A 52,305-nucleotide genomic window follows, 5' to 3' on the forward strand; every position below is an offset into this window, starting at 1 on the left:
TGCCGTTCTTCCAGGTGCCGCCTCCAAGGCCCCGCTGCGCGAAGCCTTCGGCACCTGGAAGAACGGCAAGTTCGCCCTCATCGCGCTGTTCGGCCTCGTCGCGGGTCAGGCCGTGGTCTGGTATTCCGGCCAGTTCTACGCCCTGTTCTTCCTGCAGAACGTCATCAAGGTCGACAGCTTCACGTCCAACGTCATGGTGGCCTGGTCGCTGATCCTCGGCACCGGCGGCTTCCTGTTCTTCGGCTCGCTGTCGGACAAGATCGGCCGCAAGCCGATCATTCTCGCCGGCTGCCTGATTGCCGCGCTCACCTACAAGTTCGTCTTCCCGCTTCTGACGGAAACCGCAAATCCGGCGCTGCACGCCGCCCAGCAGACCGTCGTCACCGTCACCGCAGCCCCCGGCGACTGCTCGTTCCAGTTCAACCCGGTCGGCACCGCAAAGTTCACCTCGTCCTGCGACATCGCCAAGTCCACCCTTGCGCGCTCTTCGGTGAACTACACCTCGGTTCAGGATCCGGCTGCCACAACGGCACAGGTCAAGATCGGCGAAACGGTCATTCCGTCCTATGACGTGAGCAAGCTGACCGGCGATGCCGCCAAGGCAACGCCTGCCGCCTTCACAAAGGCGGTCAACGACGCCCTGACGGCTGCCGGCTATCCGCTGGTTGCCGACAAGAACACCACCGTCATCAGGGCCGCGCACTTCTTCGACATCTTCAGCGGCCAGAAGATCGCGGTCGTGCTGATCCTGACCTACCTCATCATCCTGGTGACGATGGTTTACGCGCCGATCGCCGCCATGCTGGTCGAACTCTTCCCGACCCGCATCCGCTACTCCGGCCTGTCGCTGCCCTATCATATCGGCAACGGCTGGTTCGGCGGCCTGATGCCGGCCACCGCCTTCGCCATCTCCGCCCAGACCGGCAACGTCTATGGCGGTCTGTGGTATCCGATCATCATCGCCGGTGCGACGGTGGTCATCGGCGCGCTGCTGGTGCCAGGCGGCACGCACAAGAAGAACATCTTTGCCGACGACGCCAAGTAAGCGTCATCCCAGGCAATCCAACAGGCGGGCCGGCAGCAATGCCGGCCCGCTGGCTTTTGCAGGCATCGTCCGGAACAAGCCCGTGGCATCAGCCCTGGCGACGGGAGCGCTCCCAAACCGTCCAGCCGGCGAGAAGCACCGCAAGGATCACGAGGTTCGCCACGATGCCGAGACCGATCTTCTCCGGCATGCTGCCCGGCTGCGTGGCGGCTGTGGTGATGGTGAGAAGGATGGCGATGAAGACGACGCCCATTGCCAGCGGCGCGGCCATGCCCATCGCGGCCCGCGTTCTGAGCGCCGTCATCAGCAGGAAGAAGATCAGGCCAATGCGGAAGGGGTCGAGGAGTTGCGAGGTCAGAATGTCCAGCATGGCAAAAATCCTCCGGTCAATGCTGCGCATGGTTCCCATAAACAACCGCAGGGAGCAAGAGAGCCGCCCGGCCCGCACGGCATTCTGAAACGAGGAAAGCCGGCGGGTTGCCCCACCGGCCTTCTGGAGAACGCAACGTGCTGACGGATCAGGCGAGCGTGTAGGCGGTCTTCACCACGGTGAAGAACTCGGCCGCATACTTGCCCTGTTCGCGCGGACCGAAGGAAGAGGCCTTGCGGCCACCGAACGGAACGTGGAAATCGACACCGGCGGTCGGCAGGTTGACCATCACCATGCCGGCTTCCGAATTCCGCTTGAAATGCGTGGCATGCTTCAGGCTGGTCGTGGCAATGCCGGCCGAAAGGCCGAAGGGCGTATCATTGGCAACGGCCAGCGCTTCCTCGTAATCCTTGACCCGGATGACAGCAGCCACCGGCCCGAAGATTTCCTCGCGGGAAATGCGCATCTGGTTGGTCGCTTCCGTGAAGAGGGTCGGCTGCAGGTAGAAACCGGGCGTCTCGCGCTCGACACATTCGCCGCCAAAGGCCAGCTTCGCGCCTTCCTTCTTGCCGATCTCGATGTAATCGCAATCCTGCTTCAGCTGCTTTTCATCGACGACCGGGCCGATATGCGTGCCGTCCTTCAGGGCGTGGTCGACATTGAGCTTGCCGAGGCGTTCGGTGAGGGCGGCGACAAACTTGTCGTGGATGCCTTCCGTGACAATGATGCGCGAGGACGCGGTGCAGCGCTGGCCGGTAGAGAAGAAACCGGAATTGGCGGCGGCTTCCACGGCCACGGACAGATCCGCATCGTCCAGCACGACCATCGGGTTCTTGCCGCCCATTTCCAGCTGGAACTTGCGGTTATGCTCGATGGAGGCGAGCGCCACGCGCTTGCCGGTGCCGGTGGAGCCGGTAAAAGTGATGCCGGCGAGATCCGGGCTGTCGAGCATGGCCTGGCCGACGACCGAGCCGCGGCCCATCACGAGGTTCAGCACGCCCTTCGGCAGGCCGGCGCGGTGCAGGATATCGACGATCGCCCAGGAGCAGCCGGGCACCAGATCCGCCGGCTTGAAAACCACCGTATTGCCGTAGGCGAGCGCCGGCGCGATCTTCCAGGCCGGGATGGCGATCGGGAAATTCCACGGCGTGATGATGCCGATCGGTCCGAGCGGCTCGCGGGTGATCTCCACACCGATGTTGGGACGGGCAGACGGCAGAACCTCACCAGCCAGACGCAGGGTTTCACCAGCGAAGAAGTCAAAAATCTGCGCGGCACGGATCGTCTCGCCGATACCTTCCGGCAACGTCTTGCCCTCTTCGCGCGACAGCAGGCGACCAAGTTCTTCCTTGCGTGCCAGAATCTCGTCGGCGGTCTTCTTCAGGATGGCGTGACGCTCCAGGATGCCCGAGCGCGACCAGGCGGGGAAGGCTGCCTTGGCCGCAGCAATCGCGGTCTTGGCATCTTCGGCGCTGGCCTGGGCGTAAAGACCAACGACGTCCTTGGTATCGGACGGGTTGATGTTTTCCGATGTCGAACTGCCGACCCATTCGCCGGCGATCAGGTTGTGGTGGATGGTCATCGAGCCTCCCTCTGGCGTTCATGCGCCGTTCTGAAAATCACGAAAGAAAATATGCAAGGCGCACGCAATGTCACGCCTTCGCCGCGGACATGCAACCCAAACCGCTGCCTGCGCGCCACCATACTTATATTACGTCTGACCGCAAGACATATGACAGGTTTTGACGGCTGCATTTATGATCGCGGCCCCCTCAGGCGGGGCCGACGAAGTTGGGCAAAAAAATTGCCGATTTCTGCATGTTAACAGCGAGATAACATGAAAGTTTCGCAAACCGACAGTCTGCTTGTGAAATTTTATTTTATGAAACCTCTTGCTCATTTTCGAAAACCGCGTAGATTGCACTCATCGAACTTGGTTGTGACTTTGTCCACGAGCGGACCGCTCTGTCAGATTTCCCTTCAAATATCGATCCTCGGCCGGGGTCCGGTCAGGAAACCTCAACGATTTGAAAAGGAGATCGTTATGAACAGTGGCACCGTAAAGTGGTTCAACAGCACCAAGGGTTTTGGTTTCATTCAGCCGGATAACGGCGGCCAGGACGTTTTCGTCCATATCTCGGCCGTTGAGCGCGCTGGTCTGCGCGGCCTGACCGATGGTCAGAAGATCCGCTACGACATCGTCCAGGACAAGCGCTCGGGCAAGAGCTCGGCTGACAACCTGATCGCTGCGTGATTGTCATTCACCGGCCCCGACCACGGATGTACTGGCGGTTGATCGGAAAATGACGGGAGAGGTCGGGGTAACGCCCGGCCTTTTTGTTTTGCGCATTCCCTTTCTTGCGCAGTGCGGAGGCCCCCATGCGAGGTCCACGTTATGCCGTTGGATGCCGGGTGGTGCTCAAAGACCTGCCAGGCCCCGGCGGATCGCCGGTTTCCGGCCATATTTCTGCGATGTTGCCCTCGACCAACGGGCACATCCAATACCGAATTCGGCTGGAGAACGAAGCGTTCGAGCGCCGCATCATCGAGACGGACATCGATGCCGAGCAATCGGACCGTCCGATACCGGAAGAAGCCGCCGTCCTTCCCGCCAAGGGAACCTCCTGGTTGAACCCGCAGCGGATCAAGGTCGGCAAGTAGACAACACGAACATTGCACATCAGCCAGCCATGGCGTGCAAAAGGAGATGTTTTGCAGGTTCTAGTTCGAGACAACAATGTCGACCAGGCCCTTCGGGTGCTGAAGAAGAAGTTGCAGCGGGAAGGCGTTTTCCGCGAAATGAAGGCGCGCAGCGCCTACGAAAAGCCCTCCGAGCGTCGCGCCCGCGAAAAGTCGGAAGCCATTCGTCGCCAGCGCAAGCTGGCCCGCAAGAAGATGCAGCGCGAGGGCCTGCTGCCCGCGCCGAAGAAGGCCGCTCCCCGCGGTCGCGGCTGATCAGCCGTTCCAGAGCGTTTCCGCCCCATCGGGCAGGAAACGCCCTCTCCCGCAACGGCGCGCCGCGCCGGAAGTGACTGCACAGGCAGTCACGCGGCCCCTCCTCCCAACAGCAAAGGGCAGAACCATGCCGGATGACGCAAGGGAAACCCGCAGCAGACCATCGGCGCGTGACCGCGCCGCTGCCACAGACCAGTCCGCCCGGGCGATCATTTCCGCCGAGGCCGAGGCCAGACTGAAGAAGACCGAAAAGCTGAAAGCGCTCCGGCTGGAACAACAGGCCGATGCAGAACCTGCGCCAAAGCCCGCCGCGGGCCGCCGTAAACGGCCTGACTGACGCCGAGATCGGCACAGCCCGAACTGCGAATGAACATGCCGCCGCCGATCCGCTCGAAGACAGCTTCAGCGAAGGCTTCGCGCAGCCACGATCGGTCAGACCGCTTCTCATCCCCCCTGTCGGGAGCCGTTATCACCGGGCGATGCCGGCTGAGAGGGCACCGCATTCGGGCGGATGACGGGCGTATCGCCAACCGGCGGCGCGGGCGTCACGATGTCCTTATCTCCAACGGGAGGCGGCGTCAGCACGCCGTTGCAGTCGGAGAGAGAGTTTCGTCCACCGGCATCGGAGCCTTGCCCGTTCGGTGCGGCGGGGGCCGGCGCCGTACAATCACCGTGGCCTGTGGCATCCTTCGTCTGCTGCGCCGCGGCCATCGAACCGAAGAGACACAGCGCTGCGGCAAGGGCTACGAATACGGCACGGAAGCGGCCTTTTCCCGGGCGCGGCAGGTTGCGCCGGACGCGGGCGGCCTCTCCCGTCCGATTTGTCCTGTGATGCGGCATGGGTCACCTCCTTTGCGAGGCGAACCCGCAAGGAGGGGAGGATGTTCCCCCATTTCAATGGCAAAGAGCCTGATGCGGCGATCGATCAGGGCTGCGGCACGAAACTCTCCCGCACCACGATTTCCGGCACCACCCGCTCGCGCCCCGGCTCGCCATCCGGATCGGCCAGGCGTCGCTCCAGGAGATCGACGGCGCGCTGCGCCATCACGACGGGGTCCTGCCGGAAGGTGGTCAGGCCGTAATTCAGCCAGGCGGCCTGCGGCACGTCATCGAAGCCGATGACGGCGAGATCCTCGGGAATGCGGAGATTGCCCTCCCGCCGCACCACGTCCATCACCCCGAAGGCGATCAGATCGTTGGCGCAGAAGACCGCATCCGGCCGCTCGCTTTCCGCCAGAAGGGCCCGGCCCGCCATCACGCCGCCTTCGTAATCGGAATCGGCCCCGTGGGCGATCGCAACGCTCTGACCGTGATATTCGACCTCCGCCACGAAGGCGATCTGCCGCTCGAGGATCGACGGGGTCGCCGAATGCGATCCGGCAAAGGCAAGCCGCCGCCGTCCGGCACGGATCAACAGACGCGCCGCTTCGATGGAGGCTTCCGCATTGCCGGCATGCACATGGTCGGCATCCGGTTCCGAACGGCCGATCATCACCACCGGCTGTCCGTTGCGCTTGGCAAGCTCGAAGAAACTGGCGGGCGGCGAGCCGGACAGAATGATGGTCGCTTCGGCCCGGTGGCCGATCAGCGTCTTCTGGGCGGCCAGCAATTCCTCTTCCGTCTGCCCGGTATTGATGAGGATCGGCACGCTGCCGCGGCGGATCAGCGCCTTGGCAAGCGCTGCGGTCAGATAGGCGCGAAAACCCACCTCCGGCTTGGTTGCCACAATGCCGACCAGCCGGCTCTGGTTGTTCAACACGCCGCGCGCCAGATCGTTGACGTGGTAGCCGAGCTCCTCGGCCGCCCGCAGCACCTTTTCACGGGTGGCGGGGGCGACGCTCGCACCGGGCGTGAAGGTGCGCGACACCGCCGAGCGCGACACGCCGGCGCGGCGGGCCACCTGTTCGGCGCTCACGAAGCGCATTCGGTTGGAAGGGGTCTTTCCGTCTTTCATCGCAAGCCTCACCGTCCGACACGAGAGAGAACGTCGGCCTTCAGGAAGCGCTCGACGATCAGCATGAAGATCAGGGATGGCACCAGAAGCAGCAGCGCCGTGATGGATGCAACCTGATAGTTGCCGCCGGAGCCTGCCGTGTAAAGCAGCAGCGGCAGCATGTTCACATCCGGCGCGCCGACGAAATAGCTGCCGGTGAATTCGTCCAGGGATTCGAGAAACACGAAGATCGCGCTCGCCATCAGGCCGGGTGCGGCAAGCGGCAAGGTGATGTCGCGGAAGGTGCGCATGGCACCGGCGCCCAGGCTGCGGGCCGCCTGTTCCAGTTCCACATCGATCGCCGAGAAGGCGGCGGTGGCAATCCACACCGCATAGACAAGGCCGTGCGAGACATGCACCAGAACCACGCCTGCAATCGTGCCGTTGAGGTGGATTTCATAGAAAAGCCGCGCCACGTTGACGTAGACGGTGAGGTTCGGAAAAGCCTGCGGGATGAGGAAGGCGAGCAGGATGAGGCTGCGCAGCGGCAGCTTCAGTCGCGCCAGCGCATAGCCGGCGGGAATGGCGAAGGCGAGCGAGACGATCACCGTCAGCACCGCCACGGTCAGCGAATTGCCGAGCGATTGCAGCGCGCCGCCGCGCGGCGCAAACACACGCGCCCAGGCGGAGAAACCGTATTCCAGCGGCAGCGCATGCGGAAAATACCACTTCTCCGTGACGGTCCATAAAGCCATGTTGAACAGCGGCCCGAAGATGAAAAACGCCATCAGGCCGAAGATCAGGCCGCGCGGCAGCCACCAGAGAACGGAAAGGTTCAAACGCAGGCCCGCCATCACGCGCGCTCCTTGAGGCTGATCCGGAGATAGATCCAGGCGACCGACGAGGCGAGCACCAGCGAAATGAGGCCAAGCGCATTGGCCACGCCGTAATCGCCATAGGCGTTGACGCGGAACGCAATGTCAGCGGTCAGCATGGTGGGCGACTGGGCATTGATCATCAGCGGCACCGAGAGAACCGACATCATGGTGACGAAGGAGAGGATCAGGCCGACAGCAAGCGTCGCGGTGACCTGCGGCACGATGATCTCGACCAGCACGCGCAGCCGCGACGCGCCGAGATTGACGGCCGCCTCGATGCCCTCGCGATTGACCGAGGCCATGGCGCCGGCCACCAAGAGGGCGACGAAGGGCGTCTGCTTCCAGACGAAGGCGATCACGATGCCGCGCCAGTCGAGAAAACTCATCGCATCGATCGGCGTCATCAGGCCAAGGCTGATCGCAGTATTGTTCATCATGCCGTTCTTGGCGAGAAAGGTTCGCAGGATCTGGCCAACGACGATGAAGGGAATGAACATCGGCCAGCGATAGAGCCAGCGCAGGATCGTCACGGCCACAGGATGGGCGCCGAGCGTCAGATAGCCGCCGATCGCGATCGCGCCGAACCCGATCAGTGCCGTGGAGAGGCTGACGATGCCGACGCTGAACAGGATGTCGTTCAGATAGAGATCAAAGGCCTTGGCAAAGTTTCCCAGTCCCCAGCCGCCATTCAGCTGAAAGGCGCCGACGGCCGACATGACAAGCGGCAGGATGAACAGCAGCGCAATGACCGCAAGCGCCGGCATGACGAGCAGAAGGCCGAGGAGACGTCTGGGCATGGGGATCCCGTCGCAGATGGTTGGTCGAACTTTTCGAACGCGGCAGCACCGGCCGCCGGTCATCCCCCTCCGGCCGGCGGGCCGGAGGGGGTCTTTAGCGAACCGGAAAAGCTTACTTCACCGACTTCTCATAGGCTTCCAGGATCGCGTTGTTGTAGGGCGCGATCGGGAAGGGCTTGCCCTTGGAGGCGAGATCTTCCGGCGAGATGTCGACGAACAGCTTGTTCCAGGTGGCGCCGTCCAGCTCGGCCTTGACGTGCTGGGCGTCGATGCCCGGATACCAGTTGAAGCGCTTCACGATGCCTTCGGCCTGCACCTTCGGGCTGGTGGCGAGTGCCACGAACTTCTCGGCCAGATCCTTGTGGGCGGTCTTTTCCGGGATCACGTAGTGCATGGGCTGGCCCGGCATGCCCGGTGCCGGCAGAAAGAGCTTCATGTCCGGCGGCAGGCGGCCATCGGCCTTCCAGCTGTAGAACATGTCGACCCAGACCGGACCCATGGCGATTTCGCCGCGCGACAGAAGATCGAGCGTACCGGCATTGCCTGGGGTCAGCGTCGCATTGGTGGTGAAGTCGGCAAGGCTCTTCAGCGCCTTGTCCCACTTCTTGGTGTCCTCTTCCTTGAAGGGGCCGTTCATCAGCGTGGTGGCATCGCCCTCGCCGAAGGCATAGATCCAGCCCATGACGAAGCTGACGCCGGACGCGCCACCCTTGATGCCGTTATAGCCGAACTGCTTCGGATGGGCCTTCGCCCATTCGACGATTTCGGCATAGCTCTTCGGCGGATTGGCGACGAGCGTCGGGTTGTAGGCAACGGCCGTCTGGCTGTTGAACATCGGCATGACATAGCCGTCGACATTGGTGCCGAGCGCCATCTTCGCGTTGTCGCGCGTCACCAGCTTGCCGGTGTCGATGTCGCCGCGATACTTGGCGAGATAGCCCTTGGTGACCATCGGGCCGACGAACTTCTCGTGGACGACGGCAACGTCGGTATCCCACTTGTCGGCTTTTGCGCCAGCCTGCGCATCGAAGCGCTCGAGGATCTTCTGCGAGCCGGCATCGCCGGGGCCGGTGCCGACGGCGCGTACCGTGTTGCCCGGATAGGTCTTCTCGAACAGCGGGCCGAGATACTGGTTGATGTAGTCAACCATGTTCTGGTCGCCCGCGGTGGCGACCGTCAGTTCCTCGGCATGCACGGGCATGGCAACGAGGGCTGCGGCGAAGGCGGCGTAGGACAATGTCTTCATGGGTCTTCTCCGGATGTGTCGGGAAAGGAAGTCAGGCATCGGTTTTCACGCCCGAGAGGCGGGAAGGGAGGAGGCGGAGGCAGGCTCCGCCAAATTGAACAGGAAGAGCGCATCGGCCCCCACATGCACGGCCACGCGCTCGCCCGGCTGGCAGGCACGCGGCGCATCGGCCAGAATCTCATGGGCGCCGGTGCGCACCACATGGCGCCAGTGGCCGCCGGGATAGGTGACCGCCAGAACCTCGCCCCGGAAGGTCATGCCGTCTTCGGGCGTGGCGGTATCGAGCGTGGCAAGAATGCGTGCCGCTTCCGGCCGGAACCGGGCCTCGACGGCGCCGGACGCGAGCGAGCGTCCGTCAAGCGGCACACCACCGGCGGCATGGACGGCGCCAGGCGAGAGCACGAAGCGATCCCCGACGACGAAGCCGTCGAGCTTCAGCAGATTTTCGGCGCCCATGAAGGCGGCGACGAAGGGCGAGGCCGGACGGTTGTAGACCTCTTCGGGCCTCCCCTGCTGGGCAATACGGCCGGCATCCAGAATGACGATGCGGTCCGCCATCACCATGGCTTCCTCGCGGTCATGGGTGACGTGGATCGCGGTGATGCCAAGCCGCTGCTGCAGGGCCCGCAGTTCATGGCGCACCGTCAGGCGGATGCGCGCATCGAGGTTGGACAAGGGCTCATCAAGCAGCAGGATCTCCGGATCGATGACGAGGGCACGACCCAGCGCCACGCGCTGCCGCTGCCCACCGGACAGTGCCTGCGGCTTGCGGCCACCCAGCCCCTGAAGGCCGAGCAGCGACTGCATGGCCGACACCTTCGCCGCGATGTCGGCGCGCGGCACCCCCTTCAGCTTCAGGCCATAGGCAATGTTTTCGTCCACCGTCATGTGCGGCCACAGCGCATAGGACTGGAAAACCAGCGCCATGCCGCGCTTGTCCGGCGGCAGATGGGTGATATCGCGTGCACCGATGTGCACACTGCCCGACGAGGGCGCGTTGAAGCCGGCAAGGGTGCGCAACAGCGTGGTCTTGCCGCAGCCGGACGAGCCAAGCAGCGCCACGAATTCACCGGCACGGATCGACAGATTGATATCCTTGAGCACCTGCGTTGCGCCGTATCGGGACGCAATGCCGTTCAGCTCCAGATAACCCGATCCGCTCATGTTCGCACTCTCCTTGCACAGCTGTGCAGCTACTGGAGAGTGTCTTAGGACCTGTTTCTAACAGACAGATGACAGACGGGAACCTTGAGGATTTTTTCGCCGTCGGAGAGGGGCTCAGGTGAGGAAGGAGAAGCAGTCCGTGAGGCCGGGCGCACACGCCACGATGCCACCGCCCTGCGCCAGAAGGCTTGGAACGGGTGCCATCGCCATATGGGCACCGGCCTCGCGGGCAATCAGCGCCCCGGCCAGCATGTCCCAGCTGTTCAGGTGGCGCTCGTAATAGAGATCAGCGACGCCTTCGGCGACCCGGACAAGACCGATCGCAGCCGCACCCATACGCCGGTAATCGACACCGAGGTCGTGCAATCGGCGCGAGATGGCCAGATAATCCTCGAAGCTTGTGCGCCGGCTGTGGCCGATCATCGCCATGGCCGCAGTGGGATCCCGCGTGGCTGCGGCCCGGATCGGCGCTCCCTCTTTGAAAGCACCCGCACCCGCAATCGCATGAAAAACACAGTCCTGCGTAGCATCATAGATCACCCCGAGACAGATCGCATCGGCCTCGACATAGGCAATCGACACGCCCCAGTGACGGAAACCGCGAATATAATTGGTGGTGCCGTCGATCGGATCGACCACCCACATGCCGCCGCTGCCCGCCTCAGTGCCGCCCTCCTCGCCCAGGAAGCCATCACCAGCGAACGCACCGACCAGCGAGGCGCGAATTTCCGCCTCAGCGCGGCGATCCACCGCCGTCACGAAATCCTGCGGCCCCTTGTTCTCCACAGACAGCGACAGCGGATCGTTCTCGGCCCGATGGCGCGCCGCCCATCGCCCGACCTGACGGGCAATATCGATGGCAACCCGTGCACGCGCCTCGAACGGGTTTGCATGCGGCAGGCTGTCCGTCATGGGGATCTACGCTTTCCGTCTGTATTCACTTGCCCGCCACCGGCGGCAGCCGGAGGCGGGACTGTGCGATTCGCGCTGAAATTTCCAGGGGGTTATCGCCTCATCGATCACGCAGACGCAAGCCTTGCGGCCACCGGGTGGGAAGAAGATTGCGCTTCGCCCTGAGGTCCAACGGTTTTCGCCGAGAAAACGGAACCAACCACGTGCAGGAATGTTGTCCTGCACGTTAAAAGGAAGGCGACACCATGACGACTGATCACGCAAGCGATCGCGTCCGCGCGGAAATGCTCGAACTCATTCCCGCCCTGCGATCCTTCGCCCGGCGGCTCGACCGCAGCCCCAGCAATGTTGACGATCTGGTGCAGGAGACGCTGATGCGCGCGCTTGCCAATCTCGACAAGTTCCAGGAGGGAACCAGCCTCAAATCCTGGCTCTTCACCATCCTTCGCAACACCTTCTGCACCCGCTTCGGGCTTGCCAAGCGAGAGATCGTCGGGCTCGATGATTGCGCCTCGGCGCGGCCGACGGTGAATGCGCCGCAAGAATGGGCGGTACGCGCCCAGGAATTCCACCGGGCCTTCCTCGATCTTCCCCGGCATTACCGCGACGCGGTCGACATCATCCTGATCCAGGGCCAGAGCTACGAGGTGGCGGCCGAACGGTACGGCTGCCCGGTCGGCACGATCAAGAGCCGCGTCAATCGCGCGCGTGCGCAACTGGCGCAGCAGCTGGACTGATTCGTCCGCAGGCGCCGCCAGCCCGTTCGTCGCCCCTCCCGCCTTTTTCAGGCCCTCCGCAGGCTTTTGCCGTGGGGGATGTTGACGCGTGGGACGGGCGCGCGCCACCGGAAGGCAATGCGCGCTCCATCTGCGGGTGCCCCTATTGTGTGATGGCGTGCGGGTTCGGCTGACCGGGCGCATCCGCCGCCGTCTGCGTGGCGGGCCGCGAGGCCAGCACCGCGATGAGGGCGAGCAGCACGAGGGCAGCGAGGATGATCCAGCGGTTTCGTGTCATGCGATGATCTCCGATCGCGTCGGCAGGTTTCCGGAAAGGATGCCGGCGGCGCGGGGCCGCCGGCGGGCAGACGTCACATCTGTTCGGTCTGGGCGCCGCTATCCGGGCGTGCCGGGCCGAGATCCGGCTTCTGGCCAAGCGGCTTCATCGGCATGGCGGCGAACCGGCCCTTGCCATCGATGGATTCCCCTTCCGACCAGCGGCCGGCAAGCGGCTCGACACCGGCCTCCTGGAAGCCGAGGAAGGCATAGGAGAACTCCTGGTTTTCCAGATCCTGCGGAAAGCTGTTGGGGATGGGGAACACGCCCTGGGGACCGCCCAGTTCCTCCAGCGCCGCCAGCCACTGGTTCTGGTGCATGGTGTCGCGGGCGATCAGGAAGGAGAGCATGTCCTTCATGCCGGCATCATTGGTCATGTTGTAGAGACGCACGGCGAGCGTGCGGCCGGTCGCTTCGGCGGCGACATTGGCGGTCATGTCGGCGGCGATATTGCCGCTGGCATAGACATGCGACATGTCGAACGGCACGCCGTCGCTATCGACCGGCATGGCCGACAGGCCGGACGACAGGATGTTCTTCATGTTGATACCGCCGAGCACCATGCTGGAGACCGGATCGGCCGCAACGGCCTCCTTTTCCGACAGCGGCGCGCCTTCCAGATTGAGCGCGACGGCGGTTGCCAGCATTTCGATATGGCCGAGCTCTTCCGTGGCCGTGTTCATCAGCATGTCGCGGAACTTGCTGTTGCCACGCGCGCCGCAGGCCTGAAAGAAATACTGCATGGCGACGCGGATCTCGCCCTCGATGCCGCCGATCGCCTGCTGCAGGGCCCGCGCGAACAGGGGATCTGCCTTCTCCACCCGAACCGGATATTGAAGCTTGCCATCCGTATAGAACATGTCTCTCTCCTTGAGGTTGGACCGGCAGCCCAACCGTAGGAGGTGAGAGAAGTTCCTTTTTTCCTGGGAGGCCTCTGGCGGGCGCGTCCTGCTGTCCAGCGATCAGGCCGCCCGCTCGGCTCCGATCAGCCGCGGCGAGACTTCCGTCTCGAAACTCTTCAGCGCCGCGCCGATGGCCTGATGCATGTCGAGATAGCGATAGGTGCCGAGGCGGCCGCCGAAGATCACCCCCGTCTCCTCTTCCGCCAGCTTGCGATAGGCGAGATAGGTACGCCGGTCCTCCAGCGTATCGACGGGATAATAGGGTTCGTCGGCGCGGGTAGCGAAGCGGGAATATTCGCGCACGATCACCGTGCGGTCGGCGGGATAGTCGCGTTCCGGGTTGAAATGCCGGAATTCGAGGATGCGGGTATAGGGCACATCCTCGTCGGCATAGTTCATCACCGCCGTGCCCTGGAAATCGCCGACCGGCAGCACCTCCTCCTGAAAGTCGATGGTGCGCCATTTCAGCTCGCCGGCGCGATAGTCGAAATAGCGGTCGATCGGGCCCGTATAGACCACCGTCTTGTCGGAGGGGATCGCCTGGCGCACCGCAAAGTAATCGGTGGCAAGCTGCACGTCGATCAGCGGATTGTCGAGCATCCGCTTAAAGATCGCCGTATAGCCATCCACCGGCAGGCCTTCGTAAGGATCGTTGAAGTAGCGGTTGTCGAAATTGTAGCGCACGGGCAGCCGCGTGATGATCGATTCCGGCAGGTCGCGCGGATCGGTCTGCCACTGCTTGGCGGTATAGCCGCGAATGAAGGCCTCGTAGAGCGGACGGCCGATCAGCGAGATGGCCTTTTCCTCGAGATTGCGCGGCACCCTGCCCTCCAGCTCAGCCGCCTGCGCGGCGATCAGCGCCCGCGCCTCATCCGGCGAAAACTGCCGGCCGAAGAACTGGCAGATCGTGCCGAGATTGATCGGCATGGCAAAGACCTGGTTGCGATAGCTGGTGAAGACGCGGTGGCGATAATCGGTGAAGCGGGTGAAGCGGGACAGATAATCCCACACCGTCCTGTTCGGCGTGTGGAACAGGTGAGCGCCATACTTGTGCACCTCGATGCCTGTCTGCCGGTCGTTTTCGCTATAGGCATTGCCGCCGATATGGGAACGGCGGTCGATGATCAGCACCCGCTTGCCGAGCTGATTGGCCGCCCGCTCCGCCACCGTTGCCCCGAAGAAACCGGCACCGACGATGATGAGATCATAATCATGGAAATTCATGGGGCGGCCCTCTTCCTGCCAGACGAAACGGTGGCGAGGAGCGCACACGCAAGGCCCCTCATCGATCCGGTCTAGCCGCCCAGTCTTGAGCCGCCCTTGCGTGACGGGTGGACCACAGTTTTCGTTTGCGCGAGGCAGTGCCGAGAGGCATGGTCAGGCAAAAAGCGATGGACCAAGGGGCAAGGCAGACATCATGACGGCAGACGCAATCGTTCTCGGAGCGGGCATTATCGGGGTTTCCGCAGCCGTGCATCTTGCCCGCCGCGGCAAGAGCGTGGTGCTGGTGGACCGGCGCGGGCCTGGCGAGGAAACCTCCTTCGGCAATGCCGGCCTCATCCAGCGCGAAGGCGTGGTGCCCTACGGCTTTCCGCAGGGCATTTCGATGCTGCTGCGCTATGCCATGAACAACCGTGTCGATGCGCATTACCATGCTGGCGCGCTTCCCTCCGTCGCCCGTTTCCTTGCCAGCTACTGGTGGAATTCGCATCCCGCCCGCCATGCCGCGATTGCGCGGGCCTATGCGCCGCTGATCGAACACTCGGTGCGCGAACATGACGATCTGATCCAGGCCGCCGATGCCGGCCATCTGATCCGCAAGCAGGGCTGGACGCAGGCTTTCCGCACGGCGGCAAAACGCGATGCGGAGATCACCGAGGCCGAGCGGCTGAAGCGCGATTACGGCCTTGGCTTCCAGGCGCTCGATGCGGCGGGGCTTGCCGCGAAGGAACCGCATCTGAGCAGCGATTTCGTCGGGGCGCTGACCTGGACAGATCCCTGGTCGGTCACCGATCCGCATGCGCTGACGCTCGCCTATGCCGGTCTCCTGCAAAGGCTCGGCGGCCGAATCGTCCGCGGCGATGCCACGACCCTTGCAGCGACCGGCACGGGCTGGCGGGTGAGTACCTCAGACGGCCCCGTCGAGGGCAAGGATGTGGTCGTGGCCCTCGGCCCCTGGTCCGACACGGTGACGGCGCCGCTCGGCTATCGCTTCCTGCTCGGCGTCAAGCGCGGCTATCACATGCATTACGGCATCAAGGACAACAAGCTCCTGAACGGCTGGACCGCCGACAGCGAGCGCGGCTATTTCCTCGCGCCGATGGACAGGGGCATCCGCCTGACGACCGGCGCCGAATTTGCCCTGCGCGATGCGCCGAAGACGCCGGTGCAATTGGAGCGCGCCGAAGCCGTGGCCCGCAACATCTTCCCGCTCGGCGAGCGGCTCGATGCCGAACCCTGGATGGGCGCCCGCCCCTGCACGCCGGACATGATGCCGGTGATCGGCAAGGCGCCGCGCCACCAGGGCCTCTGGTTCGCCTTCGGCCATGCCCATCACGGCCTGACGCTGGGGCCGGTCACCGGCCGTCTGATCGCCGAGCAGATCTGCGGCGAGACCCCATTCCTCGATGCGCGGGCCTGGCGCCCCGAACGCTTCCCCCTGTGACGGAGACGAACCCCATGCAGAGCGCCAATCCCGGCCACACCGCCTCCTGGTATGCCGCCTCCGCCAATGACACGCGCATCCGCCCTGTGCTGGAGGGCGAGGTGGAGGCCGATATCTGCATCATCGGCGCCGGCTTCACCGGGATTTCCGCGGCCCTGGACCTGTGCGAGCGCGGCTATTCGGTGGTGGTGCTGGAGGCGGAGCGCATCGGTTTCGGCGCCTCCGGCCGCAATGGCGGCCAGATCGTCAATGGCTACAGCCGCGACCTCGCCACCATCGCCGGCCGCTACGGCACCGAGAAGGCCGCAGCCCTCGGGCGCATGTCGCTGGAAGGCGCCGCCATCATCCGCGAGCGGGTCGGCCGTTACGGCATTGCCTGCGATCTTGTCGACGGCGGTTTCTTCGCCGCCTTCACCGACAAGCAGATGCGTGACATGGAAGCCCACAAGCGGGATTGGGAAAAACACGGCCATCCCGGCCTGGAGATGGTCACGCGCACGGAGGTGGGAACCTATGTCCGCACCGATCGCTATGCCGGTGGCATGATCGACCGACTGGGCGGCCATATCCATCCGCTCAATCTGGTGCTGGGCGAGGCTGCGGCCGTGGAAGGCCTGGGCGGCCGGATTTTCGAAGGCTCGCGCGCCACCGCGCTGGAGGAAGGGGCGACGCAGACCGTGCGCACGCAAAAGGGCGCCGTCCGGGCACGTTACGTGCTGATCTGCGGCAATGCCTATCTGGCCCCGCAGTTTCCGGCGATCAGCGGACGCATGATGCCCGTCTCCAGCCAGGTGCTGACGACGGAGCCTCTGCCGGCGGATCTGGCCGAAGCGCTGCTGCCGGCCAATTACTGCGTGGAGGATGCCAATTACATTCTCGATTACTACCGCCGGACCGCCGACAACCGCATCCTCTATGGCGGCGGCATCGGCTATGGCGGGCGCGACCCGAAGGACATCGTGGCGGTGATCCGCCCGAACATGGTGAAGACGTTTCCGGCGCTGGCCGGCGTGAAGATCGATTTTGCGTGGAGCGGCAATTTTGCCCTGACGCTGACGCGCATCCCGCATATGGGGCGCCTTGGCCCGAACGTCTATTTCTCGCATGGCGACAGTGGCCATGGCGTGACGACGACGCATCTTCTGGGAAAGATCCTCGGCGAAGCGGTGGCCGGCCATGCGGAGCGCTTCGACGTGTGGAGTTCGTTGCCGAACCTGCCCTTCCCGGGCGGCAAGACCTTCCGGGTGCCGCTGACCGTGCTCGGAGCCTGGTGGTACGGTTTGCGCGACCGGCTGGGGTTGTAGCCGGTCGCGCTCACCTTGACGGTCGTCCGCCGCGGCGACCGTCAAGCTGCATCATTCTGTATTCTGTATTTCCGTTGTCCGTTCGGGCGGGCGATGTTTCATCGAGCCCTGACATTGCCGTCCATCAGTGCGCCGGCCGCTGGCTTGCTTCCAGGAACACCCGCACCTGGTCACGCGTGGATCGCTTGAAGTCCTCGAGGATATGCTTGGCCTCGTCTGCCGGCGTCTTCAGCGTCAATCGCACGATGCTCACCGTCAGATGGCACATCATGAAGGTGGTGCGGTAATACTGCTCGTGCAGGCTCTCATCGATGAACTGTTCGGTGGCCATGGCAAACATGCCGGCCAGCCGCCGGGTTTCGGTGAGGTCCATGTCGGCCAGCATCTTGTCCGCCTGGATGGCATTCACCAGATCCTGGATCTGCGGATTGCTGTGGACGTAGAGGCAATAGAGATCGATCAGCGCATCGGTGGCGCGGTAGAGGTCATCAGCGACCCGGATATCGGCCAGCCCCGCCTGCATGAATTGCGTGATATTGGCCACATACCGCTCATAGAGCATGGCGATGATGGCCGACTTGTTCGGGAAATACTGGTAGACCGAGGCAATCGGACCGCCGGACAGAGCCGCAATTTCCTTCATCGTCACGGCATCGATGCCCTTCTGGCCGATGAGATCCATCGCCACCTTCAGAATTTCATCGATACGCTCGCGACTGCGCTCCTGTTTGGGAATGCGCCGCAGCACCGGCCGGGTGGCAACCTTGTTGGCATCTGGCATTTCGAACCTCAAACCATCCATCGTATTCCCCCTTCTGATGCGTGTCCCTTCCCCGGGCCACTCGGCGCCTCTGGCGCCCGCTTCTGTTCAGGGTTCCGGTGGAAAACCACACGGAACCTCTCCTCGCAAGACCGGACAGCCCCGCGCCGTCCCGCCATCTCCCTCGACCCTGGGGCCGCATCTCCCGCACCGTCACCGGTGTGGGCCGCTCTCCGCGGCGGAGATCGGGTCCGAAGACCCCTCCCCGCCCGCCGGAGGCTTCCGTTTCCGCGCCAGATCGCACCAAAATGCGACAAGGCACAAAGCCGCATGCATCTTGAAGCGCCCGCCCGGCACCCCAAAATCCTGATTAATCGCCACACCTTTAGTAAAAAGTATGACTGTTGAGAGGCCCCTCGAGAGCCAAACAATCCGACTACAACTTTTCACTGATGAACTTGTACATAGTCTAGGTTATCCATCAGTCTTCAAGTCTGTCTAGCGCCCTTCTCAACTCCGGGCATAATTCTTAATACTTCATGATCTACATTAGTTCAACGAAAATTAGGCCAGGATATCGGCTTTATCCGCCTGCATTGTCATGGGTGAAAATTTATAGTGATCTGAATTTGGACAAAATGAAGGGCATCAGCACCGACAGAAACAGCAATCTGAGAATGTGGTGCGTACCAACATAGGCCGGATCCGCATGCATGATCACGGCCATGGCGGCCATGGTCTCAAGACCGCCGGGAGCAAAGGCAATCAGGGCCGCCCCGAGCGGCACGCCAAGAAGCCGGGAAATGCCGCCAGCAATGACCGCCGAGATGAACCCGACAAGTATTGTCACCGAAATACCTGCGGCAAAGGCATTGCGCAGGTCCTTCAGTCTGACGCCGGAGAAGCGGGTGCCGATCATGCCGCCGAGCACGACATAGACCGGGACCTGCAGCCAGAGCGGAATGCTGCCATGCACGAAACCGCCGAGATGCGCGAGGATGGAGACACCCATGCCGCCGACGAGGAGCGCGGCCGGCACCTTGAGACGCAGCAGCAGCATGCCGAGAGCTGCGGCCAGCAGGCCCATGGCAGCAAGCGGCACAAGGCCGGTCGCCTCGGGCAGCGTCACCGTGCCGGTACCGGTCGCACCGGAAAACTCCACGATCACCGGCACGAAGAGCGTGAGCGCCAGAACCCGTACGCTCTGGATGATGCTGATGCTGGCGAGGTCACCGCGCGTCTCCGCGGCAAGGCTGAGCACATAGCTCAGATGTCCCGGGCACGCAGCCAGGAGCGCCGTCAGCCGATCATAGCGGAAAAGGCGCTGCAGCATCAGCCAGGCGGACCACAGAAGGATGATGGACGTGACCAGCACCATCACGAAGCTGACGGGCCAGGCGCGCGCCGCCTGCACAACCTCCGGCGTCACACTCGAGCCCATCGACAGGCCAACGACGAGAAAACACAGATTGCGCACCGGATGCGGGACGGCGACGGAGAGACCGGCCAGACTGCCAAACGTGACGAAAAGGGCAGGACCGATCAGGAAAGGCGCCGGCACGGACAGAAGGCTCATCACCGCCGCGCCGAGCGATCCAAGTGCAAGCGTCTGGCCGAAGGGAATAAGCGCGTTGAAATACATTGAATAAAAGCAATAATGACAAGAAAACCGCGCCGTTATCAGGCGCGGCAGTTCCCTAGAGACGACGGTATCCGGCGCACCGGACTGGTATTCTTACGATGTCGCCCCTGCGGGAGGCAGGCGCGGCCGGTATACGCTTCAGGCTGCCGGTGCGGCCACCGGCTTGGCGGGCACATCCAGGCCGAGCAGAAAGTTGATCTGCGGCCGCGCCTTGACGAGATCATCGATCGTATACTCCGCCAGCACATCGAAAAAGGCGCCGAGAGCCTTGCGCAGAGCCGAGTTGAGGCCACAGCTATCCACCAGGGGACATTCCACCGCGCCATCCTCGAAACATTCCGCCATGGCAAAGCTGTCTTCGGTCACCTTGACGACGTCGAACAGGGTAATCTTGTCGGCGGCTCGCCCCAGACGGATGCCGCCATTGCGGCCGCGCAGGGTTTCGACCAGTCCAGCCCTGGTCAGCGGCTGCAGGATCTTGAAAAGGAAGAGTTCGGAGACGCCGTAGGCCCTGGCAATCTCGGGGATCCGGCTGAGGTGACCATCATTGGCAGCGCAGTACATCAGCATGCGCACCGCGTAATTGGTCTGTTTCGTCAAACGCATGCCATTCTCCCTGCTTCAAGCCTAAGCGTTATATAAGCCCTCTGCCACTTTTGAACAATTCCAAATATGCATATTTTTCTCACCTTATCGTCTTTTCACATTCCTGTGAATTGACCCTGCAGATTAAATCATGAATTCGGATTTCAAGATAATCCGAAAAATGGGAGGTTTATGGATGAAACCCTATCTCGCCGCTTCTGTTGCCGCTTTCACAATGTTGATGGCCGGTGTTTCCGGCGCTGATGCCGCCGGCGAAGTGAACATCTATTCCTATCGCCAGCCGGAACTCATCCAGCCCCTTCTCGACGCCTTCACCAAGGAAACGGGCATCGACACCAACGTGCTGTTCCTCGACAAGGGGCTGGTGGAGCGAATCAAGGCCGAAGGCGCCAATTCACCGGCCGATATCATCCTGACGGTGGATATTGCCCGCCTGATGGAGGCCAAGGAAGGCGGCGTCGTGCAGCCGGTGACCGGCAATGCGACGATCAACAAGGACATTCCGTCCTCCTACCGCGATCCCGATGGCGACTGGTTCGGCCTCACGACCCGCGGTCGCGTGGTCTATGCCTCCAAGGATCGCGTCGCGCAGAACGACATCACCTATGAGGAACTGGCCGATCCGAAGTGGAAGGGCAAGATCTGCCTCCGTGACGGCCAGCATGCCTATAATGTCGCGCTGTTTGCCTCGATGGTCGCCCATCATGGCGCAGACTATACGGAAAAGTGGCTGACGGGCCTGAAGAACAATCTGGCCCGCAAGCCCGACGGCAACGACCGCAGCCAGGCCAAGTCCATCATGGCCGGTGAATGCGACATCGCGCTTGGCAACACCTATTATGTCGGCCTGATGATGACCAACGATCAGGCACCGGAAGAGAAGGAATGGGCGAAGTCCATCAAGGTTCTCTTCCCGAACGCTGCCGATCGCGGCACGCATGTCAACATTTCCGGCATGGCGCTGGCCAGGAATGCGCCGAACAAGGAGAACGCGCTGAAGCTGATGGAATTCCTGGCTTCCGGCGAAGCACAGAAGATCTATGCCGAACAGGTCTTCGAATATCCGGTGATGCCAGGCGCCGAACCCTCGGCGATTGTCAAATCCTTCGGCCCGATCAAGCCGGACACGCTGCCGCTGATCGACATCGCCAAGAACCGCAAGACCGCCTCCGAACTGGTGGACAAGGTCGGCTTCAATGAAGGCCCCTCGAAGTAAGCCAAGTGCGTCAGCAGCATGAGATAAAAACGGAAAGGCCGGGCGCAAGACCCGGCCTTTCGCATAGGTGTCGAGAGAACAGTGCTTACTTCATCGTCGGCATGACGAATTCGGCACCGTCCTTGATGCCGGACGGCCAGCGCGAGGTGACCGTCTTGGTGCGGGTCCAGAACTTGATGGAATCCGTGCCGTGCTGGTTGAGGTCGCCGAAGGACGAAGCCTTCCAGCCGCCGAACGAGTGATAGGCAAGCGGAACCGGGATCGGAACGTTGACGCCCACCATGCCGATATTGATGCGGCTGGCGAAATCGCGGGCGGCATCGCCGTCACGGGTGTAGATCGCAACGCCATTGCCATATTCGTGCTTCATCGGCAGCGCGAGGGCTTCCTCGTAGTTTTTGGCGCGGACGACCGAGAGGACGGGGCCGAAGATTTCCGTCTTGTAGATGTCCATGTCCGGCGTCACGTTGTCGAACAGGCAGCCGCCGACGAAATAGCCGTTCTCGTAGCCCTGCAGCTTGAAATCGCGGCCATCGACCACGAGCTTGGCCCCGGCTTCAACGCCGCTGTCAATCAGGCCGAGAATGCGATCGCGCGCTTCCTTGGTGACGACAGGGCCCATATCGGCCTTCTCGTCGGTATAGGGGCCGATGCGCAGGCTTTCCACCATCGGGGTGAGCTTTTCGATCAGGCGGTTGGCGGTTTCCTCGCCGACCGGGACGGCAACGGAGATCGCCATGCAGCGCTCGCCGGCCGAACCGTAGCCGGCGCCCATCAGCGCGTTGGCGGCCTGGTCGAGATCAGCATCCGGCATGATGATCATGTGGTTCTTGGCGCCACCGAAGCACTGGGCGCGCTTGCCGTTCATGGCGGCCGTGCCATAGACGTAGCGGGCGATCGGGGTCGAGCCGACGAAGGAGATCGCACCGATATCCTGATGCGTCAGCAGGCCGTCGACAGCCGACTTGTCGCCGTTGACGACGTTGAGGATGCCGGCCGGAAGGCCTGCCTCGATCATCAGTTCGGCAAGACGGATCGGAACGGACGGATCGCGCTCGGACGGCTTCAGGATGAAGGCATTGCCGCAGGCGATCGCCGGCGCAAACATCCACATCGGGATCATCGCCGGGAAGTTGAAGGGCGTAATGCCCGCGCCGATGCCGACCGGCTGGCGGATCGAATACATGTCGATGTTCGGGCCGGCGCCTTCGGTGAACTCGCTCTTCGACAGATGCGGGATGCCGATCACGAATTCGCAGACTTCGAGACCGCGCACGATGTCGCCCTTGGCATCCTCGATGGTCTTGCCATGCTCGCGCGACAGGATCTGCGCCAGTTCGTCCATGTTCTTGTTAAGCAGCTCGACGAACTTGATGAACACGCGGGCGCGACGCTGCGGGTTGGTGGCCGCCCACTTCGGCTGGGCAGCCTTGGCGCTCTCGACGGCAGCGTTGAGTTCGGCGGCGCTGGCCAGCGAAACCTCGCCCTGCACTTCGCCGGTGGCCGGGTTGAAGATGGACTGGCTGCGGCCGGACGTGCCGGGCACGTGCTTGCCATCGATGAAATGACCGATCTGGTACATGGGTGTCCTCCAGGTTTTGTGTGGCCGTAGTATGCGCTTTAATTTGCACAAGACAACGCGATGATTTACGCATCCGTTGTGCATGAATTGATGTCCATTGACGGATTGATGTTGCCGTCAGGCCCTGCGGTCGTAGAGTTTCCCGGCGCAGGGACATCGGCCGAGGGAAGTCCCGGAGGGAGCGCCATGCCCATGTCGTCGCATGACAACCGCCATGACGGGAAACGGGGTAGAGGACAAGAGGGACAGGGCGGAGAATAGCGGATGGACTGGGACAATGTGCGCATCTTCCTCGCCGTCGCGCGCGAGGGACAGTTGCTGGCGGCTTCGCGGCGCCTGGGCTTGAACCATGCGACGCTTGGCCGGCGGATCAATGCGCTGGAAGATAGCTTGCGCACCCGGCTCTTGATCCGCAAGCCGAACGGCTGCGAGCTGACGGCGGAGGGACATGCCTTTCTGGAATCGGCAGAACGCATCGAGGCGGAAATGCTGGCGGCGCAGGCACGTACCGGCCAGGTGAACGCGCCAATCGAAGGCACGGTGCGGATCGGGGCGCCGGACGGTTTTGGCGTGTCGTTCCTCGCGCCACGGCTTGGCCAGTTGACGCAGCGGCATCCGAACCTGCGCATCCAGCTGGTGCCGGTACCGCGCGCCTTCTCGCTCTCGCAGCGCGAGGCCGATATCGCGATCACCGTGGAGCGGCCCGCGCAGGGGCGCCTCGTCTGCTCGAAACTCACCGATTACACGCTCGGCCTCTATGCCTCGCGCGATTATCTTGCCCGCAACGGCGAGCCAGCCACGCTGGAGCAACTGAGACTGCATCCCCGCATCGGCTATGTGGAGGACCTGATCTTCTCGCCGCAGCTGAACTTTACCGGAGAGGTGATGCGCGACTGGGATGCGAGCTTCGAGATTTCCAGCGCCATCGGCCAGACGGAAGCGGTGCGCACCGGCGCCGGCATCGGCATCCTGCATGATTACATCGCCCGCCGCGTGCCGGAACTTGCCCGCGTGCTGCCCGACATCACCATCCGCCGCGCCTACTGGACGAGCTATCACGAGAGCCTGCGCGACCTGATGCGCATCCGCGCGGTCGTCTCCTTCCTGCAGGAAGCGGTCGGCGAGGCGCGCTCCATATTCACCTGAGAAGGCAGACGGCCGGGCATGGTGCGGGCGGAAGGCTCACCCCTTCAGCGCTGCCTCCACAAGGACCTCGACCGGCTCATCGGCTTTCAGATGCCGCCAGTCCGTTACCTGCGGCAGCCGGTCCAGTTGCCGGGCCAGCACGTCGACGGTGGCATCCGAGGGGCCGGGCGCCCGCTCGCGCACCCGCCGGTGCAGCGTCGCCGTATCCGCGGCCAGCCAGATGCCGGTGAAGCGCGCCTGCGCGGCATGGGCGGCGTCTGCCATGCGCGCACGATTTTCCGGCTTGTCGAACACGGCATCGGCAACCACGCAGGCGCCCGCCGAGAGCAGCACGCCCGCCCGCAGCGCAATCTCGCGATAGACCTCCTGCGACACGTCCGGCGCATAGGCCGCCTGCGGCAGGCGGGTTTCGGCCGGCACATCGAACAGGGATTTGCGGATGCGGTCGCTTTCCAGAAGGCGGGCCCCGGGGGGCACGCCAAGGCGCGGCGCCAGACGGTCCGCTACCGTCGTCTTGCCGGAACCGCTCAGGCCGCCGATCGCGACCAGCCGCGGCGGCTCGGTGGCCAGCAGGGCATCCGCCAATGCGAAATAGGAGCGTGCCTCGCGCACCAGCGCCTCGGACGGCCCCCAGCTTTCCGCCACCTGGGTGGCCGTGACATGCGCCCTGACCGCCGCACGGATCGCCATCAGGAAGGGCAGAAGCACGACGCCGTCATCCTCTTCCGCATCGTCCAGATAGCGGTTCATCGTCAGGTTGGCGAGATCGGCAAAACCGCGATGCCAGAGATCCATCAGCAGGAAGGCGAGATCATAGAGAACGTCGGTCGTTGCCAGTTCGGCATTGAATTCGATGCAATCGAACAGCCGCGGCTCGTCCTCGAGCAGGCAGATGTTGCGCAGGTGCAGATCGCCATGGCAACGCCGCACCTTGCCCGCCGCCGCCCGCCGGTCGAGGCGGTCGGCATGGCGCAGAAGATGAGAGCGGAAACGGGCCGAGAGACGTTCGACTTCATCGGCGGAAAACACCCGGCTGGTGGCAAAGCCCGCCTCGTTGATCGACAGCACATCGCCGATCCGCCGGGTACCGGCCACGTCGCCGGATACGGGCGCCGTGCGGTGGACGCGGGCAATCATCCGCGCCGTCTGCGTCATCAACGCCGGCGTCAGCCGCCCAGCCACCGCCATGCGGTCAAACAGGCGGTCCTGATCGAAGCGGGCCATCTCGATCAGCGCATCGACGAGCCGCCCCTCCCCGCCAAGCCGCAGAGCGCCCGCCTCGTCGCGGGTGACGCGATGCACGCCACGATAAAGGCCGGGCGCCGTCAGACTGTTCAGCGCCACCTCCGCCTCGCAGGCCAAAAGCCGAAAGTCGGGGGTGGAGAAGTCGAGATAGGGCAGCTTCACCGCCCGCTTGAGCTTGAAGGCGCTTTTGCCGGCCAGCGCGATCAGAGAGATATGCGTCTCGATCAGCGTGACGGGTTCGGCGCCCTCGAACGGACCGCCCTCGGACAGGAAGGCCCGGATCTCCTGCTGGTCATCCACGATCATGCTGGCTGGCCCTCCTTGTCGCCCCGTTTCCCATTGTCGGCAACGGTCCCCTGACCACACGCCCGCGCAACAGCCACTGCCCGACAACGGTGATGAACCGCACAGGTTGCAGAGCAGAACAGCGGGATCAGGCTAGAAGCGAGCGGGCACCCTGCGCCTTGACATGCCGCAAGTGAAAAACAAAACAGCACATACACGCAGAGGCTGCGCAATGACAAAAGCAAGGTTTCGAGGGATCATGGGGAGAAGAAGTGGTACGGTTGAGTGGAGTTGAACCACTGACCTCAGGTGCCACAAACCTGCGCTCTAACCAACTGAGCTACAACCGCACACCGCCGCCAGCAAGGCCGGCTGCGTCTGGGGCGTGACATAAAAGCATTGTCTGCGTTTTGCAAGCCCCGAATTGCCGCGCCACCGCAAAAAATGCGAAGACGAAAAAGCCGGGCGCTGCGGCCCGGCTGCATTCTTGTTTGTCCGCCGACAGGCGCCTGATCAGGCGGCCTTGAACTGCGACATGACCTTTTCGGCAGCTTCCTTGCCGGGCTTGGAAACCTCTTCCGCCAGCTTGCGGGCGGCTTCCTGCATGGCCTTGGCCTGCTCGACAGTCAGTTCCGCCTGCTTGCGGAAGAAGCCGGTCTGCAGTTCGACCAGTTCAGCTACGGACTTCACACCGAGCAGGGCTTCCATGTGGGACAGCGACAGATCGGCATTGGTGCGCAGCGCGTCGATGGCCTTCAGGCCGAGTTCGACCGAACCGGCCTGAGCCGTCTGCATCGTGGATTCCACGGTTTTCGTCGCTTCTTCAGCGGCCGTCTTCAGCTTGCCGAACGCTTCACGGGACTGGGCGGCACCCTTTTCAGCGATATCGCGGAAACCTTCCGCAAAACGGCTCGGGTCGAATGCGGCGAAGGAAAATACGTCTTCGGTCTTGTAAGCCATGTTCATTGATCCTTGTTCGAACCTGGCCTCCGGTGCGGCGGCCTCATGCACACGTATATAGCGCATGGATTGTTGCATTGCAATATCGTTGTGCGGTGCAACATAAACATTTTCTGATTAACCGTGTTCGGCGATTCCCCGCGCGGGTATGTGGACCGGACGGGGCTGGGAAGTTACTAACAATGTGTTAATCTAGTGCCGGAATGAGATCGGCACCGAGTGCAAGGCCTGCCATGTCCGCTGTGCAATATCCTTTCATCGAGATCGCCGTGCACCCGCGGGTGCGGGATCATTTCGCGGCGGGCAAGGCAGTTGTTCTGTTCTCGCAGGATCTCGGCGAGGTGTTGTGGACCAACGGGCTCGGTGCACGCCTGTTCGGCAAGACGGCGATCTATGATCTGATCGACCAGGGGCCGCCGCGTCTCGACCTCATCCTGCGCCAGGCGCGCACCACGGCGCGCCAGCTTCAGGCAGTGGGCGACAGCCGCACCTTCATCATCCGCATCACCGCCGGCTTCGAACGCGTGGCCGTTCAGGCGCTGTGCGAACTGGTCGCCCTGCCTGATGGGGAAAGGGCCGTTCTTCTGGCCGTGCCCGCCGCCGCACAGCCGCCGCTGACCACAGAGGCCGCCCGGCAGATGATGGACGGCTTCGACGATCCGGGCATGCATGTGGCAGTGCTCGATGGCGAGGGCCAGGTCATGTCCTCCTCCGCCGATTTCTCGCGCCTGAACCTGACGCCGCACACCGCACGCATGCTGGTGACGCTGGCCGCCAACGATCGCGACCGGCTGGTCAAGCGCCCGGTGCCGACGGCCGAAGGCTATCTGCCCGCGGCCATCGCCCGCCTGTCCGATGAGCCGGCGCTGCACCTTCTCTTCCTGGTACAGGCCGATCCGCTGGAGCGCGACCCGGCGCTTGCCACCGAAGAAAGACAACCAGCAGCATCCGCGCCCGCCGCACCGGCCGCACCCCCGGATTTCGACGAGGCTCTCACCGCCGTTTCCGGCATCGTCGAGATGGAGGAAGAGGACGCTGCAGACACCGAAATCGTGACCGAGCCGGCCGAACCGGTACATGCGGAACAGCCGGAGACGGCGAAGGCCGATATGTCCGAGCTCCCTGTTGTGGATGTCGCGCCCGACCGCATGGGGTCGAGCGGTCGCGCCAAGCAGGAGACACCGGCTGATATCGCAGCCGAAACCGCTGCCGCTGCGCCCGCAACCGACCATCCCGCCGCGCCCGGCTTTGAATTCCGCCGCGATACCCGCGCCACCCGCTTCGTCTGGAAGATCGATGCGGATGGCTGCTTCTGCGCAGTATCCCCGGAACTGGCGGCCGCTGTCGGCCCGCATGCGGCAGAAATCATCGGTCTCGGCTTTGCCGATGTCGCGGCCCTCTTCAATCTCGATCCGGAAGGCAGGATCACGGAACTGCTGACCCGGCGTGACACCTGGTCGGGCAAGACGATCTACTGGCCCGTCGAGGGCACCAGTCTCTGCGTGCCGATCGATCTCGCAGCGCTCCCCACCTATACCCGAAACCGGGATTTCGACGGGTTTCGCGGCTTTGGCATCATTCGCATTGCCGATGTGCAGGAAGATCCGTTGGCGATCGGCCTTACGCTGGTGCCCGGCCCGGCAGAAGCCGAGGCGGCAGCCGAGGAGATCGTTGATCCCGACCAGCCCGAACGTGCCTGGGTGGAAGACGGCTGGACCGAGGACGAGACGGCCATCACCTTCGAAGACACAGAAGATCAGCCTCCGGCAGCCGCGGAACCCGCCGCAGTCGATACAGACGCGCCTCCATCACCGGAACACACGGGCGAACACCTGACGCAGGAACAGCCGCAGGCAGCGCAGGAAACCTCCGCCTCCGTGCATCCCTTCCCCGGCGCGGAAAAGCCGGTTCTGCGCATCGTACAGCCCGCCCTGCCCGGCAGCCCGGAAAAAGTGGTGCGCATCGAAGACCGCCGTCCTTCCGGTCGCGACAGCCTGACGCCCGTCGAACAGGCCGCCTTCCGCGAGATTGCCCGCCGCCTCGATGCCTTCCGCCGTCCCGACGCACCGGCCGAAGATGCCCCGAAGGATACAACGGCAGAGACCGGCACTAGGGCACCGGACGCGGTTTCGAAACCCGCCGAAGCGGTCGCCGAGGACCCTGCGGTCGAGACGGAGACGCTTGTTGCGCAGCACGCTGCCGACATGGCGTCGACCGCCGGCGAAGACGAGATTGCCCCGATCATCGACGATGCCACGACGCTGGTCGATGCGGAGCCGACCGACGTCACGTCGTCCGACGTCGCCGCAGACGATGACCTTTCTCGCGCGATCCCCGATGATGAGAAGGACGCGCCGTCCGGGGACGAGGATGAGGCAGAGCCCCTTGCCTTGGAAGAGCCGCAGGCCCTTCTCGAGACCGCTGCCTTAGAAGCCGACGAGGGCCTCGACGACGCTCCGCACGCCGCCACGTTCGATGCCGATGTACCCGAGCCGGAAGAGACGGAAGACGACCGCATCTCGATGGCGGAAGCCTATGCGCAGGTGATGAAGCCGCGCCAGCGCCCGGATCTGTCCGCCGACATTATCGACCAGATGCCGGTTGCGCTGCTGGTGCATGCCGGTGACCGGCTGATCCATGCCAATCCGGAATTCCTGCGGCTGACCGGTTACGATTCGCTCGAAGCGCTGGCAGCCGTCGGCGGCCTCGATGCGCTGCTGCAGCGGCAGGATCTGGAGGACAAGACCTCCGAGGCCGGCGGCATGGTCGTGGTGCGCGCCGATGACAGCATCGTGCCGGTCACCGCCCGCCTGCAGACCGTGCGCTGGGAACAGGCAACCGTCCTGATCCTCGCCCTGATGCCGGTGAAGGACGCGGCCGAAAAGGCGCCGGCGGAAGACCCGGCGCGGCAGGCCGACCGCGTATCCCGCATGGCCGTCGAGGTGGACGAGTTGCGCGCCATTCTCGACACCGCCACCGATGGCGTCGTCATCATCGGCAGCGAGGGGGAGATCCGCTCGATGAACCGGGCGGCGAGCGCGCTTTTCAACTACGACAATGACGAGACGGCCGGCAAACCTTTCGTCATGCTGTTTGCCCATGAGAGCCAGAAATCGGTGATGGATTACCTCGCCGGTCTCGCAGGCCATGGCGTCGCGAGCCTGCTGAACGACGGGCGCGAGGTGATCGGCCGCGAAGCCTCCGGCGGCTTCCTGCCGCTGTTCATGACGATCGGCCACCTCACCTCGTCCAACGGCTATTGCGCCGTGATCCGCGACATCACCCAGTGGAAGCGCACGGAAGAGGAGTTGCGCAATGCCAAGCGGGCGGCGGAAACCGCCAATGCACACAAGAGCGATTTCCTCGCCCATGTGAGCCACGAGATCCGCACGCCGCTCAACGCCATCATCGGCTTTGCCGACATGATGGCGACCGAACGGCTCGGCCCCCTCGGCCATCCGCGCTATGTGGAATATGCCAATGACATTGGCCGCTCCGGTCGCCACGTGCTCGACATCGTCAATGACCTTCTCGACATTTCCAAGATCGAGGCGGGCGAGATGGATCTCGATTTCTCGGCCGTTGGCCTCAACGAGACGGTGGCGGAAGCGGTTTCCCTGGTGCAGCCGCAGGCCAATGGCCAGCGGGTGATCATCCGCACCGCGCTCTCCCAGTCAGTGCCGCCGGTGGTGGCCGATCTGCGCTCGATCAAGCAGATCATCCTCAACATTCTCTCGAATGCCATCCGCTTCACGCCGTCGGGCGGCCAGATCGTGGTCTCCACCGCTTACGAGGCCAATGGCGCCGTGGTGCTGCGCATCCGCGATACCGGCATCGGCATGACGCGGGCGGAACTGGAACTGGCGATGAAGCCCTTCCGGCAGGTGGCGGGCGGCACGCGCAAGCGCGGCGATGGCACCGGCCTTGGCCTGCCGCTGACCAAGGCGATGGTGGATGCCAACCGCGCCGCCTTTGCCATTCACTCGGCCCCGAACGAGGGCACGCTGGTGGAAGTGACATTCCCCTCACCCCGCGTGCTCGCCACCTGATCCGGGGTGGCTTGCCATGCCGGTAGCAGCCCCGCTGCCGCAAAAGGCGTTTGTCTTTTGCGACGGATGCTGTAGGCCTTCGGCACCGACATCATGAGGCATTGGAGAAGAGGGGAACCGGCCTTGCAGCTTGCTCGCCAGAGGCAGATGCGTGTGGCGCGACAGGATACGCGCCCCTTTTCGGTCCTGTCGGGGTTGGTCGCGGCCCTTGCCGTGATGCCGGTGGCAGCCGTGGTATGGATCGCAGCCTTCGGCGGCTTCGAAAGCCTGCAGCATGTGCTTGTCAACGTGCTGCCGCGGGCAACCGGCCGCACGCTGATGCTGGTCGTTTTCACCGGTCTCGTCACCAGCCTGTTCGGCATCGTCACGGCCTGGCTCGTCACTACCTTCGATTTTCCGCTGCGACGTGTGCTGTCGGTGGCACTGGTGCTGCCGCTCGCCATCCCGTCCTATATCGCGGCCTACACTTTTTCCGAGTTTCTCGATTTCACCGGACCGCTGCAGACGGGTTACCGTGCGTTCTTCGGCTTCAAGTCCGCCCGCGACTACTGGTTTCCGGATGTCCGCTCGCTGGGCGGCGCCGTGCTGGTGATGTCCTCGGTGCTCTATCCTTACGTCTACCTCGCCTGCCGTTCGAATTTCCTGATGCAGGGGCGCGCCGCCGCCGATGTGGCCCGCACGCTGGGCGCCGGTCCCTTGCGCACCATCCTGCGCATCCAGCTTCCCATGGCGCGGCCGGCGCTGATGATCGGGCTGACGCTGGTCAGCATGGAGACGCTGAACGATATCGGCGCGGTGGAATATCTCGGCGTCAACACGCTGACCTTCTCCATCTACGATGCCTGGCTGAACCGCGGCAGCCTCGGCGGCGCCGCCCAGCTTTCGGTGGTATTGCTCGTCATCGTCGCCGGACTGATTGCCGTGGAGAGGCTTGCCCGGCGGCGCCAGCGCTTCGTCGCAAACCGCACCACGGCAAGCGTCAACGACCAGATCCGTCCGCCGCTTGGGGGCATGAAGCGGTGGTTGGCCATCGTCACATGCCTGCTGCCGGTCGCCTTAGGCTTCGTGCTGCCGGTCGCCATGCTGCTGAGCTATGCCTTCAAGCGTATCGACCTGCTGCATGATCCGCGACTGATGAAGGCGCTGTGGCACAGCGTCACCGTCTCCGGCGCCACGGCGCTTGCGACCGTGCTGATCGGCTTCATCCTTGCCTATACCGTGCGCACCCGCGGCGGAGCGTTGAGCGGCCTTGCCGGACGGCTGGCCTCGCTCGGCTATGGCATGCCGGGTACGGTACTGGCGATCGGCGTGCTGGTGCCGCTCGCCGCCTTCGACAATGCGCTGGATGCCTGGCTGCGCAGCCATGTCGGCATCTCCACCGGGCTTCTCTTGTCCGGCACCGGTTTTGCCATCTTCTATGCCTGCACCGTACGCTTTCTCACCATGGCGGAAGGCACGGTGGATTCCGGTTTCCAGAAGCTGTCGCCGCATCTGGACATGGCGGCACGCACGCTGGGGCGCAGCCGGCTCAGAACGCTGACCGGCGTGCTTCTGCCCAACATGCGCCCGGCGCTTCTGACGGCGGCACTGTTCGTCTTCGTGGAATCGACGAAGGAATTGTCTGCCACCATCCTTTTGCGGCCATTCAATTTCAACACCCTCGCCACTCTCGTCTATGAGGATGCCTCGCGCGCGCAGATCGAGAAGGCCTCGATCCCGTCGCTGATCATCGTGCTGGTCGGGCTCATTCCGGTGCTGCTGGTGTCGCGCTCGATGGAACGCTGACGGTCGATATTTGGCCCGTCTGGCCGATATCCGGCCCTTGGATCGGCGGATTTGACGCGCATGTTTGCAAGCCGCTGACAATTCCGATAACGAAACGCACGGCTTCAGGCCTTGTCACCCCTTAACTCCCGTCATCCAGCAGAGAGATGGCCAAAGACGCATGATCGACCTGTCACCGCGCAACCGGACATCTCGCATGGCGCTTGTCGTCGTGGCGGGTATTCTGGTCGTCGTGGTGCTGTTCCGAATCCTGTCACCGGTGCTGGTGTCGTCCGCGCTGGTGCGCGAGCGGGTGGAAACGGCCGTGGAGGACTGGCTCGGCCACGACGTGACAATCGACAGCGTGCCGCAGCTGGAATTCTGGCCGCGTCCCATGGTGCGCCTGCGTGGCATCGTGATCCGCCAGGAAGACAGGCCGGGCTCGCCGGTTCTCGGGCATATCGCCGAACTCTCCGCCAGTTTCAGCCTGCTGAAGGCGCTGACGGGCAATCCGGTCTTTCACAACTTCGCGCTCGTACAGCCGGACATCACGGTGCATACGGGTGCGGGCGGTCAGCTGAACTGGTCCAACCAGGGTCTGCTCGGCGCAGCCGTGCGCCACGCCATCAGCACCGATACGGCAGAAAAGGCACGGCCGCTGAACGATGCGGAAATCGGCGATGTGTCGATCTCCAACGGCCGCCTGGTCATCGACAGCAGCGACGGGCGCAGCCTGACACTTGAGCAGATCAATGGCACGCTCGACTGGGACGAGCTATCGGCACCGGCACGCCTGCGGGCACGGTCGCTGGTGCGCGGCGTGCTGCTGGATATTGATCTTTCCACCGCCCAGCCCCTGCAACTGCTGGGCGGCGCCAGCGCAAGCCTGGACCTGGCCTTGAACTCCAGCCTCATCACCGCGCGCTTTTCAGGCCGCGCGGACCTCACCCGCAGCGCCTTCCTCTCCGGCGACCTGCAGCTGACCATCCCCAAGATGGCCGAGGTCGTGCGCTGGGCAAACCTGCCGATCCACACCGCCGATGCGCTGCACGACATCACGCTTTCCGCACGGTTGGTGACCCTTGAGCGGGTGATGCGCTTCGACCAGCTGACGATTGCCGCCAATGGCACATCCGGTACCGGGGTGATGGATCTCGCCATGGCGACCGACACCCAGCCGCCGCGAGTGAGCGGAACGCTTGCCTTCGACCGGATGGACCTCCGTTCGCTCGCGCATGCGATCTCCAGCGACCGGCAGGATGCCGGCCCCGTCGATCCTGCCCGTGAGGCGCCCTTCGAGCGCCAGCTCGGTTTCGATGCCCGCTTCTCCGTGAAGACCGCACGCTACGGCCCGCTGGTGCTGACCGATGCTGCCGTCAGCCTGCTGTCGGATGCGAAGCGGGCAGAGGTAGAGATCCTCGACAGCACAGCGCTGGGCGGCAGCCTGACCGGCCAGATCAGCATGCGGCTGACACCGAAGCCCGCCACCAAGATCCGGCTCTCGGCGCGCAATGTGGAATTCGATGCACTCGCCAAACAGCTTTCCCTGCCGGGATCGCTGATCATCGCCCCCGCATCCATCGATCTGGACCTCGACCTGTCCAAGCCGCTGTTTCTGGCGAAGCCAGACGACGTGACGGGCACCATGCATTTCTCTGCCGCGACCGGCCAGATCCCCGCGCTCGATCTGGACGCCTTCCGCACGCTCGCCTCCGGCACCGGCTATTTCACGCTCGACAAGGCCCGCGACGGCCATACCGATTTCAACAGCCTCGATCTTCAGGCGGATTTCACCGCCGGCAGCGCCCGCATCCGGCAGGCAACCATCGATGGAAGCAGCTATGTGATGCATCTGAGCGGCGTCGTGCCCTATCAGACCAGAAGCCTGTCGCTGATTGCCGTGATCGACAGCAAGACGGGCGCGGCCTCGCACCGCGCCTTCATCGGCGGCGCATGGCCGAACCCGATCATCTGGCCGGCACCGGCCGGTACGCCAGCCAAGCCGTAAGGGCAAGCCCCTCAAGCACAACCTTTCGCCGCCCAGGAACAATGCCGGCAAGGAAAGGTTGGGGGAGGACAAACCTGCGGAAAGGACCTTCCCATGCGCGCCCTCAACATCATAACCCTGCTGCTCGTCATCATCGGCGGCCTCAACTGGCTTCTCGTCGGCATTGCCGATTTCGATCTCGTCGCAGCCCTGTTCGGCGGCCGGGAGGCAACGCTCGCCACCCTCGTCTACGTGCTGGTCGGCCTGTCGGCCCTGTGGCAGTTGATCCCGTTCACCCGCGCCCTCTCGGCCGGCGAAACTTCCGCCGAAGCCCATATCGGTCACCGCTGACCTGACGCGGCCTTCTCGCTGCGGCACAAACAAGAAACATGCCGGCCTCCCCCAAGGAGCGCCGGCATTTTTTCGCTCTGGACGGCGCCGGATCGCGACCGGACCTCAGAGCACCCCGCGGATCGCCGCATGTTCGTCGCGGATGCGGCGAGCCTCATTGCGCTTGGTGGTGATGGAAGCAATGATGACGCCGATGGTGACGAGGCCGATCAAAAGGGTACAGACGGCATTGATTTCCGGCGTCACGCCGAGGCGCACCTGCGAATAGATCTTGATCGGCAGGGTGGTGGCCCCGGGGCCGGTCGTGAAGCTTGCGATGACGAGATCGTCGAGCGACAGCGTAAAGGCCAGCATCCAGCCCGACACGATGGCTGGCAGGATGAGCGGCAGCGTGATCTTGAAGAAGGTCTTCACCGGCGGGCAGCCGAGATCCATCGCTGCCTCTTCGAGGCTCCGGTCGAAGGTCAGCAGGCGCGACTGCACAATGATCGCCACGTAGCACATGGTGAACGTGGTATGGGCAATCGTCACCGTCCAGAAGCCGCGATCGACATCGAGCGCGACGAACAGCAGCAGCATCGAAAGGCCCGTGATCACTTCCGGCATCACGAGCGGTGCATAGATCATGCCCGTAAACGGAATGCGGCCGGGAAAGCGCGGAAACCGCACGAGGGTGAGGGCTGCAAGCGTGCCGAGCACGGTGCCGATGCTGGCGCTCAGCACGCCGACGCGGGCCGTTACCCAGGCGGCATCCATCAGGCTCTCGTTCGACCACAGCGACCGATACCATTGCAGCGAAAAGCCGCCCCAGACGGTGACCAGCTTGGAGGCATTGAACGAATAGACGACGAGGATGACGATCGGCAGGTAGAGGAAGGCGAAGCAGAAGGTGAGGACGGTGCTGTCGAAGCGCGAGGATTTCATGGTTCACCCCACCTTCTGCTGCTGGTTCTGGAAGATCACGATCGGCACAACGAGCGCCAGAAGCAGTACCACGGCCACTGCCGAGGCAAGCGGCCAGTCGCGATTGCCGAAGAATTCGACCCAGAGCGTTCGGCCGATCATCAGCGTCTCCGGCCCGCCGAGCAGATCCGGAATGACGAATTCGCCGGTGATCGGGATGAAGCAGATCATCGCGCCGGCAATCACGCCGGGCAAGGACAGCGGAAAGGTGATGCGCCAGAAGGCCTTCCACGGCGGGCAGCCGAGATCGCTTGCCGCCTCCAGCAGGGTGCCATCCAGCTTTTCCAGTGTCGCATAGAGCGGCAGCACCATGAAGGGCAGATAGGAATAGACGATACCGATGAAGACGGCATAGTCGGTGCGGTAGATTTCCACCTGCTGGTCAGGGGCAAGCAGCCCGACCGCCTGCAGTGCGACCGTGAGCAGCCCCTCCGGCTTCAGGATGCCGATCCAGGCATAGACGCGGATGAGAAAGGAGGTCCAGAACGGCAGGATCACCATCATCATCAGCGTCGGGCGGATCGTGCTCGGTGCCCGCGCCATGGCGAGCGCCATCGGATAGCCGATGAGAAGCAAGAGAAGCGTCGAGATCAGCGCGATGCGCAGCGACGACAGATAGGCCGCGAGATAGAGCGAATCCTCGACCAGCGACTGGTAGTTTTCGAAATCGAGCGCCGAGAGAAAATCGCCGAGCTTGCCAAAACCCTCGAACACCGGCTCGTAGGGCGGCATGGCGATCGCTGAATCCGACAGCGAGATCTTGAAGATGATCAGGAAGGGTGCGGCGAAGAACAGCACCAGCCAGAGATAGGGAATGATCACCACCAGCCAGCGCAGCGGGCTGGCCTTGGCGAAGGATGGTGCGGGTGCGTCTGCCATGATCGCCCCCGCGCTAGCGTGTCAGCACCAGGCCGCCATCCAGCGGCCAGGTGAGCCAGACCATGTCTCCGAAGGTGATCGGCCGGTCGACAAGACGCGAGACATTGGCCTGTGCCGCGCGCAGGATGCGCCCATCGTCCAGACGCACCAGAAACACCGAGAAATCGCCGAGATAGCCGATGTCCCAGACCTCGCCATGGGCGGTATTGACGTCGGTCTCGACAGGCGGATCAAGCGAGATTCGCACCTTTTCCGGGCGGATGGCAAAGGCAACCTTCGCACCATTGCTTGCCGGGCATTCCTGTTCCACCGCAATCTTCATCCCGTCGCTCTCCAGCCGCACCAGCGGCGGATGGCCGGGATGCACGCAGACACCGGCATTTTCCGTGACTGCGCAGTCGAGTATGTTGATGTCGCCGATGAATTCCGCGACATAGCGGCAGTTCGGACCTTCATAGATTTCCGCCGGCGCCGCCACCTGCACGACGACGCCCTTGTCCATCACCGCGATGCGGTCGGAGACGGTCATCGCCTCCTCCTGATCGTGAGTGACGATCAGGAAGGTGAGGCCGAGCGTGTGCTGGATGTCCATCAGCTCGAACTGGGTTTCCTCGCGCAGCTTGCGGTCCAGCGCACCGAGCGGCTCGTCGAGCAGCAGCACTTTGGGCCGCTTGGCAAGCGAGCGGGCGAGCGCCACGCGCTGCCGCTGACCGCCGGAGAGCTGGGCCGGCTTGCGCTTGGCAAAGGGCTCGAGCTTCACGAGCTTCAGCATTTCCTCGACGCGCGCCTTGATCTCCGGCTTCGCCAGCCCGTCCTGCTCCAGCCCGAAGGCGATGTTCTTCTCCACCGTCATGTGCGGGAAGAGCGCATAGCTCTGGAACATCATGTTGGTGGGGCGGCGATAGGGTGGCACGCCGGAGAGATCCTTGCCCTGCAGCAGGATGCGGCCCGACGTCGGCTCCTCGAAGCCGGCCAGCATGCGCATCAGCGTGGTCTTGCCGCAGCCGGAGGGCCCGAGCAGCGAAAAGAATTCCCGCTCGTAGATATCGAGCGTCAGATTGTCGACGGCGGTGAAATCGCCATAGCGCTTGGTGATGTTCTCGAAGCGGATGAAGGGGGTCGCGGATGGATCGGTCCAGGGGGAAAACTTGCGCTTTACGGGTCCGAGAGATTTCGCCATGCCCTGCCCACTCCTGCTGGTCATCCAGTCAACGTCGCCACAGTCAAAAAAGGCGGGCCGCAAGGCCCGCCCCCGGTTTTCGCCTCAGCGGCCGTTCTTGAACTTGGTCCAGACGGAGGTGACCTCCTTCTGCGACTTGCCCTCATAGGGCGAGATCGTGAAGAGCCGGCCGAGAACCTCCTTGGTCGGATAGACGGAGGGGTTGTCGAGGATTTCCTTGTCGACGAACTGCTGCGAGGCCAGGTTGCCGTTGGCATACTGGACATAGTTGGAGGCCTTGGCGATCACCTCCGGCTTCATCAGGTAGTTGATGAAGGCATGCGCTTCCTCGACATTCTTGGCATCCGCGGGGATCGCCAGGTTGTCGAACCACATATAGGTGCCTTCCTTCGGGATCACGTAATTGATCTTCACGCCGTTCTTGGCTTCCTCGGCGCGCTTCTTGGCCTGCAGGATGTCACCCGACCAGCCGATGGTGATGCAGATGTCGCCATTGGCGAGATCGTTGATATAGGCGGCGGAATTGATCGAACGGGCATAGGGCCGGATCTTGCTGTAGACCTCGCCGGCGGCGCGGATATCGGCAATCTCCTTGCTGTTCGGATCCTTGTGCAAATAGTTGAGCGCAATCGCGAAGGTTTCGTCCGGCGCATCCAGGACGTTGATGCCGCAGGCCTTGAGCTTGGCGGCATTTTCCGGCTTGAAGAGCACATCCCAGCTATCGATTGGCGTATCGCCCAGCACGGCCTTGATCTTGTCGATATTGTAGCCGATGCCGGTCGTGCCCCACATGTAGTTGACGGCGTGCTCGTTGTCCTTGTCGTATTTGGCAAGGCGCGTCATCACCTCCGGCCACATGTTGGAAATGTTCGGCAGCTTGCTCTTGTCGAGCTTGCGATAGACGCCGGCCTTGATCTGGCGCTGCAGGAAGGGCCCGGTCGGCACCACGACATCATAGCCCGAGCCGCCGGCCAGAAGCTTGGTTTCCAGCAGGCTGTTGTCGTCGAACACGTCATAGACGACCTTGATGCCGGTTTCCTTGGTGAAATCCTCCAGGATCGACGGGTCGATATAGTCGGACCAGTTGTAGACATGCACCTCGCGCTCCTGGGCGGCGGCGGCGGTTGCGGCCAGTGCCGAGACGGCAAGGGCCAGCATGCGGAGCATGGGTGATTTCATGATCGTCTCCAGTTCCCGTTTTCCCGCAGATCCCGGCAAGGGATGCGGATTGGTTGTCGTCTTTTGGTGCAGAGTAAAAAGGAAACGGGCGGCTCACAAGCGGAAAAGTTCGGCACCGCACAAGACTTGGGCAGGGGCCTGACGTGCTTGTTCTTTACTGGAAATCGAAGGCGCTGAGACCCGTGACCATTTCATCGAGCCCCAGCGGGCGGGTGAGCGGCGGCTCGGCGCGCGCGAGGCAACCCTGCCGTTCGCAGAGCCGGCAGGCAGTGCCGGCCGGCACGTGGGCCGCCGGCAGGTCGGCCGCCGCGCCATAGACGGTGTCGGAGGCGGCAGACGCATCGCAGCCGACGAGGATCGCGGTGCGGCGCAGACGTTCGCCATAGGCCGCCCGCGGCCCCTCCAGCGTGCGGCAGAGTGTCAGAAAGGCCGCGCCATCCGGCATCTCCACCCGTTCGACCAGCAGCTGGCCGGGCTGGGCGAAGGCCTGGTGCAGGCCAAGCTTCGGACAGAGCCCGCCAAACCGGGCCTGCGGAAAGCCGAGCGCGCCCGCCTTGCGCAGAACGTTGCCGGCATGATCGGCTTCCATCAGGAAGAAGGCGGGCACGCTGACGCCCGCCCGGTGCAGGGACACAAGCCGGTGCGCGGCCTGCTCGAAGGAGACATCGAAGCGGGCCGCCAGCTGATCGAGATCGAAGCGGGTGCGCTGGGCTGCAGACAGGAAACTTGAAAAGGGCATCATCAGCGCATGCGCCGCATAGCGTGCCAGCTCGAAGCGGCCGATGCGCAGCGCCTCGCCGCTGGAGAGCGACAGGCCGGCAAGCTCGGCGGCGATCTCCTGCCCCAGCGCAAGCAGCGCCACCTCCTGGGCGATCTCGCGGGTGCGGTCCGCCACCGACAGCCGCTCGGAGAGGAAGAGACGCATGGAATGCCGGTCATAACGGCGGCGCAACGTCGGCATGGCATGCACCGGCAGCTGGCGCACCACGATCCCATGCGCCGAGCGCAGCCAGCCCTTCAGGGCACCCGAAAGATCGTCGCCGGGATTGAGCGCGGCCATGAAAGCCTCCGCCGCCTCGTCCAGCCTTGCAAACACCATGGGGCGCTTTTCGAGCGTCTCGCGCACCTCGTCCATCGGCAGGCGCGCGCGGCCAAGCGAGGTCTCATGCCCCTCGCGCGCCAGAAGATCGGAAAGATCGGAAAGGCGGGCCGCCTGCTCGCGATAGGCGCGGTAAAGCTTCAGAATGCCGACCGCCGCATTGGGTGCCCCCTCCGCCACCTCGATCAGCTCCTGGTCTCCCGGAATTTCCCCTGCCAGCAGCGGATCGGCAAACACCTCGCGCAGCTGCTGGGCCGCACCGCCCCCCTCGCCCTGCAACTGGTCGATATCGACCTTGTAGACCGAGGCCAGCCGCAAAAGCAGCTGCACGGTCAGCGGGCGCTGGTTGCGCTCGATGAGGTTCAGGTAGGAGGGGGAGATCCCCAGCCCCTCGGCCATCGCGGTCTGGGTGAGATTGAGGCTCAGACGCAGCCGCCGCACGCGAGGCCCTGCAAAGATCTTCCGCTCCGCCATGTCACACCTTTTACAGAGGCCTCTGGTTTACGACTTTTACATTCTTTACAAATTTACACGAGGAGACGTCAAAGGCAAGACAACCTAACCTCTTTCATCCAACTGTTTTCTCTTATTTTCTGGCGATACGCTGCGCTGCATTGTAAATTCAGTCTCAGACATTCGGAGGTAGCATCATCGGACACAGGATGTGTCCTCGCCTCCAGAGCAGACGGGAGAGAGCATCATGACAGAGTTTTACAACCTTGTTCCCAGCGCGCCCCAGGGGCGGTTCGATGGCATCGAGCGGCCGTATACGGCAGAGGACGTGAAGCGGCTGCGCGGCTCGGTGGAGATCCGCTACTCGCTGGCCGAAATGGGCGCCACCCGCCTGTGGAAACTGATCAACGAGGAAGACTTCGTCAACGCGCTCGGCGCGCTCTCCGGCAATCAGGCCATGCAGATGGTGCGCGCCGGGCTGAAGGCGATCTATCTCTCCGGCTGGCAGGTGGCCGCCGACGCCAACACCGCCTCCGCCATGTATCCGGACCAGTCGCTCTATCCGGCCAATGCCGCGCCGGAGCTCGCCAAGCGCATCAACCGCACCCTGCAGCGCGCGGACCAGATCGAGACGCAGGAAGGCAAGGGACTTTCGGTCGAAACCTGGTTCGCGCCGATCGTTGCCGATGCGGAGGCCGGCTTCGGCGGGCCGCTGAATGCCTTCGAGATCATGAAGGCCTTCATCGAGGCGGGTGCCGCCGGCGTTCACTTCGAGGACCAGCTGGCATCCGAAAAGAAGTGCGGCCATCTGGGTGGCAAGGTTCTGATCCCGACGGCAGCCCATATCCGCAACCTCAATGCCGCGCGCCTTGCGGCAGACGTGATGGGTGTTCCAACCCTCATCGTGGCCCGCACCGATGCGGAAGCGGCCAAGCTGCTGACCTCCGACATCGACGAGCGCGACCAGCCCTTCGTCGATTACGACAAGGGGCGCACGGCGGAAGGCTTCTACCAGGTGAAGAACGGCATCGATCCCTGCATCGCGCGCGCCATCGCCTATGCACCGCATTGCGACCTGATCTGGATGGAAACCGGCAGGCCGGATCTGGAACAGGCTCGCAAGTTCGCCGAAGCCGTGCACAAGGTGCATCCGGGCAAGAAGCTCGCCTACAACTGCTCGCCCTCGTTCAACTGGAAGAAGAATCTGGACGATGTGACGATCGCCAAGTTCCAGCGCGAGCTGGGGGCGATGGGCTACAAGTTCCAGTTCATCACGCTCGCCGGCTTCCACCAGCTGAACTACGGCATGTTCGAACTGGCGCGCGGCTACAAGGAGCGCCAGATGGCCGCCTATTCGGAGCTGCAGGAGGCGGAATTCGCCGCCGAGATCAACGGCTATACCGCCACCAAGCACCAGCGCGAGGTCGGCACCGGCTATTTCGATGCCGTGTCGCTGGCGATCACCGGCGGCCAGTCGTCGACGACGGCAATGAAGGAATCCACCGAGCACGAGCAGTTCCGCCCGGCAGCTGAGTAAAAACCAAGGCCCCTCCCCAGCCCCTCCCCACAAGGGGGAGGGGTAACCCGCAGAACCGCCTTACCCATTCGCAGCCGACAGCTTTCTGGACGGTTTGAAGGGGCAGTCCGGTGCCGCAGGCCATGCCCCTCCCCCTTGTGGGGAGGGGTTGGGGAGGGGTCTGAGCGTTCCCCTTCAACAACCCCTGTACAACAAGAGGAGAAATGCCATGAACGTCCAGACCCGCGTCAAGGAACGCGCCGAGGAACAGTCCACCGCGATGAGCGCCGAACAGCAATCGGCCATCCGCGTTCTCGCCAACGAACTGCACCGCCTGAACCATGCCGTGATGCGCGCCGTCGATGCCGGCGTCTCGGTCGAACTGGTGCGCTCCGCCCGCCACCATGGCGGCGAGGGCAACTGGGGCGACCTGATGATCCCGGTCATCGTGACGCAGCCGCGCTGACCCCGAAAACAGCCTGGAAGAATGGCGGGGAAGCGTGTGTCGCTTCCCCGCCTCATGCGTTCGGTCGCTCACCGGCAAACAGGGCTGCCTCATCCCGCACGAGGCGCGTCATCCGGTCGATGACGGTGCGGATCTCGCGCCGCCCCCGGTCCTCGTTGTTCATCACGATCCACTGGCTGTGACGCAGTGCGGCAACCTCGCCATCCTGCCGCACAAGTTCCGGCAGAGCATCCCCGACGAAACAGGGCAGAACCGCAATGCCGGCGCCGGCCAGCACGAGATCGAGCAGCGAGCGCGGCCGGCTGACGGTGACCGCAATGTGCTCGGCATGGTGTTCGCGCGGATAGCGCAGATAGGCGGAAATAGCAGCCTCTTCCCCGACCGCCAGCCAGCGGCTGGCCTCGGTGCCCGACAGGCTGCGGGCGCGATAGGCGGCATACGCCACCTCCCCCAGACGCGTGGCAGCCAGATTGGATTCCGCAGGCTCGAAGGCGCGTATGCCGATATCGCTTTCCCGATGCGCGAGCGCCGCGCGCTGCTCGCCGATGAAGATATCCAGCCGGAACCGGTCATCCGGCCGGCAGAGCTGCGGCCAATGCCGCATCAGGTGCCAGGCCATCCAGGTGCCGCAGGCAATGCGCACCAGCGGCGCATGCAGCCCGCTGGCATTCCAGCTTTCGATACGGCGGGCCGCTGCCTCCATCTCCAGACATTGCGCAAACAGGGCCTCGCCCTCGCCCGTCAGGCGATAGCCCGTGCGGCTGCGCAGGAAGAGCGGGCGACCGATTTCGGCCTCCAGATCCAGCATGCGCCGCCCGAGCGAGGCGGGACTGAGGCCTGTGGCCTGCACTGCACCCGACAACCCGCCCCGCCGCGCGACCTCCAGGAAGGCCGCATAGATATCCCAGCTCACGTTTTTCATGGGTGAAAAACATAGCCGGTTTTCCCGGTTCTTGAAGCAGATATCCCTGATTATTGAAAAGGATCATCGCATATGGCCTCCCTCAGGAAAGGATGATCCATGCAGGATTTGATCAGCGCCCAGGTTTTCAACCTCTATCTGCAACAACAGCAGACGGTGAAAAGCGAGGATGAGTTCTATCGGCTTTACGCCGAACCGCTGCCCGGTTGGCTCCGCATCGCGCGACTCTGGCGCCAGGCAAAACGGGACGATCCGCAGACCACCCCGTCTGATCCGATGATGGAAAGCGCCGAAGGCCTTACGCCGCCTGACGCCTGCCGGAGCCGGCCTGCCCCATCTCCGTGCGGAACTGTTCGACCATCTGCATCAGCCGGCCGGCCTCGTCGGCAAGCCGGGCGCTGGCCTGGCTGGTTTCGGTGGCCATGGCGCCATTCTGCTGGGTCAGCTGGTCCATCTTGTTGACGGTGCCATTGATCTCCTTCAGCGCCGAGGACTGGTCCTGGCTGGCAGTAGCGATCGATTCCACATGGCGGCTGGCGCCGGCAATCTGCTCGCTGATCGCCGCCAGCACCTGGCCCGCCTGTTGTACAAGTTCGGATCCATTGCGAACTTCGTTGCTCGACTGGTTGATGAGATCCTTGATCTCGTGCGCGGCGCTGGCGGAGCGCTGGGCCAGCTCTCGCACCTCCTGTGCGACGACGGCAAACCCCTTGCCCGCCTCGCCCGCACGCGCCGCCTCGATGCCGGCATTGAGGGCAAGAAGGTTGGTCTGGAAGGCGATGTCGTCGATCACCTCGATGATCAGCTCGATCTTCTGCGAGGCTTCCTCGATTCGCCCCATGGCATCGATAGCGCTGCTGACGACGGTGGAGGAGCTGTCCGCCGTGCGACGGGTCCGGGAGACGGCCTCGTTCGCCTCACGGGCGCGGCCTGCCGAATTGGTGACCGTGACGGTGATTTCATCGACGGCGGCTGCCGTTTCCTCCAGAGAGGCGGCCTGGCTTTCCGTGCGGCGAGCCAGTTCATCGGAGGAGGCGTTGAGATCCGTCGTACCCTGCCGGATCGTCAGCGCGCTCTTGCGGATATGGCTCATGGTGTCGCGCAGGCGGGTGATCGAGCCGTTGAAATCCTGCCGCAACTGTTCCAGACGACCGGCAAAGCGCGTTTCGATGGTGCCGGTGAGATCCCCTTGCGCAAGGCGTGCCAGCGCAGTTCCGAGTTCGGTGACCGCCTGATCGATCTGCCGGTCCACCTCCTGCTTTTCGGCATCGCGACGGCGGCGTTCGGCCTCGACCTCGGCGCGCTCCTCGCCCGAGCGCGCCTCCATCAGCTGCTTTTCCTCCGCATTGCGGCGGAACACTTCCAGCGCGCGGGCGATATCGCCGAACTCGTTACGGCTGTGCGTGAAGGGCACATCCACCGAACGGCCGGAGGAGATGCTGATGACGGTTTCAGTCAGCAGGGTCAGCGGGCGCACCTGCCGGCGGATCATCACGAAACCGACGAGGCCGACGGCCAGAATGGCGAGAAGGCCCGTCACCACCATGATCCAGGCAGAGGTCGAGATCTGCGCGAAATAGACTTCGAGCGGAATGCCGATGAACAGCACGCCGGTCACGACACCGCTGTCGTTCTTGATCGGGAAGTAGCCGGTGACGAAACTGCGACCGAACAGCGTGGCGGGGCCGTAATAGGCTTCGCCGCGCGCCAGAACGCTCTGGGCCGGATGATCGGCAGCCAGCTTGGTGCCCGTCGCGCGGTCACCATTCTCCTTCTTCACATTGGTGGAGATGCGCACGTAATCGGCGCCCTGCTTCTGGAAGATGGTGGCAACCCCGGAAATCGACTGCGCCGTGCGGTCGACCAGCGCATGGTCGGGAAGTGCGACCGGCGACTCCTGCCGCACGGCGGTGACGATGCCATCGTTGATCCTTACATCAGAACCCGGCACCGATGCGCCGTAGAGAATGGCCATCGCGCGCATCGCGCTGCGGGCATCGTTATCCGTCTGCTCCATGATGCTGGAACGGAGATAGCCGTAGGTCATTCCCCCGACCGCAGCCACCGCGGCCACGACGAGAAGAAGACAGAGCAGAAGAATGCGCGATGCAACCGAAGCCGGGATGATCCTGGACATGAAGCCCCCTTGGACAGAGCGATGTTCAAGCCAGGAAGTCTCGGAATTTGCGGTAAAAAGACCCTGACTTGCGTTCCGTCAATTTTAGGGGGTGTTAAATTAAATTTCCGTTTCCCTCGCCGCGGGGCGAGGGATGCAAGCAAGGACAGGACCGCAAAGGCAGGCGGTCAGAAAAAGAGACCGGGCAGAGCAATGAGTGCGGCGGTCGCCGAAACGGCCAGAACGAGATGGCGGAGCTTTACGGAAGCTTCCGTGCGGGCTTCGGCAATGGCAATGGCACGCGCGCGACGTCTCTGCATGGTACGATCCCCAGAACGATGTGGTTTACCCGCCGCGACACGGCAGGCAGCGCCTCTTCCCCGAAGCAGGGAACGGCGACGCATGACGGTAGCATGAGACGGCAGCACTTAAGAAGTCTTGAATAAACGCGCCCATTTCCCGTCCGCTTCCGAAAGCCGCCGCTATGGTAAAGGGCCCTTCAATAACGCATTGAAAGGCCCTGAGCTTGATCGAGGCTGGACAGCCCGCCTCAGGCGGCGCGGGCCGTTCTCTGGCCGGCGCCGGCTTCGATTCGGAACTGCTCAAGCAGTATCACCAGTTGATCGGCTTCCTCGGCAAGCTGGCGGCTGGCGGCACTGGTTTCCTCCACCATCGCCGCGTTCTGCTGCGTCAGCTGGTCCATCTGGCTGACGGCGCCATTGACCTCCTGCAGGGCGGACGACTGGTCGCGCGAGGCCGATGCAATGCCCTCCACATGCGCGCTCAGGCTGGAGATCTGCTGACCGATGGCAGCCAGCGCTTCGCCGGTGCGCTGGACGAGATGCGAACCGCTGCTGACCTCCTCGGCGGAGGCGTTGATCAGTTGCTTGATTTCCTTGGCGGCACCGGCTGAACGCTGGGCAAGCTCGCGTACTTCCTGCGCCACCACCGCAAAACCCTTGCCTGCTTCGCCGGCACGCGCCGCCTCGACGCCGGCATTCAGCGCCAGAAGGTTGGTCTGGAAGGCGATGCCATCGATCACCTCGGTGATGGAGGCAATCTTCTGCGAAGCCACCTCGATCCGCTCCATGGCCGAAACGGCATCGCGCACGACCAGGATGGAGTCATCGGCGCTGCGCCGCGTCTCGCCCACCACCAGATTGGCCTCGCGCGCCTTGTCGGCGGCAGCGCGCACATTGGCGGTCACCTCGTTGACGGCCGCAGCCGTTTCCTCCAGCGAGGCTGCCTGCGTCTCGGTGCGCCGCGACAGATCATCGGTCGACTGTGACATCTGCCGGACATTGCCCTGGATGGCACCGACATTGTCCTTGATCAGAGCGATTGTCTCCTGCAGGCGGGTCAGCGAGCGATTGAAATCACTGCGCAGTTGTTCGAGGCGTCCGACAAAGGGCGTGTCGATGGTGGCAGACACATCGCCATCCGCCAGCCGTTCCAGCCCCTTGGCAAGGGCGGTGACGGCAAACTCGATCTGCCGGTCGATATCCTGCTTTTCGACTTCGTTGCGGCGGCGCTCGGCATCTGCGGCGGCGCGTTCCTGTTCGCTCAGCGCCTCGACGCGCAGCTTTGCCTCGGCATTTTCCTTGAAGATGCCGAGTGCGCGTGCCATGTCGCCCAGTTCGTCCCGGCGGGCTGCGCCGTCGATGGCCGTAGTCAGATCGCCGGAGGCCAGCCGACGCATGGCTGCCGCAAGCTGCAGGATCGGTCCCTTGAAGGTGAAGATCAGACCGACGCCGGCAAAGATGGCGACCAGAATGCCGAGCGCCATGGCGCTGACGGAAATCTGGTTGGCCTTGTCCCGTTCGACACTGGCGGCGTCCCGCTGCTCGGCCGCAAACTGCGTGAGATTGCTCCAGATGGAGCCGATCTCGCCCTCGGCGGCGCGGAAGGCATCGATACGCTGGCGCGAGAGGTTGAGCAGGGCTTCAGACCTGTCTTCCAGCGAGACGATCAGCGGCAGAATGGCGTCGGCCCGCTTGCGAACCTGCTGTGGCACGTTCTGGTCTGCCTGCAGGGCACCGGCCGAGACGTCGAGCGACATCAGGGCACCCAGCGTCTCGTCCAGCAGGGCGGCATCCGGCGCCGTGGTATAGCGGGCGATCTTTAACTCGACGGTGCGCACCGCATCGCTGATCTGGCGGGTCACGTTGAGGAAGCGGGCGGCCGCCGCGATCGGCGCATCAAGCGCGCCGAAGGCTTCCGTCGCCTGCCGGGCCTTGGCGGTAGCGACCCCCTGCAGGCGGATCGCCGCCGGCCGCATCAGATTGACGGCCCGCTCGGCAGCACCGATCGTCGCATCGTTGACGATGCCGATCTCGGCCTGCTTGCCGATCTGCGTCACGCTGTCGGTCAGTTGCTCCGCCACCACCTTCTGGTCTGCCGGCAGGGCGGCGTTGATCTCGGCCACGGCCGCCTTCAGCGGAGCAAGCTGCGGGATGACGACATCCATCTTCTGCTGGGGCGTGGTCTGGCCATTGAAATCGGCAACCACCTTGGAAATCAGGTTGGCGCCGCGCGTGAGGCGGTCGGCATCGCGCAGCAATTCCTTGGCCTTGGCCTCGTCAGCACTCAGGTTCTCGCGGTTGACGGTGGCATAGTTCAAAAGGTCGGCCTGCTGCTTGACGATGCCGCCCAGATCCGCATCGATGCCCTTGCGCAGGGTGACTTCGTCCTGGTAGCGCCGCCACAGCGCATCAATCTGGCCATTGATGGATTCCGCGCCCTGAATCGCTGCCTGGATCTCGGGGCGGCCTTCCACCCCGCTTGCGGCGGCGGCGACCTGCTTCAGAAGCGTGGACTGTTCGCCAAGCTGGCGCACCAGGGTGCTCCGCGTCTCCTCGCTGGTATGCTGCAGGAATTCGGTCATGCCGGCATAGACCAGCTTGAAGCCACTCAACGACTGGAGAACGGAGTTGGACATGTCCATGCGCACCTGCAGCAGGCGGGAGGCATAGAGACCGGACAGGCCTACGGCCGAGATGCTGAGGACGAAGGGGACGATGAAAGCGATGACCTTCGTCTGGATCTTGAAGCGCGCGAGAAGGCGGTCGACGAGCATTTGCAACCTCTGAAATGAACCATCCGCGGCAGAACCCGCGCGGACGTGCTTCTTCCTGGGACATCAGGAGACCCGATAAGTGTCCCATTTGCGGCTAAAGAAATGCTGAAGAATCCGCCTAAAATCCTAGGCCTGAATGTGCAAATATACTGATATGCGAATAACTTGTGCCATATTGACGCAAGGCAGGGTTCTGCTTCCGCCAGCCCGCGCGACAGCGCCTCAGGCAGCGAGAGCCTCGCCGCAGACATGGCCGGAAGCCCAGGCCCACTGGAAATTGTAGCCGCCAAGCCAGCCGGTCACGTCGACGCATTCGCCAATGAAGTAAAGCCCCGGCACCGCCTTTGCCTGCATGCTGCGGGAATCGAGCGCACCGACATCCACGCCGCCGAGCGTCACCTCCGCCGTGCGATAGCCTTCGGAGCCGGCAGGCTTCAGGCTCCACGCCTGCACCGCCGTCGAAATCGCCTGCAGGGCGCGGTCGCTCTGGTCGGCAAGCGGTGCCGTGAGACGCAGATCCTCCGCGAAAAACTGCGCCAGACGGCGCGGCAGGATCTCGCCGAGTGCGGTCTGCACGGCCTGACGGCCATTGTCGCGGCGCGCCTGCTTCAGACGGGCGAAGAGGTCGACATCCGGTTCCAGCGACAGCGTAATGGCATCGCCCTCGCGCCAGTAGGAGGAGATCTGCAGGATGGAGGGGCCGCTGAGGCCGCGATGGGTGAAGAGCAGCGCCTCGCGGAAGCCCGTCTTGCCGTGGCGAACCTCCGCCTCCACCGCAATGCCGGACAGGGCAGACAGCTTTTCGAGCATCGCCGGCTCCAGTGTCAGAGGAACCAGCGCCGGCCGCGTCTCGGTGACCGGCAGGCCGAACTGTTCGGCGATGCGATAGGCAAGGCCGGTGGCGCCCATCTTCGGAATGGACTTGCCGCCCGTCGCCACCACCAGCGCGCGCGCCTCCACGACGCCGCCGTCAAGGGCGATGCGAAAGCCGTCTTCGGACTTCTCGACGGCGCCGACCGGCTGCTGCAGGCGAAGCTCCACATCGCCGGCCTGCATTTCGGCAAGCAGCATGCGGATGATATCCTTGGCGCTGTCATCGCAGAACAGCTGGCCGAGCGTCTTTTCGTGCCAGGCGATGCGATGCTTTTCGACAAGCGCGAGAAAGTCGCGCGGCGTATAGCGGGCAAGCGCAGACTTGGCGAAATGGCGGTTGCCGGAGATGTAATTGGCCGGACCGGCGTGGAGATTGGTGAAGTTGCAGCGGCCGCCGCCGGAGATGCGGATCTTTTCGCCGGGCGCGCGGGCATGATCCAGCACCAGAACGCGAAGGCCACGCTGACCGGCTTTCAGCGCGCACATCATGCCGGCGGCTCCGGCGCCCAGCACCACCACGTCGTATCGGCGCGTCACGTCACCCTCGCCCTGTCTCGTTCATCCGGCCTTTCCTGTTTGCGATCAGCCGGACAAAGTCAATGATCCCCCTCGCCAATTGCCGTGTTCCGACTATGATGCCGGGACCATCAACAACATCCGGTGCCTTATGCCGTCCAAGAAAAAGCCCGCCACTGCCCGCGCCTCTGGAAGCGTTCTCAAGGCCGCAACGGCACAACCGCCGCTGACCTCGCTGCGCGGCGTGGCGAACTGGCGTGACGCGGCCGCCTGGCTGAAGGCGCGTGGCATCGAGGACGTGGAATGCATCACCCCGGATCTGGCCGGCGTGCCACGCGGCAAGATGATGCCCACCTCGAAATTCACCTCCAACACCTCGCTGGCGCTACCGTCTGCGCTCTATCGCCACACGATCTCCGGCGACTATCCGGACGAAACAGCGAATTTCCGCTACGAGCCGCGCGACAGCGACCTGAAGCTGGTGCCCGACCTGTCCACCCTCTCCGTCGTGCCCTGGGAAAGTGACCCGACGGCGCAGGTGATCTGCGATGTCGTCGGCACGACCGGCGAGCAGGTGCCCTATACGCCGCGCAACGTGCTGAAAAACGTCATGCGGCTTTACCAGGACAAGGGCTGGAAGCCGGTCGTTGCGCCGGAAATCGAATTCTATCTCGTCGCGATCAACGAGGACCCGGATTATCCGCTGCATCCGCCGAAGGGCCGCTCGGGCCGCTCCATCGTCGGCGGGCAGGGCTATTCGATCGCCGGCATCAACGAGTTCGACGAACTGATCGACGACATCTACCACTTCTCCGAGAAGCAGGGTCTGGAGATCGATACGCTCATTCACGAGGAAGGCCCGGCGCAGCTGGAAATCAACCTGCGTCACGGCGATCCGGTCCAGCTGGCCGACCAGGTCTTCCTGTTCAAGCGTACCATCCGCGAGGCCGCTCTGAAACACGGCATCTATGCCACCTTCATGGCAAAGCCGATGCAGGGCCAGCCGGGTTCGGCCATGCACATCCACCAGTCGGTCGTGGATGCGAAGACCGGCAAGAACATCTTCTCCAACGAGGACGGCACGCCCTCGCGGACCTTCTTCCACTTCATCGGCGGCATGCAGAAATATGTGCCAAGCTCGCTCGTCATGCTGGCGCCCTACGTCAATTCCTATCGCCGCCTGACGCCGGACATGGCCTGCCCGGTCAACAATGCCTGGGGCTATGACAACCGCACCACCGCGTTTCGCGTGCCGATCTCCGAACCTGCGGCGCGACGCGTGGAAAACCGCCTGCCGAGTTCGGATGCCAATCCCTATCTGGCGCTTGCCGCATCGCTCGCCTGCGGCTGGCTCGGCATCATGAAGGAAATCGAGCCGACGGAGCCGACCTACGACACCGCCAACGAAGGCTCGATCGACCTGCCGCGCGGCCTTCTCGAAGCCGTCGCCCTTCTGGAGGACGAGCCCGCCTTCGAAGACGTGTTCGGCAAGGAGTTCATCGGCCTTTATGCAGGCGTGAAGCGGGGTGAATTCGAGACCTTCATGCAGGTGATCAGTCCGTGGGAGCGTGAATTCCTGCTGCTCAACGTGTAAGGTGATCCCATGACATGGCAAAGCCCCATCGCGCCGGGCCTGTCCTGGTATCAGGACAGCGTTGCGGATCGGCCCACCTACGAACCGCTGGACGGCTCGGTTGCGGTCGATGTCGCGATCATCGGCGGCGGCTTCACCGGTTTGCAGGCGGCCTTCAATCTGGCCAAGCGTGGTGTCTCGGTGGTGCTGATCGAGGCAAGCCGGTTCGGTGACGGGGCCTCCGGGCGCAATGGCGGCCAGCTGGGCTCCGGCCAGCGCGCCTGGCCGGACGAACTGGAGCCGGAACTGGGCTATGAACGGTCACGCGCCCTGTTCGACATGGCCGAAAACGCCAAGCGACACCTGCTCGATTTCGCCGAGACGCATGGCATCGACATCGATTACATGCCGGGCCAGATGAACGTATCGCACAAGCGCACAGGCGCCGACGACTACCGCCGTGTCGCGGACCTTCTGGCGACACGCTACGACTATCCGCATGTCGCCTTCATGGACCGGGCGGAAACCGCCGAACGACTGGGTTCCTCACACTACCGTCACGGGGTTCGTGATGCCGGCACCGGCCACATTCATCCGCTGAAGCTGCTGATCGGGCTTGCCCGCGTGGCGGCCGAAGCCGGTGCCCGGATCTGCGAGATGACGCCGGCCACCGGCATC

46 protein-coding genes and 1 tRNA gene are annotated in these 52,305 nt (G+C 63.6%); 18 read left to right on the forward strand and 29 right to left on the reverse strand.

The annotated features are described in order from the left end of the window. Positions 1 to 1,045: MFS transporter (locus FNA46_RS17155; protein ID WP_143126437.1), on the forward strand; the 1,045-nt coding region annotated here is incomplete at its 5' end. 88 nt (positions 1,046 to 1,133) lie between these two features. Here FNA46_RS17155 and FNA46_RS17160 read toward each other — a convergent pair. Both FNA46_RS17160 and FNA46_RS17165 read right to left on the reverse strand, forming a co-directional pair. Then, positions 1,134 to 1,415, reverse strand: coding sequence for a hypothetical protein (locus tag FNA46_RS17160; RefSeq protein WP_143126438.1), 282 nt, complete (start codon positions 1,413 to 1,415; stop codon positions 1,134 to 1,136). A gap of 148 nt (positions 1,416 to 1,563) precedes the next feature. Continuing rightward, a complete protein-coding gene (locus tag FNA46_RS17165; protein WP_143126439.1) occupies positions 1,564 to 2,997 on the reverse strand; it encodes an aldehyde dehydrogenase family protein in 1,434 nt (477 codons plus the stop codon). Positions 2,998 to 3,459: 462 nt separating this feature from the next. Here FNA46_RS17165 and FNA46_RS17170 point away from each other — a divergent pair, with 462 nt between their 5' ends. The 4 genes from FNA46_RS17170 to FNA46_RS17185 all read left to right on the forward strand — a co-directional run bounded on the left by FNA46_RS17170 (position 3,460) and on the right by FNA46_RS17185 (position 4,707). After that, the gene (locus tag FNA46_RS17170) at positions 3,460 to 3,669 is read left to right on the forward strand and encodes a cold-shock protein (protein ID WP_143126440.1); all 210 of its coding nucleotides are present in this window, start codon (positions 3,460 to 3,462) and stop codon (positions 3,667 to 3,669) included. Positions 3,670 to 3,830: 161 nt separating this feature from the next. Further along, entirely contained in the window at positions 3,831 to 4,076 is a 246-nt protein-coding gene (locus FNA46_RS17175) for a cold-shock protein (RefSeq protein ID WP_149744974.1), read from the forward strand. Positions 4,077 to 4,127: 51 nt separating this feature from the next. After that, a complete protein-coding gene (gene rpsU / locus FNA46_RS17180) occupies positions 4,128 to 4,370 on the forward strand; it encodes a 30S ribosomal protein S21 (protein ID WP_143126442.1) in 243 nt (80 codons plus the stop codon). A gap of 127 nt (positions 4,371 to 4,497) precedes the next feature. Then, positions 4,498 to 4,707, forward strand: a complete 210-nt coding sequence (locus FNA46_RS17185) for a hypothetical protein (protein ID WP_143126443.1) — start codon at positions 4,498 to 4,500, stop codon at positions 4,705 to 4,707. Positions 4,708 to 4,814: 107 nt separating this feature from the next. On the opposite strand, the gene FNA46_RS17190 is transcribed toward FNA46_RS17185, so the two are convergent. The 7 genes from FNA46_RS17190 to FNA46_RS17220 form a co-directional block, all read right to left on the reverse strand. Further along, a complete protein-coding gene (locus FNA46_RS17190; protein WP_342782395.1) occupies positions 4,815 to 5,210 on the reverse strand; it encodes a hypothetical protein in 396 nt (131 codons plus the stop codon). 85 nt (positions 5,211 to 5,295) lie between these two features. Beyond that, the gene (locus FNA46_RS17195) at positions 5,296 to 6,324 is read right to left on the reverse strand and encodes a LacI family DNA-binding transcriptional regulator (protein ID WP_246103158.1); all 1,029 of its coding nucleotides are present in this window, start codon (positions 6,322 to 6,324) and stop codon (positions 5,296 to 5,298) included. Between the two features lie 8 nt (positions 6,325 to 6,332). Next, positions 6,333 to 7,157 carry an ABC transporter permease gene (locus FNA46_RS17200; RefSeq protein ID WP_143126444.1) on the reverse strand — a complete coding sequence of 275 codons (825 nt, stop codon included), beginning with the start codon at positions 7,155 to 7,157 and terminating at the stop codon, positions 6,333 to 6,335. Beyond that, on the reverse strand, positions 7,157 to 7,978 hold the full coding sequence (locus tag FNA46_RS17205; protein WP_143126445.1) for an ABC transporter permease: 822 nt from the start codon (positions 7,976 to 7,978) through the stop codon (positions 7,157 to 7,159). The genes FNA46_RS17200 and FNA46_RS17205 overlap by 1 nt, the downstream gene beginning before the upstream one ends. A 112-nt stretch (positions 7,979 to 8,090) precedes the next feature. Continuing rightward, positions 8,091 to 9,224 (reverse strand): ABC transporter substrate-binding protein, encoded by a 1,134-nt coding sequence (locus FNA46_RS17210; protein ID WP_143126446.1) that lies wholly within the window; start codon positions 9,222 to 9,224, stop codon positions 8,091 to 8,093. Between the two features lie 45 nt (positions 9,225 to 9,269). Beyond that, on the reverse strand, positions 9,270 to 10,388 hold the full coding sequence (locus FNA46_RS17215) for an ABC transporter ATP-binding protein (protein ID WP_143126447.1): 1,119 nt from the start codon (positions 10,386 to 10,388) through the stop codon (positions 9,270 to 9,272). 114 nt (positions 10,389 to 10,502) lie between these two features. Next, positions 10,503 to 11,300: an inositol monophosphatase family protein gene (locus tag FNA46_RS17220; protein ID WP_143126448.1), complete on the reverse strand. Its 798-nt coding sequence runs from the start codon at positions 11,298 to 11,300 to the stop codon at positions 10,503 to 10,505. A 245-nt stretch (positions 11,301 to 11,545) separates the two neighbouring features. Here FNA46_RS17220 and FNA46_RS17225 point away from each other — a divergent pair, with 245 nt between their 5' ends. Continuing rightward, complete coding sequence (locus tag FNA46_RS17225; protein WP_143126449.1) at positions 11,546 to 12,037, forward strand: sigma-70 family RNA polymerase sigma factor; 492 nt, start codon at positions 11,546 to 11,548, stop codon at positions 12,035 to 12,037. 142 nt (positions 12,038 to 12,179) lie between these two features. Here the strand turns inward: FNA46_RS17225 and FNA46_RS26570 are convergent, their stop codons facing one another. From FNA46_RS26570 to glf, 3 genes are all read right to left on the reverse strand, one after another. Further along, a complete protein-coding gene (locus FNA46_RS26570; protein WP_281288963.1) occupies positions 12,180 to 12,314 on the reverse strand; it encodes a hypothetical protein in 135 nt (44 codons plus the stop codon). A 73-nt stretch (positions 12,315 to 12,387) separates the two neighbouring features. Beyond that, positions 12,388 to 13,212 (reverse strand): manganese catalase family protein, encoded by an 825-nt coding sequence (locus tag FNA46_RS17230; RefSeq protein ID WP_143126450.1) that lies wholly within the window; start codon positions 13,210 to 13,212, stop codon positions 12,388 to 12,390. A gap of 102 nt (positions 13,213 to 13,314) precedes the next feature. Continuing rightward, entirely contained in the window at positions 13,315 to 14,478 is a 1,164-nt protein-coding gene (gene glf / locus FNA46_RS17235) for a UDP-galactopyranose mutase (protein ID WP_143126451.1), read from the reverse strand. 193 nt (positions 14,479 to 14,671) lie between these two features. On the opposite strand from glf, the gene FNA46_RS17240 reads away from it, so the two are divergent. Together FNA46_RS17240 and FNA46_RS17245 are read left to right on the forward strand one after the other, a co-directional pair. Next, positions 14,672 to 15,919 (forward strand): NAD(P)/FAD-dependent oxidoreductase, encoded by a 1,248-nt coding sequence (locus tag FNA46_RS17240; protein WP_143126452.1) that lies wholly within the window; start codon positions 14,672 to 14,674, stop codon positions 15,917 to 15,919. A gap of 14 nt (positions 15,920 to 15,933) precedes the next feature. Further along, positions 15,934 to 17,223 (forward strand): NAD(P)/FAD-dependent oxidoreductase, encoded by a 1,290-nt coding sequence (locus FNA46_RS17245; RefSeq protein ID WP_143126453.1) that lies wholly within the window; start codon positions 15,934 to 15,936, stop codon positions 17,221 to 17,223. A gap of 124 nt (positions 17,224 to 17,347) precedes the next feature. Here FNA46_RS17245 and FNA46_RS17250 read toward each other — a convergent pair whose 3' ends face one another. The 3 genes from FNA46_RS17250 to rirA all read right to left on the reverse strand — a co-directional run bounded on the left by FNA46_RS17250 (position 17,348) and on the right by rirA (position 20,231). Beyond that, on the reverse strand, positions 17,348 to 18,004 hold the full coding sequence (locus tag FNA46_RS17250; protein WP_143126454.1) for a TetR/AcrR family transcriptional regulator: 657 nt from the start codon (positions 18,002 to 18,004) through the stop codon (positions 17,348 to 17,350). A gap of 592 nt (positions 18,005 to 18,596) precedes the next feature. Continuing rightward, entirely contained in the window at positions 18,597 to 19,625 is a 1,029-nt protein-coding gene (locus FNA46_RS17255; RefSeq protein ID WP_143126455.1) for an AbrB family transcriptional regulator, read from the reverse strand. A 138-nt stretch (positions 19,626 to 19,763) separates the two neighbouring features. Next, positions 19,764 to 20,231: an iron-responsive transcriptional regulator RirA gene (gene rirA / locus FNA46_RS17260; protein WP_143126456.1), complete on the reverse strand. Its 468-nt coding sequence runs from the start codon at positions 20,229 to 20,231 to the stop codon at positions 19,764 to 19,766. A gap of 214 nt (positions 20,232 to 20,445) precedes the next feature. Between rirA and FNA46_RS17265 the strand changes: the two genes are divergently transcribed. Beyond that, positions 20,446 to 21,447 carry a Fe(3+) ABC transporter substrate-binding protein gene (locus FNA46_RS17265; protein WP_246103160.1) on the forward strand — a complete coding sequence of 334 codons (1,002 nt, stop codon included), beginning with the start codon at positions 20,446 to 20,448 and terminating at the stop codon, positions 21,445 to 21,447. An 85-nt stretch (positions 21,448 to 21,532) separates the two neighbouring features. On the opposite strand, the gene FNA46_RS17270 is transcribed toward FNA46_RS17265, so the two are convergent. Continuing rightward, complete coding sequence (locus FNA46_RS17270) at positions 21,533 to 23,029, reverse strand: CoA-acylating methylmalonate-semialdehyde dehydrogenase (protein WP_143126458.1); 1,497 nt, start codon at positions 23,027 to 23,029, stop codon at positions 21,533 to 21,535. 264 nt (positions 23,030 to 23,293) lie between these two features. Between FNA46_RS17270 and FNA46_RS17275 the strand changes: the two genes are divergently transcribed. Further along, the gene (locus FNA46_RS17275; protein WP_143126459.1) at positions 23,294 to 24,175 is read left to right on the forward strand and encodes a LysR family transcriptional regulator; all 882 of its coding nucleotides are present in this window, start codon (positions 23,294 to 23,296) and stop codon (positions 24,173 to 24,175) included. A gap of 36 nt (positions 24,176 to 24,211) precedes the next feature. Here FNA46_RS17275 and FNA46_RS17280 read toward each other — a convergent pair whose 3' ends face one another. The 3 genes from FNA46_RS17280 to FNA46_RS17290 form a co-directional block, all read right to left on the reverse strand. Next, positions 24,212 to 25,726, reverse strand: a complete 1,515-nt coding sequence (locus tag FNA46_RS17280; protein WP_143126460.1) for a bifunctional aminoglycoside phosphotransferase/ATP-binding protein — start codon at positions 25,724 to 25,726, stop codon at positions 24,212 to 24,214. 252 nt (positions 25,727 to 25,978) lie between these two features. Further along, positions 25,979 to 26,055: transfer RNA gene (locus FNA46_RS17285), tRNA-His, on the reverse strand. Positions 26,056 to 26,218: 163 nt separating this feature from the next. Then, positions 26,219 to 26,665, reverse strand: a complete 447-nt coding sequence (locus FNA46_RS17290) for a phasin (RefSeq protein WP_143126461.1) — start codon at positions 26,663 to 26,665, stop codon at positions 26,219 to 26,221. 233 nt (positions 26,666 to 26,898) lie between these two features. Here FNA46_RS17290 and FNA46_RS17295 point away from each other — a divergent pair, with 233 nt between their 5' ends. The 4 genes from FNA46_RS17295 to FNA46_RS17310 all read left to right on the forward strand — a co-directional run bounded on the left by FNA46_RS17295 (position 26,899) and on the right by FNA46_RS17310 (position 34,816). Further along, complete coding sequence (locus tag FNA46_RS17295) at positions 26,899 to 30,714, forward strand: ATP-binding protein (RefSeq protein ID WP_143126462.1); 3,816 nt, start codon at positions 26,899 to 26,901, stop codon at positions 30,712 to 30,714. Positions 30,715 to 30,861: 147 nt separating this feature from the next. Further along, complete coding sequence (locus FNA46_RS17300; protein ID WP_143126480.1) at positions 30,862 to 32,499, forward strand: ABC transporter permease; 1,638 nt, start codon at positions 30,862 to 30,864, stop codon at positions 32,497 to 32,499. Between the two features lie 196 nt (positions 32,500 to 32,695). Further along, positions 32,696 to 34,486, forward strand: a complete 1,791-nt coding sequence (locus FNA46_RS17305; RefSeq protein WP_185969893.1) for an AsmA family protein — start codon at positions 32,696 to 32,698, stop codon at positions 34,484 to 34,486. Positions 34,487 to 34,579: 93 nt separating this feature from the next. Beyond that, positions 34,580 to 34,816 (forward strand): DUF378 domain-containing protein, encoded by a 237-nt coding sequence (locus tag FNA46_RS17310; RefSeq protein ID WP_143126464.1) that lies wholly within the window; start codon positions 34,580 to 34,582, stop codon positions 34,814 to 34,816. A gap of 105 nt (positions 34,817 to 34,921) precedes the next feature. Here FNA46_RS17310 and FNA46_RS17315 read toward each other — a convergent pair whose 3' ends face one another. The 5 genes from FNA46_RS17315 to FNA46_RS17335 all read right to left on the reverse strand — a co-directional run bounded on the left by FNA46_RS17315 (position 34,922) and on the right by FNA46_RS17335 (position 40,590). Beyond that, the gene (locus FNA46_RS17315) at positions 34,922 to 35,740 is read right to left on the reverse strand and encodes an ABC transporter permease (RefSeq protein ID WP_143126465.1); all 819 of its coding nucleotides are present in this window, start codon (positions 35,738 to 35,740) and stop codon (positions 34,922 to 34,924) included. 3 nt (positions 35,741 to 35,743) lie between these two features. Then, positions 35,744 to 36,658: an ABC transporter permease subunit gene (locus FNA46_RS17320; protein WP_143126466.1), complete on the reverse strand. Its 915-nt coding sequence runs from the start codon at positions 36,656 to 36,658 to the stop codon at positions 35,744 to 35,746. Between the two features lie 13 nt (positions 36,659 to 36,671). Further along, positions 36,672 to 37,838: an ABC transporter ATP-binding protein gene (locus FNA46_RS17325; RefSeq protein WP_143126467.1), complete on the reverse strand. Its 1,167-nt coding sequence runs from the start codon at positions 37,836 to 37,838 to the stop codon at positions 36,672 to 36,674. A gap of 84 nt (positions 37,839 to 37,922) precedes the next feature. Then, positions 37,923 to 39,017 carry a polyamine ABC transporter substrate-binding protein gene (locus FNA46_RS17330; RefSeq protein ID WP_143126468.1) on the reverse strand — a complete coding sequence of 365 codons (1,095 nt, stop codon included), beginning with the start codon at positions 39,015 to 39,017 and terminating at the stop codon, positions 37,923 to 37,925. A 154-nt stretch (positions 39,018 to 39,171) separates the two neighbouring features. Beyond that, a complete protein-coding gene (locus tag FNA46_RS17335) occupies positions 39,172 to 40,590 on the reverse strand; it encodes a helix-turn-helix domain-containing protein (protein WP_143126469.1) in 1,419 nt (472 codons plus the stop codon). A 226-nt stretch (positions 40,591 to 40,816) separates the two neighbouring features. Between FNA46_RS17335 and aceA the strand changes: the two genes are divergently transcribed. Together aceA and FNA46_RS17345 are read left to right on the forward strand one after the other, a co-directional pair. Further along, positions 40,817 to 42,106, forward strand: coding sequence for an isocitrate lyase (aceA, locus tag FNA46_RS17340; RefSeq protein WP_143126470.1), 1,290 nt, complete (start codon positions 40,817 to 40,819; stop codon positions 42,104 to 42,106). A 208-nt stretch (positions 42,107 to 42,314) separates the two neighbouring features. After that, complete coding sequence (locus tag FNA46_RS17345) at positions 42,315 to 42,551, forward strand: SMc00767 family acetate metabolism repressor (RefSeq protein ID WP_143126471.1); 237 nt, start codon at positions 42,315 to 42,317, stop codon at positions 42,549 to 42,551. A gap of 52 nt (positions 42,552 to 42,603) precedes the next feature. On the opposite strand, the gene FNA46_RS17350 is transcribed toward FNA46_RS17345, so the two are convergent. From FNA46_RS17350 to FNA46_RS17365, 5 genes are all read right to left on the reverse strand, one after another. Then, a complete protein-coding gene (locus FNA46_RS17350; protein ID WP_143126472.1) occupies positions 42,604 to 43,473 on the reverse strand; it encodes a LysR family transcriptional regulator in 870 nt (289 codons plus the stop codon). Positions 43,474 to 43,771: 298 nt separating this feature from the next. Continuing rightward, positions 43,772 to 45,610, reverse strand: coding sequence for a methyl-accepting chemotaxis protein (locus FNA46_RS17355; protein WP_143126473.1), 1,839 nt, complete (start codon positions 45,608 to 45,610; stop codon positions 43,772 to 43,774). A 167-nt stretch (positions 45,611 to 45,777) separates the two neighbouring features. Then, positions 45,778 to 45,909 (reverse strand): hypothetical protein, encoded by a 132-nt coding sequence (locus FNA46_RS26575; protein WP_281288965.1) that lies wholly within the window; start codon positions 45,907 to 45,909, stop codon positions 45,778 to 45,780. Positions 45,910 to 46,139: 230 nt separating this feature from the next. Continuing rightward, entirely contained in the window at positions 46,140 to 48,665 is a 2,526-nt protein-coding gene (locus FNA46_RS17360; protein WP_143126474.1) for a methyl-accepting chemotaxis protein, read from the reverse strand. Between the two features lie 222 nt (positions 48,666 to 48,887). Then, on the reverse strand, positions 48,888 to 50,075 hold the full coding sequence (locus FNA46_RS17365; RefSeq protein WP_143126475.1) for a BaiN/RdsA family NAD(P)/FAD-dependent oxidoreductase: 1,188 nt from the start codon (positions 50,073 to 50,075) through the stop codon (positions 48,888 to 48,890). Positions 50,076 to 50,205: 130 nt separating this feature from the next. Here FNA46_RS17365 and FNA46_RS17370 point away from each other — a divergent pair, with 130 nt between their 5' ends. Both FNA46_RS17370 and FNA46_RS17375 read left to right on the forward strand, forming a co-directional pair. Next, positions 50,206 to 51,648, forward strand: a complete 1,443-nt coding sequence (locus FNA46_RS17370; protein WP_143126476.1) for a glutamine synthetase family protein — start codon at positions 50,206 to 50,208, stop codon at positions 51,646 to 51,648. Positions 51,649 to 51,657: 9 nt separating this feature from the next. Then, on the forward strand, positions 51,658 to 52,305 hold a 648-nt coding region (locus tag FNA46_RS17375), incomplete at its 3' end, for an NAD(P)/FAD-dependent oxidoreductase (protein ID WP_143126477.1).

It is taken from the genome of Affinirhizobium straminoryzae, from assembly GCF_007004135.1.
Lineage (GTDB): Bacteria > Pseudomonadota > Alphaproteobacteria > Rhizobiales > Rhizobiaceae > Neorhizobium > Neorhizobium straminoryzae.

Coding starts and splice junctions, on each gene's coding strand:
- FNA46_RS17160 (WP_143126438.1), bottom strand. CDS start 1,415: ATGCTGGACATTCTGACCTCGCAACTCCTCGACCCCTTCCGCATTGGC.
- FNA46_RS17165 (WP_143126439.1), bottom strand. CDS start 2,997: ATGACCATCCACCACAACCTGATCGCCGGCGAATGGGTCGGCAGTTCG.
- FNA46_RS17170 (WP_143126440.1), top strand. CDS start 3,460: ATGAACAGTGGCACCGTAAAGTGGTTCAACAGCACCAAGGGTTTTGGT.
- FNA46_RS17185 (WP_143126443.1), top strand. CDS start 4,498: ATGCCGGATGACGCAAGGGAAACCCGCAGCAGACCATCGGCGCGTGAC.
- FNA46_RS17190 (WP_342782395.1), bottom strand. CDS start 5,210: ATGCCGCATCACAGGACAAATCGGACGGGAGAGGCCGCCCGCGTCCGG.
- FNA46_RS17195 (WP_246103158.1), bottom strand. CDS start 6,324: ATGAAAGACGGAAAGACCCCTTCCAACCGAATGCGCTTCGTGAGCGCC.
- FNA46_RS17200 (WP_143126444.1), bottom strand. CDS start 7,157: ATGGCGGGCCTGCGTTTGAACCTTTCCGTTCTCTGGTGGCTGCCGCGC.
- FNA46_RS17205 (WP_143126445.1), bottom strand. CDS start 7,978: ATGCCCAGACGTCTCCTCGGCCTTCTGCTCGTCATGCCGGCGCTTGCG.
- FNA46_RS17210 (WP_143126446.1), bottom strand. CDS start 9,224: ATGAAGACATTGTCCTACGCCGCCTTCGCCGCAGCCCTCGTTGCCATG.
- FNA46_RS17215 (WP_143126447.1), bottom strand. CDS start 10,388: ATGAGCGGATCGGGTTATCTGGAGCTGAACGGCATTGCGTCCCGATAC.
- FNA46_RS17220 (WP_143126448.1), bottom strand. CDS start 11,300: ATGACGGACAGCCTGCCGCATGCAAACCCGTTCGAGGCGCGTGCACGG.
- FNA46_RS17225 (WP_143126449.1), top strand. CDS start 11,546: ATGACGACTGATCACGCAAGCGATCGCGTCCGCGCGGAAATGCTCGAA.
- FNA46_RS26570 (WP_281288963.1), bottom strand. CDS start 12,314: ATGACACGAAACCGCTGGATCATCCTCGCTGCCCTCGTGCTGCTCGCC.
- FNA46_RS17230 (WP_143126450.1), bottom strand. CDS start 13,212: ATGTTCTATACGGATGGCAAGCTTCAATATCCGGTTCGGGTGGAGAAG.
- glf (WP_143126451.1), bottom strand. CDS start 14,478: ATGAATTTCCATGATTATGATCTCATCATCGTCGGTGCCGGTTTCTTC.
- FNA46_RS17240 (WP_143126452.1), top strand. CDS start 14,672: ATGACGGCAGACGCAATCGTTCTCGGAGCGGGCATTATCGGGGTTTCC.
- FNA46_RS17245 (WP_143126453.1), top strand. CDS start 15,934: ATGCAGAGCGCCAATCCCGGCCACACCGCCTCCTGGTATGCCGCCTCC.
- FNA46_RS17250 (WP_143126454.1), bottom strand. CDS start 18,004: ATGCCAGATGCCAACAAGGTTGCCACCCGGCCGGTGCTGCGGCGCATT.
- FNA46_RS17255 (WP_143126455.1), bottom strand. CDS start 19,625: ATGTATTTCAACGCGCTTATTCCCTTCGGCCAGACGCTTGCACTTGGA.
- rirA (WP_143126456.1), bottom strand. CDS start 20,231: ATGCGTTTGACGAAACAGACCAATTACGCGGTGCGCATGCTGATGTAC.
- FNA46_RS17265 (WP_246103160.1), top strand. CDS start 20,446: ATGTTGATGGCCGGTGTTTCCGGCGCTGATGCCGCCGGCGAAGTGAAC.
- FNA46_RS17270 (WP_143126458.1), bottom strand. CDS start 23,029: ATGTACCAGATCGGTCATTTCATCGATGGCAAGCACGTGCCCGGCACG.
- FNA46_RS17275 (WP_143126459.1), top strand. CDS start 23,294: ATGGACTGGGACAATGTGCGCATCTTCCTCGCCGTCGCGCGCGAGGGA.
- FNA46_RS17280 (WP_143126460.1), bottom strand. CDS start 25,726: ATGATCGTGGATGACCAGCAGGAGATCCGGGCCTTCCTGTCCGAGGGC.
- FNA46_RS17290 (WP_143126461.1), bottom strand. CDS start 26,665: ATGGCTTACAAGACCGAAGACGTATTTTCCTTCGCCGCATTCGACCCG.
- FNA46_RS17295 (WP_143126462.1), top strand. CDS start 26,899: ATGTCCGCTGTGCAATATCCTTTCATCGAGATCGCCGTGCACCCGCGG.
- FNA46_RS17300 (WP_143126480.1), top strand. CDS start 30,862: ATGCGTGTGGCGCGACAGGATACGCGCCCCTTTTCGGTCCTGTCGGGG.
- FNA46_RS17305 (WP_185969893.1), top strand. CDS start 32,696: ATGGCGCTTGTCGTCGTGGCGGGTATTCTGGTCGTCGTGGTGCTGTTC.
- FNA46_RS17310 (WP_143126464.1), top strand. CDS start 34,580: ATGCGCGCCCTCAACATCATAACCCTGCTGCTCGTCATCATCGGCGGC.
- FNA46_RS17315 (WP_143126465.1), bottom strand. CDS start 35,740: ATGAAATCCTCGCGCTTCGACAGCACCGTCCTCACCTTCTGCTTCGCC.
- FNA46_RS17320 (WP_143126466.1), bottom strand. CDS start 36,658: ATGGCAGACGCACCCGCACCATCCTTCGCCAAGGCCAGCCCGCTGCGC.
- FNA46_RS17325 (WP_143126467.1), bottom strand. CDS start 37,838: ATGGCGAAATCTCTCGGACCCGTAAAGCGCAAGTTTTCCCCCTGGACC.
- FNA46_RS17330 (WP_143126468.1), bottom strand. CDS start 39,017: ATGAAATCACCCATGCTCCGCATGCTGGCCCTTGCCGTCTCGGCACTG.
- FNA46_RS17335 (WP_143126469.1), bottom strand. CDS start 40,590: ATGGCGGAGCGGAAGATCTTTGCAGGGCCTCGCGTGCGGCGGCTGCGT.
- aceA (WP_143126470.1), top strand. CDS start 40,817: ATGACAGAGTTTTACAACCTTGTTCCCAGCGCGCCCCAGGGGCGGTTC.
- FNA46_RS17345 (WP_143126471.1), top strand. CDS start 42,315: ATGAACGTCCAGACCCGCGTCAAGGAACGCGCCGAGGAACAGTCCACC.
- FNA46_RS17350 (WP_143126472.1), bottom strand. CDS start 43,473: ATGAAAAACGTGAGCTGGGATATCTATGCGGCCTTCCTGGAGGTCGCG.
- FNA46_RS17355 (WP_143126473.1), bottom strand. CDS start 45,610: ATGTCCAGGATCATCCCGGCTTCGGTTGCATCGCGCATTCTTCTGCTC.
- FNA46_RS26575 (WP_281288965.1), bottom strand. CDS start 45,909: ATGCAGAGACGTCGCGCGCGTGCCATTGCCATTGCCGAAGCCCGCACG.
- FNA46_RS17360 (WP_143126474.1), bottom strand. CDS start 48,665: ATGCTCGTCGACCGCCTTCTCGCGCGCTTCAAGATCCAGACGAAGGTC.
- FNA46_RS17370 (WP_143126476.1), top strand. CDS start 50,206: ATGCCGTCCAAGAAAAAGCCCGCCACTGCCCGCGCCTCTGGAAGCGTT.